52 protein-coding genes and 2 pseudogenes (1 of these 54 running past the window's edge) are annotated in these 56,294 nt (G+C 58.6%); 25 read left to right on the top strand and 29 right to left on the bottom strand.

All coding sequences use genetic code 11. The features are described from left to right. Nucleotides 1-830: the 3' portion of a YeiH family protein gene (locus tag AC1DWG_RS27250; protein ID WP_477788603.1), read on the top strand. 181 nt of this gene lie to the left of the window's left edge; only the last 830 of its 1,011 coding nucleotides appear in the window; its start codon lies beyond the left edge, outside the window; its stop codon occupies nucleotides 828-830. Between the two features lie 371 nt (nucleotides 831-1,201). Here AC1DWG_RS27250 and AC1DWG_RS27245 read toward each other — a convergent pair whose 3' ends face one another. Continuing rightward, nucleotides 1,202-2,245, bottom strand: coding sequence for an AraC family transcriptional regulator (locus AC1DWG_RS27245; protein WP_477765259.1), 1,044 nt, complete (start codon nucleotides 2,243-2,245; stop codon nucleotides 1,202-1,204). Here AC1DWG_RS27245 and AC1DWG_RS27240 point away from each other — a divergent pair. Together AC1DWG_RS27240 and AC1DWG_RS27235 are read left to right on the top strand one after the other, a co-directional pair. Further along, complete coding sequence (locus AC1DWG_RS27240) at nucleotides 2,244-2,432, top strand: hypothetical protein (protein ID WP_477788602.1); 189 nt, start codon at nucleotides 2,244-2,246, stop codon at nucleotides 2,430-2,432. The two genes, AC1DWG_RS27245 and AC1DWG_RS27240, sit on opposite strands and share 2 nt — an antisense overlap. 171 nt (nucleotides 2,433-2,603) lie before the next feature. Continuing rightward, a complete protein-coding gene (locus tag AC1DWG_RS27235) occupies nucleotides 2,604-3,686 on the top strand; it encodes an alpha/beta hydrolase (protein WP_477765258.1) in 1,083 nt (360 codons plus the stop codon). 80 nt (nucleotides 3,687-3,766) lie between these two features. Here the strand turns inward: AC1DWG_RS27235 and AC1DWG_RS27230 are convergent, their stop codons facing one another. The 3 genes from AC1DWG_RS27230 to AC1DWG_RS27220 all read right to left on the bottom strand — a co-directional run bounded on the left by AC1DWG_RS27230 (nucleotide 3,767) and on the right by AC1DWG_RS27220 (nucleotide 7,072). Beyond that, nucleotides 3,767-5,422: a 3-(methylthio)propionyl-CoA ligase gene (locus AC1DWG_RS27230; protein ID WP_477788601.1), complete on the bottom strand. Its 1,656-nt coding sequence runs from the start codon at nucleotides 5,420-5,422 to the stop codon at nucleotides 3,767-3,769. A gap of 184 nt (nucleotides 5,423-5,606) precedes the next feature. Continuing rightward, nucleotides 5,607-6,086 carry a 2,4'-dihydroxyacetophenone dioxygenase family protein gene (locus tag AC1DWG_RS27225; RefSeq protein ID WP_477765256.1) on the bottom strand — a complete coding sequence of 160 codons (480 nt, stop codon included), beginning with the start codon at nucleotides 6,084-6,086 and terminating at the stop codon, nucleotides 5,607-5,609. Nucleotides 6,087-6,199: 113 nt separating this feature from the next. After that, on the bottom strand, nucleotides 6,200-7,072 hold the full coding sequence (locus tag AC1DWG_RS27220; protein WP_477765274.1) for a TauD/TfdA dioxygenase family protein: 873 nt from the start codon (nucleotides 7,070-7,072) through the stop codon (nucleotides 6,200-6,202). Between the two features lie 510 nt (nucleotides 7,073-7,582). Here AC1DWG_RS27220 and AC1DWG_RS27215 point away from each other — a divergent pair. From AC1DWG_RS27215 to AC1DWG_RS27200, 4 genes and pseudogenes are all read left to right on the top strand, one after another. Continuing rightward, on the top strand, nucleotides 7,583-10,519 hold the full coding sequence (locus AC1DWG_RS27215; protein ID WP_477788600.1) for a sensor domain-containing phosphodiesterase: 2,937 nt from the start codon (nucleotides 7,583-7,585) through the stop codon (nucleotides 10,517-10,519). 82 nt (nucleotides 10,520-10,601) lie between these two features. Then, nucleotides 10,602-10,973 (top strand): GFA family protein, encoded by a 372-nt coding sequence (locus AC1DWG_RS27210; RefSeq protein ID WP_477788611.1) that lies wholly within the window; start codon nucleotides 10,602-10,604, stop codon nucleotides 10,971-10,973. 82 nt (nucleotides 10,974-11,055) lie between these two features. Then, a complete protein-coding gene (locus tag AC1DWG_RS27205; protein WP_477765254.1) occupies nucleotides 11,056-11,634 on the top strand; it encodes an eCIS core domain-containing protein in 579 nt (192 codons plus the stop codon). 121 nt (nucleotides 11,635-11,755) lie between these two features. After that, nucleotides 11,756-12,455, top strand: a pseudogene (locus tag AC1DWG_RS27200) (MFS transporter); the annotation flags it as partial. Nucleotides 12,456-13,081: 626 nt separating this feature from the next. On the opposite strand, the gene AC1DWG_RS27195 reads toward AC1DWG_RS27200, so the two are convergent. The 3 genes from AC1DWG_RS27195 to AC1DWG_RS27185 are packed head-to-tail and all read right to left on the bottom strand — an operon-like array spanning nucleotide 13,082 to nucleotide 15,954. Further along, complete coding sequence (locus AC1DWG_RS27195; protein ID WP_477788599.1) at nucleotides 13,082-13,942, bottom strand: phytanoyl-CoA dioxygenase family protein; 861 nt, start codon at nucleotides 13,940-13,942, stop codon at nucleotides 13,082-13,084. Between the two features lie 10 nt (nucleotides 13,943-13,952). Continuing rightward, nucleotides 13,953-14,732, bottom strand: coding sequence for an ABC transporter substrate-binding protein (locus AC1DWG_RS27190; protein WP_477788598.1), 780 nt, complete (start codon nucleotides 14,730-14,732; stop codon nucleotides 13,953-13,955). A 46-nt stretch (nucleotides 14,733-14,778) separates the two neighbouring features. Further along, entirely contained in the window at nucleotides 14,779-15,954 is a 1,176-nt protein-coding gene (locus tag AC1DWG_RS27185; RefSeq protein WP_477788597.1) for a M20 aminoacylase family protein, read from the bottom strand. Nucleotides 15,955-16,189: 235 nt separating this feature from the next. On the opposite strand from AC1DWG_RS27185, the gene AC1DWG_RS27180 reads away from it, so the two are divergent. Next, the gene (locus AC1DWG_RS27180; RefSeq protein ID WP_477788596.1) at nucleotides 16,190-17,104 is read left to right on the top strand and encodes a LysR family transcriptional regulator; all 915 of its coding nucleotides are present in this window, start codon (nucleotides 16,190-16,192) and stop codon (nucleotides 17,102-17,104) included. A gap of 129 nt (nucleotides 17,105-17,233) precedes the next feature. Here AC1DWG_RS27180 and AC1DWG_RS27175 read toward each other — a convergent pair whose 3' ends face one another. Further along, nucleotides 17,234-17,974: an NAD-dependent epimerase/dehydratase family protein gene (locus tag AC1DWG_RS27175; protein WP_477755263.1), complete on the bottom strand. Its 741-nt coding sequence runs from the start codon at nucleotides 17,972-17,974 to the stop codon at nucleotides 17,234-17,236. Between the two features lie 165 nt (nucleotides 17,975-18,139). Beyond that, nucleotides 18,140-19,063: a LysR family transcriptional regulator gene (locus tag AC1DWG_RS27170; protein ID WP_477788595.1), complete on the bottom strand. Its 924-nt coding sequence runs from the start codon at nucleotides 19,061-19,063 to the stop codon at nucleotides 18,140-18,142. A 143-nt stretch (nucleotides 19,064-19,206) separates the two neighbouring features. Here AC1DWG_RS27170 and AC1DWG_RS27165 point away from each other — a divergent pair, with 143 nt between their 5' ends. Together AC1DWG_RS27165 and AC1DWG_RS27160 are read left to right on the top strand one after the other, a co-directional pair. Further along, entirely contained in the window at nucleotides 19,207-20,886 is a 1,680-nt protein-coding gene (locus tag AC1DWG_RS27165) for an MFS transporter (RefSeq protein ID WP_477788610.1), read from the top strand. Nucleotides 20,887-20,943: 57 nt separating this feature from the next. Next, nucleotides 20,944-21,585, top strand: coding sequence for a LysE family translocator (locus AC1DWG_RS27160; protein WP_223458943.1), 642 nt, complete (start codon nucleotides 20,944-20,946; stop codon nucleotides 21,583-21,585). A 347-nt stretch (nucleotides 21,586-21,932) separates the two neighbouring features. Here the strand turns inward: AC1DWG_RS27160 and AC1DWG_RS27155 are convergent, their stop codons facing one another. After that, nucleotides 21,933-22,388, bottom strand: a complete 456-nt coding sequence (locus AC1DWG_RS27155) for a tautomerase family protein (protein ID WP_477788594.1) — start codon at nucleotides 22,386-22,388, stop codon at nucleotides 21,933-21,935. Between the two features lie 74 nt (nucleotides 22,389-22,462). Between AC1DWG_RS27155 and AC1DWG_RS27150 the strand changes: the two genes are divergently transcribed. After that, on the top strand, nucleotides 22,463-23,254 hold the full coding sequence (locus AC1DWG_RS27150; protein ID WP_477788593.1) for a GlxA family transcriptional regulator: 792 nt from the start codon (nucleotides 22,463-22,465) through the stop codon (nucleotides 23,252-23,254). A 20-nt stretch (nucleotides 23,255-23,274) separates the two neighbouring features. On the opposite strand, the gene AC1DWG_RS27145 is transcribed toward AC1DWG_RS27150, so the two are convergent. From AC1DWG_RS27145 to AC1DWG_RS27135, 3 genes and pseudogenes are all read right to left on the bottom strand, one after another. Continuing rightward, nucleotides 23,275-23,904 (bottom strand): LysE family translocator, encoded by a 630-nt coding sequence (locus tag AC1DWG_RS27145; protein ID WP_477765251.1) that lies wholly within the window; start codon nucleotides 23,902-23,904, stop codon nucleotides 23,275-23,277. Nucleotides 23,905-24,298: 394 nt separating this feature from the next. Beyond that, nucleotides 24,299-24,424, bottom strand: a pseudogene (locus AC1DWG_RS27140) (EamA family transporter); the annotation flags it as partial. Next, nucleotides 24,421-25,653, bottom strand: a complete 1,233-nt coding sequence (locus AC1DWG_RS27135; RefSeq protein WP_477788592.1) for an MFS transporter — start codon at nucleotides 25,651-25,653, stop codon at nucleotides 24,421-24,423. The pseudogene AC1DWG_RS27140 and the gene AC1DWG_RS27135, both read right to left, overlap by 4 nt. A gap of 135 nt (nucleotides 25,654-25,788) precedes the next feature. Here AC1DWG_RS27135 and AC1DWG_RS27130 point away from each other — a divergent pair, with 135 nt between their 5' ends. Next, the gene (locus AC1DWG_RS27130; RefSeq protein ID WP_477788591.1) at nucleotides 25,789-26,247 is read left to right on the top strand and encodes a winged helix-turn-helix transcriptional regulator; all 459 of its coding nucleotides are present in this window, start codon (nucleotides 25,789-25,791) and stop codon (nucleotides 26,245-26,247) included. Nucleotides 26,248-26,264: 17 nt separating this feature from the next. Here the strand turns inward: AC1DWG_RS27130 and AC1DWG_RS27125 are convergent, their stop codons facing one another. Continuing rightward, nucleotides 26,265-27,182 (bottom strand): LysR family transcriptional regulator, encoded by a 918-nt coding sequence (locus tag AC1DWG_RS27125; RefSeq protein ID WP_477788590.1) that lies wholly within the window; start codon nucleotides 27,180-27,182, stop codon nucleotides 26,265-26,267. A 195-nt stretch (nucleotides 27,183-27,377) separates the two neighbouring features. Here AC1DWG_RS27125 and AC1DWG_RS27120 point away from each other — a divergent pair, with 195 nt between their 5' ends. After that, complete coding sequence (locus tag AC1DWG_RS27120; RefSeq protein ID WP_108215679.1) at nucleotides 27,378-27,818, top strand: DoxX family protein; 441 nt, start codon at nucleotides 27,378-27,380, stop codon at nucleotides 27,816-27,818. A gap of 621 nt (nucleotides 27,819-28,439) precedes the next feature. Here AC1DWG_RS27120 and AC1DWG_RS27115 read toward each other — a convergent pair. The 3 genes from AC1DWG_RS27115 to AC1DWG_RS27105 form a co-directional block, all read right to left on the bottom strand. Continuing rightward, nucleotides 28,440-29,510, bottom strand: a complete 1,071-nt coding sequence (locus AC1DWG_RS27115; protein ID WP_477765247.1) for a threonine aldolase family protein — start codon at nucleotides 29,508-29,510, stop codon at nucleotides 28,440-28,442. 113 nt (nucleotides 29,511-29,623) lie between these two features. Beyond that, complete coding sequence (locus tag AC1DWG_RS27110) at nucleotides 29,624-30,439, bottom strand: AraC family transcriptional regulator (RefSeq protein ID WP_477754333.1); 816 nt, start codon at nucleotides 30,437-30,439, stop codon at nucleotides 29,624-29,626. A gap of 89 nt (nucleotides 30,440-30,528) precedes the next feature. Continuing rightward, on the bottom strand, nucleotides 30,529-31,440 hold the full coding sequence (locus AC1DWG_RS27105) for a LysR family transcriptional regulator (protein WP_477788589.1): 912 nt from the start codon (nucleotides 31,438-31,440) through the stop codon (nucleotides 30,529-30,531). Between the two features lie 119 nt (nucleotides 31,441-31,559). Here AC1DWG_RS27105 and AC1DWG_RS27100 point away from each other — a divergent pair, with 119 nt between their 5' ends. Continuing rightward, a complete protein-coding gene (locus tag AC1DWG_RS27100; RefSeq protein ID WP_477788588.1) occupies nucleotides 31,560-32,477 on the top strand; it encodes a pirin family protein in 918 nt (305 codons plus the stop codon). A gap of 86 nt (nucleotides 32,478-32,563) precedes the next feature. Here AC1DWG_RS27100 and AC1DWG_RS27095 read toward each other — a convergent pair whose 3' ends face one another. After that, entirely contained in the window at nucleotides 32,564-33,019 is a 456-nt protein-coding gene (locus AC1DWG_RS27095; protein WP_477765246.1) for a glycine zipper 2TM domain-containing protein, read from the bottom strand. Between the two features lie 249 nt (nucleotides 33,020-33,268). Between AC1DWG_RS27095 and AC1DWG_RS27090 the strand changes: the two genes are divergently transcribed. From AC1DWG_RS27090 to AC1DWG_RS27080, 3 genes are read left to right on the top strand one after another with little or no spacing between them, the layout of a single operon-like run. Then, complete coding sequence (locus AC1DWG_RS27090) at nucleotides 33,269-34,090, top strand: ABC transporter substrate-binding protein (protein ID WP_477765245.1); 822 nt, start codon at nucleotides 33,269-33,271, stop codon at nucleotides 34,088-34,090. Beyond that, a complete protein-coding gene (locus AC1DWG_RS27085) occupies nucleotides 34,087-34,932 on the top strand; it encodes an amino acid ABC transporter permease (RefSeq protein WP_477765244.1) in 846 nt (281 codons plus the stop codon). The genes AC1DWG_RS27090 and AC1DWG_RS27085 overlap by 4 nt, the downstream gene beginning before the upstream one ends. 34 nt (nucleotides 34,933-34,966) lie before the next feature. After that, nucleotides 34,967-36,364 carry an LLM class flavin-dependent oxidoreductase gene (locus AC1DWG_RS27080; RefSeq protein ID WP_477788587.1) on the top strand — a complete coding sequence of 466 codons (1,398 nt, stop codon included), beginning with the start codon at nucleotides 34,967-34,969 and terminating at the stop codon, nucleotides 36,362-36,364. A gap of 59 nt (nucleotides 36,365-36,423) precedes the next feature. On the opposite strand, the gene AC1DWG_RS27075 is transcribed toward AC1DWG_RS27080, so the two are convergent. From AC1DWG_RS27075 to AC1DWG_RS27055, 5 genes are all read right to left on the bottom strand, one after another. Further along, the gene (locus AC1DWG_RS27075) at nucleotides 36,424-37,596 is read right to left on the bottom strand and encodes an acetyltransferase domain-containing protein (protein WP_477788586.1); all 1,173 of its coding nucleotides are present in this window, start codon (nucleotides 37,594-37,596) and stop codon (nucleotides 36,424-36,426) included. A 208-nt stretch (nucleotides 37,597-37,804) separates the two neighbouring features. Beyond that, the gene (locus AC1DWG_RS27070; protein ID WP_477754338.1) at nucleotides 37,805-38,206 is read right to left on the bottom strand and encodes a nuclear transport factor 2 family protein; all 402 of its coding nucleotides are present in this window, start codon (nucleotides 38,204-38,206) and stop codon (nucleotides 37,805-37,807) included. A 68-nt stretch (nucleotides 38,207-38,274) separates the two neighbouring features. After that, nucleotides 38,275-39,033, bottom strand: a complete 759-nt coding sequence (locus tag AC1DWG_RS27065) for an SDR family oxidoreductase (protein ID WP_477788585.1) — start codon at nucleotides 39,031-39,033, stop codon at nucleotides 38,275-38,277. 137 nt (nucleotides 39,034-39,170) lie between these two features. Beyond that, on the bottom strand, nucleotides 39,171-40,082 hold the full coding sequence (locus AC1DWG_RS27060) for a LysR family transcriptional regulator (protein WP_477765239.1): 912 nt from the start codon (nucleotides 40,080-40,082) through the stop codon (nucleotides 39,171-39,173). Nucleotides 40,083-40,223: 141 nt separating this feature from the next. Continuing rightward, complete coding sequence (locus AC1DWG_RS27055; protein ID WP_477765238.1) at nucleotides 40,224-41,324, bottom strand: alkene reductase; 1,101 nt, start codon at nucleotides 41,322-41,324, stop codon at nucleotides 40,224-40,226. Between the two features lie 147 nt (nucleotides 41,325-41,471). Between AC1DWG_RS27055 and AC1DWG_RS27050 the strand changes: the two genes are divergently transcribed. Beyond that, entirely contained in the window at nucleotides 41,472-42,356 is an 885-nt protein-coding gene (locus tag AC1DWG_RS27050; protein WP_477765237.1) for a LysR family transcriptional regulator, read from the top strand. Nucleotides 42,357-42,360: 4 nt separating this feature from the next. Here AC1DWG_RS27050 and AC1DWG_RS27045 read toward each other — a convergent pair whose 3' ends face one another. Both AC1DWG_RS27045 and AC1DWG_RS27040 read right to left on the bottom strand, forming a co-directional pair. Next, entirely contained in the window at nucleotides 42,361-43,461 is a 1,101-nt protein-coding gene (locus tag AC1DWG_RS27045; protein ID WP_477788584.1) for a Gfo/Idh/MocA family protein, read from the bottom strand. A gap of 248 nt (nucleotides 43,462-43,709) precedes the next feature. Then, entirely contained in the window at nucleotides 43,710-44,699 is a 990-nt protein-coding gene (locus AC1DWG_RS27040) for a zinc-dependent alcohol dehydrogenase family protein (RefSeq protein ID WP_477788583.1), read from the bottom strand. A gap of 180 nt (nucleotides 44,700-44,879) precedes the next feature. On the opposite strand from AC1DWG_RS27040, the gene AC1DWG_RS27035 reads away from it, so the two are divergent. Beyond that, on the top strand, nucleotides 44,880-45,770 hold the full coding sequence (locus AC1DWG_RS27035; protein ID WP_477788582.1) for a LysR family transcriptional regulator: 891 nt from the start codon (nucleotides 44,880-44,882) through the stop codon (nucleotides 45,768-45,770). A gap of 37 nt (nucleotides 45,771-45,807) precedes the next feature. Here the strand turns inward: AC1DWG_RS27035 and AC1DWG_RS27030 are convergent, their stop codons facing one another. The 3 genes from AC1DWG_RS27030 to AC1DWG_RS27020 are packed head-to-tail and all read right to left on the bottom strand — an operon-like array spanning nucleotide 45,808 to nucleotide 48,843. Next, the gene (locus tag AC1DWG_RS27030) at nucleotides 45,808-46,725 is read right to left on the bottom strand and encodes a LysR family transcriptional regulator (protein ID WP_477765233.1); all 918 of its coding nucleotides are present in this window, start codon (nucleotides 46,723-46,725) and stop codon (nucleotides 45,808-45,810) included. A 21-nt stretch (nucleotides 46,726-46,746) separates the two neighbouring features. Next, a complete protein-coding gene (locus AC1DWG_RS27025; RefSeq protein WP_477754345.1) occupies nucleotides 46,747-47,499 on the bottom strand; it encodes a maleate cis-trans isomerase family protein in 753 nt (250 codons plus the stop codon). Between the two features lie 24 nt (nucleotides 47,500-47,523). Further along, nucleotides 47,524-48,843 carry an MFS transporter gene (locus tag AC1DWG_RS27020; RefSeq protein WP_477754346.1) on the bottom strand — a complete coding sequence of 440 codons (1,320 nt, stop codon included), beginning with the start codon at nucleotides 48,841-48,843 and terminating at the stop codon, nucleotides 47,524-47,526. A gap of 357 nt (nucleotides 48,844-49,200) precedes the next feature. On the opposite strand from AC1DWG_RS27020, the gene AC1DWG_RS27015 reads away from it, so the two are divergent. The 6 genes from AC1DWG_RS27015 (at nucleotide 49,201) to otnI (ending at nucleotide 54,692) form a co-directional block, all read left to right on the top strand. Further along, nucleotides 49,201-49,368, top strand: coding sequence for a hypothetical protein (locus AC1DWG_RS27015; protein WP_477765232.1), 168 nt, complete (start codon nucleotides 49,201-49,203; stop codon nucleotides 49,366-49,368). Then, the gene (gene ltnD, locus AC1DWG_RS27010) at nucleotides 49,361-50,266 is read left to right on the top strand and encodes an L-threonate dehydrogenase (protein WP_095945035.1); all 906 of its coding nucleotides are present in this window, start codon (nucleotides 49,361-49,363) and stop codon (nucleotides 50,264-50,266) included. Before AC1DWG_RS27015 ends, ltnD begins: the two co-directional genes overlap by 8 nt. A 10-nt stretch (nucleotides 50,267-50,276) precedes the next feature. Next, complete coding sequence (gene otnK / locus AC1DWG_RS27005) at nucleotides 50,277-51,575, top strand: 3-oxo-tetronate kinase (protein ID WP_477788581.1); 1,299 nt, start codon at nucleotides 50,277-50,279, stop codon at nucleotides 51,573-51,575. A gap of 8 nt (nucleotides 51,576-51,583) precedes the next feature. Beyond that, entirely contained in the window at nucleotides 51,584-52,222 is a 639-nt protein-coding gene (gene otnC, locus AC1DWG_RS27000; RefSeq protein ID WP_477788580.1) for a 3-oxo-tetronate 4-phosphate decarboxylase, read from the top strand. 205 nt (nucleotides 52,223-52,427) lie between these two features. Beyond that, nucleotides 52,428-53,888 carry a GntT/GntP/DsdX family permease gene (locus tag AC1DWG_RS26995; protein ID WP_477765229.1) on the top strand — a complete coding sequence of 487 codons (1,461 nt, stop codon included), beginning with the start codon at nucleotides 52,428-52,430 and terminating at the stop codon, nucleotides 53,886-53,888. Between the two features lie 21 nt (nucleotides 53,889-53,909). Further along, nucleotides 53,910-54,692, top strand: a complete 783-nt coding sequence (gene otnI, locus AC1DWG_RS26990; protein ID WP_477765228.1) for a 2-oxo-tetronate isomerase — start codon at nucleotides 53,910-53,912, stop codon at nucleotides 54,690-54,692. A gap of 53 nt (nucleotides 54,693-54,745) precedes the next feature. Here otnI and AC1DWG_RS26985 read toward each other — a convergent pair whose 3' ends face one another. Beyond that, nucleotides 54,746-55,567 (bottom strand): DeoR/GlpR family DNA-binding transcription regulator, encoded by an 822-nt coding sequence (locus AC1DWG_RS26985; RefSeq protein WP_477765227.1) that lies wholly within the window; start codon nucleotides 55,565-55,567, stop codon nucleotides 54,746-54,748. Between the last annotated feature and the right edge of the window lie 727 nt (nucleotides 55,568-56,294).

Below are 56,294 nucleotides of genomic sequence, written 5' to 3'. Positions count from 1 at the left end.
GCAAAGTCGGCGTCGAGTTCACCGCCCGCACGGTACTGCGCATCGGCGTCGCCCTGCTGGGCATGCGCATTACCCTGGAACAAATGGCGGCGCTGGGCTGGAAGCCGATGGCACTGGTGGTGATCCTGGTGGTGGTGACCATCGTTGTCTCGGTGATCGCCGCGAAGTTTCTGGGTTTCTCACGGCTGTTCGGCATGCTCACCGGCGGTGCCACGGCGATCTGCGGCGCTTCGGCGGCACTGGCGCTGGCGGCGGCGTTGCCGAACCATCCGCAGAAAGAACGCGCGACCTTGTTCACGGTGATCGGCGTGTCAGCGTTGTCGACCCTGGCAATGATCGTCTATCCAATGATTGCCAACTGGTTATCGCTTTCACCGCAAGTGGCCGGGGTATTCCTCGGGGCCACCATCCATGACGTCGCCCAAGTGGTCGGTGCCGGCTACGGCATGTCGACCGAGACCGGCGACACGGCCACGGTGGTCAAGCTGATGCGCGTCGCCATGCTGCTGCCGGTGATCGTCACCGCCGCGATGATCACCCGCATGCAAGGCGCCGACCCGACCGGCAAGCGCCCGCCGCTGTTGCCGTGGTTCGCCGTCTGCTTTCTGATTCTGGCCTGCATCAACAGCACCGGCTGGATAGCGCCTGCGGTGCAAGGATCGGTCAACGAACTGTCGCGCTGGTGCCTGGTGATTTCCATCAGTGCCCTGGGCATGAAAACCCGGCTCAAGGAACTGGCGGCGGTCGGGATCAAGCCGATTCTGCTGATGGTGGGGGAGACGGTGTTCCTGGTTGTGCTGGTGCTGTTGTTGCTGCGCTGGGGGCTCTAGTCTTCAGCCAGACACAAAACCTGTGGGAGCGAGTTTGCTCCGGGCGGCGTTCCGACGATAGCGGTTTCACATTCAACACTCATGGCGGCTGACACACCGCCATCGCGAGCAAGCTCGCTCCTACAGGGATTGTGTTCCAACCTCGCGCTTTTGCGGCGTCTGTACCAGCAGTCGCCGTTTTTTTTGGTTCATCACCAATGATCGGGAAATGCGCGCTGGCTTTCATGAAAAACAATTCGCAGTATTCATACCACGCAAAAAAAACGCCGATTTGTCAGATGTGTTTGTTCGCACGAACATCATCAGGCAAATCGGCGTTGGTGTTTCTGTGTTTCCCGGGATTGGGTAAAGAACCTTTTGTTGCCCTGGGCTCAGAAAGGTTTGGGGGCGGCGGCACTCACTGCGCAAAGACCAGACTGTTTCTGCGCGCTACGCCACGCCGCCGGTGGCATGCCGAACTGGTTGATGAACCAGCGGGTAAAGGAGCTGGCCATGGAGAAACCGAACATGTCGGCGATGCGGCTCAACGAGTGGTTCGGGTTTTCCAGATAACGCAGCGCCAGGTCACGGCGCACGTCGTTGATCAGGTCGTTGAAGGCACAGCCGTCGTCCTGCAGACGACGCTGAAAGGTGCGCACGTTCATGCCCTGTGACAGGGCGATTTGCTCGATGGTGGCGCGCCCCATGGGCAACAACAGGTAGATGGCCTTGCGCGCCTCGAACAGCATCGAAGTGCTTTCATCACGCTGTAGAGAGTCGATGTAGTCTTGGGCATAACGGGCCATGGCCGGGTCGGCATTGGGATTGATCATATCGAGACTGGCGTCGGAGCAAACGATGCCGTTGAACTCGCTGCCGAACTCCAGATTGCAGCCGAACAGGCGCCGATGCAGGTTCAGACTGTCGGGTGGCTGGTGCATGAAGTTGACGCTGTAGGGGCGCCACTGGGAGCCGAGCAGTGTCGAGCACAGGCGAAACAGCACGCCAATGACCAACTCCGTGGCCTGGCGAATGGGCAGCAGGGATTCGGTAACCATCTCTGCACGAATGATCACCGTCCTGCCGGCCTCTTCAACGAAAATTCCCAGGGAATCGTTCATCAGATGACGGTAGCGCTCCATCACCTGCAAGGCTTCGCGCAGGGTGCGCTGTTGGCTGAGCAACAGGCTGACCACGCCGAGGTCCGAAAGCTGGCGCGACTCGGCCATGCTCAAGCCGAAGGTCTGGCAACCGCTGGCGGCGGCCGAATCTTCCAGCAGGCGCACGGCGGCGTCGATCGGAATGCGGTATTCGGGGGCTTGCAGCTGAGCCTTGATCAGGCCGGCAACTGCCAGGACGTCGCGCGGGTTGAATCCCAGGTCCTGGGTGACTTCCAGGTATTTGGTCAAGACGGCGGCGCGAACAAGCTTGGGCATGAGTAGGATCTCCCTCGGCCGATGGCGGCGTTTTTTTTTCATCGAAGATGTATTGAGCGAGAAGACGGCGCGTGTGGAAGTACTGATAACGCTAGCGATCTTCAACCTGGTCTGGCGCATTGCAGAGCAGCAAGCGCGGTCCCATCTTAGGGAGCACCAGCGCGGCGGCATGGGCATGGCGGGATAATTTCTTAGCATATTGGGACACTGCCGGCGGGCCATGGCTGGCGGCGGCAGAAACAGTACTACTGGCTTTTGATCTGTCCCAATTTCACAAGATTGTGTCCTGTGAAGCTTAGTGCGGGGCACCCTGTCAGAGCTACCTTCAGGCCCACAACTGATAAGATGGAGGTAGATAATGGATACGCGCACTTCAATGCGTATCGGTCAGCCGCTCGCTGCAATGGCGCAGGTGGATGCCGACGATCCTGATGTATTCAACCATTGCTTTGCCGAACTCAACGGCATCCGCATGCATTACATCGACGAGGGAGAGGGCCCGCTCGTCATCCTTCTGCACGGTTTCCCTTACCTTTGGTACATGTGGCGCCGCCAGATCGTGGCGTTGGCCGAGGCCGGCTATCGAGTCGTCGTCCCGGATCAAAGGGGCTTCGGGCAATCGGACCGACCCGATGCCATCGAAGCCTATGACATGAGCCAGGCCGTCGGCGACATGGTGGGTTTGATGGCGGCCCTGGGCGAAACGTCCGCGGTAATCATTGGACATGACCTGGGCGCCTGGGTGGCCCAGGCGGCGGCCATGCTGCGACCGGATTTGTTCCACGGCCTGGTGATGCTCAATACACCGGTACCGCCGCGCGGCAAGGTCAAACCAACCGTGGGTCTGCAGGCCATGGCGAAAGGAAGGGTCTACCACCACCTGTATTTCCAGCAGCTCGACAAGCCGGATCGCGAGTTGGCCAGTGATCCGCGCAAGACCTTGAGCAGCGTTTATTACTCGATCTCCGGCAGCGCCGTCGGTGCCGAACGCTGGCGTCTGTTCGTCGAAGCCGGTGAACCCATTCTCAATGCCTTCACCGAGCCCAAGGGGGAGTTTCCGTCCTGGTTGAGCCCGCAGTCGCTTGATTACTACATCGCCGAGTACACGCGCACGGGGTTTACCGGTGCCCTGAATTACTACCGCTGTCGTGACCGGAACTGGGAGATCACCGCGTTTCTCGACGGCGCGAAGGTAAGCCAGCCGAGCCTATTCATCGGTGGTGCTGCCGACCCCTCCCTGGAACCGGTCGAAATCCGTGGTCTCTACGACCAGATGGACGCCTATCTACCCGCACTGCGTAAAAAGGTCCTGCTACCCGGTGTGGGTCATAGCGCCGCAGAAGAAAGCCCCGCTCAGGTCAACGAATTGCTTCTGGAGTTTCTCGAGCAGTTGGTGTCCAGCGACAGGGCGTGTGAGCAAGAAGCACGCTTAGCCCCTTGATACCGTCGGTGCACGGTACCGGCGTCTGCCGCAACGTCAGCCCTGCCATTGCACATGGACAGGGCTGAATTGTTTCCCCACTACGCTAAGCCGACAGCCTTGACCAGCAGATGATCGCCGAACTGCTCGCGCAGACGGTTCTTCAGGACCTTGCCCGTAGCGCCCAGTGGAATCGTGTCGACGAAGACCACATCATCCGGCGTCCACCACTTCGCGATCTTGCCTTCATAAAAGGCCAGCAGTTCTTCCCGTGTCAGGGCTGCCTGCGCTTTCCTGACGACGATCAGCAACGGGCGTTCATCCCACTTCGCGTGTTTCGCGGCGATGCATGCAGCCTGGGAGACTGACGGATGGGTCATCGCAATGTTTTCCAGGTCGATGGAACCGATCCATTCCCCACCCGACTTGATCACATCCTTGCTGCGGTCGGTGATCTGCATGAAACCATCGACATCGATGGTTGCCACATCGCCAGTCGGGAACCAGGTCTGGCCTGCGTGCTCGAGCAGCGGCGAACAGTCACCTTCGTTTCTGAAATAGTCGCGTACCACCCAGGGGCCACGCACCATCAGGTCACCCGATGTCGCACCGTCCCAAGGCAATTCCAGTCCATCCGCGCCAACGATCTTCATGTCGACGCCAAACACTGTCCGGCCTTGTTTGGATTGCACGGCATTACGCTCTGCCGGGGACATATCAAGGTGCCTGGCCTTCAGGGTGCCAATGGTTCCGATCGGGCTCAGTTCAGTCATCCCCCAGACGTGCAATACCGCTACGCCGTAGATTTCCTGAAACTTGTGCAGCATCGCCGTGGGACAGGCTGCGCCCCCAATGATGGTGCGCTTCATGCTGGAGAAATGCTGGCCTGTTTCTTCCAGATGCCCCAGAAGGCCTTGCCAGACCGTAGGTACGCCGGCGGAAAGAGTCACCTGCTCGGCTTCGAGCAAATCGAACAGCGATTTGCCGTCCAGCGCAGGCCCGGGAAGCACCAGCTTGGCCCCGATCATGCACGCGATGTACGGAAGTCCCCAGGCATTGACATGAAACATTGGCACAACCGGCAGGATCACGTCGCGCGCCGAACAGTTCAGGGCATCAGGCAGCGCGGCGGCATAGGTGTGCAGCAGCGATGAGCGATGACTGTACAAGACTCCTTTCGGGTTTCCCGTCGTGCCGGAGGTGTAGCAGAGCGTACTGGCTGCATCCTCGTCGAGAATCGGCCAGACGTAGTCGGCAGATCCCTGTTGAAGCAGATCTTCATAACAAAGCAAATTGTCGATGCCGGCGTCTTTCGGCATGTGGGTGTGATCGGTCATGGCGATAAACGCCTTGACCGTATTGCAGCGGCCAGCGATGACCTTGATCAACGGCAGGAACGTCAGGTCGAAAAAAATGTACTGGTCTTCGGCGTGATTGACGATGTAGGCGACCTGGTCTTCATGCAGACGAGGGTTGATGGTATGCACAATGGCACCCATACCGGACACGCCATAGTACAACTCCAGGTGACGATAGCCATTCCAGGCCAGCGTACCGATCCGGTCGGCGGGCTGGACACCCAGGCTGGTCAGCGCGCTGGCCATCTGGCGCGCGCGACGGTGGCAGTCCCGGAAGGTGTAGCGATGGATATCGCCCTCCACCCTGCGGGACACGATCTGCGTATCGCCATGATGGCGGTCGGCATGCTCAATGAGCGAGGAAATCAACAGCTGCTTTTGCATCATCAAACCATGCATGGCATCGCTCCGTTCATAAGTCCGTGATCGGGGAGTGGACAGGCGGTCAGGGCCTTCTGTCAGATTCCACGTCAAGACCGCGAACCGGGACAGCCTGTTTTCCTCCCCTGGATTTTTGCGATCAGGTTACTTTCCCGGCTCCCCCTTGAATCGAAGGATGCCGGGAGTTCTCCTGGAACTCAGATCAGTTGAATGCCGTGAGGTCTTTCGGCGCGATGTCATGCTGCTCGCAATAGTCGAGATAACGCTTGAGCCCGGACTTCCAGTTTTCGAGCGCGACGATGTTGTCGTTGTCATCGAGAAACGCGAGATCGCCATTGACCTGAACCAGCGTGAGCACATAGCCGTCGCCATTTCCGGTGCTGACGACTTCTGGGGTGTGAGTCGATCCGGCGGTCTCGTACACGATGCTGCCCGGGCCGGCGACCCAGTCATGCTCCTTGTACTTCCACTGGCCTTCGAAGGTGTAGACCATCACCGTACCCGTGTGGTGGTGCTTGGGCAGTTGCATGTCGATCGGCGCCTTCATCATGACGATCCATTCGCCACGGATCGGGTCGAGCTTGAAGTACTTCAGCAGGACGTTTTCCGCGTAGGGGGTAAACGGCACCCACGGCAGCGATTCGCCATCGATGACTGCGGTGTCGACGTGTTCGTAGAGCATAGGTATCTCCATTGTTTTGTTTGAGATCGAACAATTGTGAGCGGCCAGGATTACCCGACTGACTCAGATGGTCGGTCGGGTGTCCTGAATTTCCCCGGAGGGAACCGTTTGGATCAGACGAGCGGGGTACCCACGAGGGTGGCGCGCAGCATTTTTCTTGGCGCATTGCCGTAGTCAGCTACCGCGTAGTGCTGAACTTGCAGGTTGTCCCACATGGCAACCGTGTTGGTGCGCCACTTCAGGCGTACCTGATATTCCGGAATGGCGGCTTGGGAGATCAGGTAGTTCATCAAATGATGAGCCTCGGGCATGAAGTCCTGGCCGTAACGTACGTCCTCGAAGTTGAAGAAATTCGAGAAATGGGTAGTGAACGCCGAGTTGACGAACAACACCTTTTCACCCGTCTCAGGATGGATAAGCACCACCGGGTGTTCAGCGCCGGGGGTCTTCAGGGCCATCGCGTGACGTTCTTCGCGTGGCAACTGGGCGCCAAAGGTCTGCTCGGCACCGTGCTTTGCATACAAGCCATCGATCCGTTGCTTGATGCTTTCGGGCAAATTTTCGTAGGCCATCACCATGTTGGAAAACAGGGTGTCGCCGCCGGTCTCCGGACCCATTTCGCAGCGCAATACCGCTCCGCGGGGAGGCGCCCTCTTGTAGGTGACATCGGCATGCCAGAGGTTTTCGCGGCTGGCCTTTTCGACATAGCTCTTGGGCTTGCTCGGATCGAGATTGCGGTACAACATCAGCAGCTTGTCCGCCTCCGGATGGCTCGGCGCCAGGGGATGGGCTTCCAGTTCGCTGAATTGCGCGGCGAAGTGCTGTTGCTCCATTGGAGTGATGTTCTGGTCGCGAAAGAACAACACTTTGTGCTTGAGCCACAGGGCCCTGATTTGCGCGATCAATTCTGGATCCTGGGCAGCGTCGACCAGGCTAACGTTGCTGAGCTCGGCGCCGATGGCGGGTGTGCAAAGCTCTACCTTGATCGAATGCTGGCGCACCGACGACCGGATGATGGCCGGTGCCGAGGGAGACGCTGGTGAAGGGGTGTCTTGGATTTCGGAGATTTTTGTCATTGTTGTGTCCAGTCCGTGCTTGTGCGGCGGTGCGCAATATGTGCATCCGGTATAGGTAACTGTCCCCTGCCTATCAGGTAGAGGTGCCGTTCCTATAGTAGGTATCCCGGGTTCGATGTTATTGGCTTGGCAGGACAGTTTCTTCGCATATTGGGACGGATGAGTCGAAGGCATGTCTCGAAGGCGAATAATGGCCACGCTCCTCCCACTTACACAGAATCCAGTGAGTTGCATCGTCCGGTTGAATCCGCAACACACGCTGCCCCGTCAGACAACAAGCGCGGATAATTTGTGGCCCCTGGCACCAAAGTGCATAAAATCATTGAAAAAAACCGGTATAAGCTTTAAACGGGAAGCTTTACGGCACATTGCTAACAATCAGTAAGTGAGTGTCGGCAGTTTTGGGCTCAGGGAGCGCTGATGAGTTTTCGTACATTGACCGGCTCCCCATGGCAATCGCGCACGTGCGAAGTTGCCGCACTTGAACCCATAGAGAACCCGGATACTGTCGGCATGGCCTGCGCTGGCGGCGACGACACGATCGGACAATTGCTGGATTCAGCGCGCAACGGGGCCCATACCAGCTCCTGGGTGTTTTACCGCGCCGGTGAACAGATGCATCGGGTCGGCCAGGGCGACCCACGGGTACAGTGGCCTTCAAGCATTGCGAATGAAGAGTTTGAAGCCTTTTGCCTGACCTCGAACTTGCACCGCTGGCCGACCGGCAGAGGCGAAGGTGTGCTGGGTTGGCTACTCGCGCCACTCGACGATGCTGCGCAACCGGCGCTCGCTGAACTTGCCCAGCGCCTGGGCATTGAGCTACAGACCAATACCCTGGCCCGTGCGCAGATCACTCAGCGTGTGCTGTATGAAATTACCTATCTGGCCAGTTCGACCCGTGACCGCTCAGTGTTTCTGGTGGGGGTACACCGGCTGCTGGCCAGCCTGATCGACGCCGAGAACTTCTATCTCGCGCTGTATAACCCGCACACCGGCAAGATCGACTACCCGTATTACGTCGACATCATCGACGCTGATGCCCTGGAGGCCGAGAACTACGAATACCTTGACCCGTCGCACCTGTCATTGACCGGTCAGGTGCTGACCTCTGGCCAGCCGTTGTTGATCGACTCTGCCGGCATTCTCGCGGCTCAGGCCGAAAACCGTTTTTATTGCGTGGGTGATCGTCCCGAGTTCTGGATGGGCGCACCGTTGAAAAATGCCTCGGATGAGGTGTTTGGCATGCTGGCGATGCAGGTCTACGACGTTTCTCGCATCTACAGCACCGAAGACCGCGCGCTGTTTCTGGTGGTCGCCCGTCACGTGGCCATGGCGCTGGACCGGATTCTGCACCGGGAGGACCTGGAAGAAACGGTGATGCGTCGTACCCTGGAGCTTTCGGCACTCAACGACGCCTTGAGGCAGGAAGTGGCAGACCGAGAGCGCGCCGAACATCTGCAGAGCGCGCTGTTCCAGATTGCCGAACTGTCGAGCCGGCCTGGCGACATGGCCGAGTTGTTCCAGACCTTGCATGGCATCGTCGGTGAACTGCTGTTCGCGCAGAACTTCTACATTGCCCTGTTCGACGGCGCGACCGGTGAAGTGACGTTTCCCTATTATGTGGATGAACGGCAGACGACCCGCCCGGCGGCACGGCGAGGGCGCCGGGGCTTGACCGAGTACGTGATCCGTCAGCGTCGAGCCTGCCTGATTGACGCCGGCGAGGCTGAGCGATTGTCCGCGCACGGTGAAATCGAAATTGCCCATGAGTCTGTGCGCTCCTACTCCTGGCTGGGCATTCCATTGTTCGAAGACGACGTGGTGCGAGGCGTGCTGGCGGTGCAAAGCTATACCTCGCAGGTGAGCTATACCCAGCGTGACCAGGAGCTGCTGACCTTCGTGTCGCGGCACATCGACACAGCGTTGTCGCGACGCACAGCCGCCGAAGCGATCCATGCCGCCAACCTCCAGCTGGAAGCCCGGGTGCAGAGCCGCACCCGCGAGCTCGATCACGCCAATGCCAAGTTGCAGCACGAGAACTCCCACGATGCGCTGACCGGACTACCGAATCGCACCTACCTGCAACAGCGCCTCAATCTGTCCTGGTCGCGGTTCGGCAGCGAAGGCGGGCACCTGTCGGTGATGTTCATCGATCTCGACCGCTTCAAGATGGTGAACGACAGCCTCGGCCACCATTTTGGCGACCTGCTGTTGATGCAGGCGGCCCACCGTTTACGTGGTTGCCTGCGCGACACCGACATGCTCGCGCGCCTGGGGGGCGACGAGTTTTCGGTGCTGGCTCCCGAGGCGTCGCTGGACGTGATGATCGAAATTGCCGAACGGATCCTGGTGGCGTTCGACCTGCCGTTTTTCATCAATGGCCATGAAGTTTTCTCGTCCTGCAGTATCGGTATCGTCAGCGCCGACAGTCAGTTCCATCACGAGCCCGCCGACTTGCTGCGCGATGCCGATGCGGCGATGTATCGGGTCAAGAGTGCCGGACGCGACAGCTACGCGGTGTTCAACCAGGAAGTGCGCCGTGAAGTCTCGGACCAGGTCGAGCGAGAAGGGGCCTTGCGCAACGCGCTCAAGCGTACTGACGAACTGCTGCCGTATTTCCAGCCGATCGTCAGCGTCGAAACCGGCGAGCTGTTGGCCCTTGAAGCGTTGATCCGCTGGCATCAGCCGGGCGGCCGGGTGATTGCGCCGGGCGAGTTCTTGCCGGATGTCGAGGGTTTGCGCCTGATCGGTCGACTGGACCTGTACATGCTTGCCAGCATTGCAGCGATCCTCGCACAGCCCGGGCACGCCAATTGGCCGCCGGTGCACGTCAACTGCTCCAGCTACAGCATGACGCGTCCCGACTTCGCCAGTGAGGTGCTGGCACTGTTGGCGCAACACCGGGTCTCGCCGTCACGGATCTGCCTGGAACTGACCGAAGGGGCGCTGGTAGCCGAGCCGGCGATTGCCCGACAAACCATGCAGCAACTGGCGGACAACGGCATGTCGGTGGTGCTCGATGACTTCGGTGCAGGGTTTTCATCCCTGAGCTATGTGCATCAATACCGTTTCAGCGGATTGAAAATCGACAAGTCGTTCATCCTCGAACTGACCACCAGTACCCGCAGTCGCGCGATCGTCCGGGCGATTGTGCGGATGGCCGAATCCCTTGATCTGAGTGTGGTGGCCGAAGGTGTCGAGGATGAAGCGACGCTGGACCTGCTGCGCGAAATGGGCGCAGGACAGGCCCAGGGTTATCATTTCGCCAAGCCGATGGGGTTGGAGGCGCTATTGGCGAGTTCACTGCTCGATCGCCAGGGATCGAGGACATTTCATGGCAGGAGCAAACACGGATGAATCATATTTCAAGGGAGATACTCATGGCATCAGGGCAATGTCTTTGCGGGGCTGTACGCTTTTCCCTGGCGGTTGAACCACGATTTTTTATCGCTGCCATTGCACCCTGTGCCGCAAGCAAACCGGGGTCGGCCATAATCTCGCCACGCTGGTCAACGCTCACGACTTTCGATGGGATGAAGGGCAAGAGGCGATCACGGGTTGGCGCAAAAACAGCGGGTACAGAAATGACTTTTGCTCGCGATGTGGCTCGACCGTGCCTAATATTCTTCGCGAAACGGCCTATTTCTGGATTCCGCTTGGACTTCTCGATGCCGGGCTGAGCATGGAGTGTATTGGGGATTTCTGCACCGATGACGCTATGCCATGGGATGAACAACGCTCGGAAAAAAGTCATTGCGCAGCCCCGGATTCACTGGAGCTTCTTCTGCATGAACTGCAGGTCAATGATTGACTCGGGTGCCTGACCGGCATAGGGACGAACGGGTAGCCTGGCCCATAATTGGTTCACCACTGTCCGCTGCCCGGAGCGCCCAATGCCGCCCATCACCACGCGCCTGGTGGCGCTGCTTGTTCTTTGCCTGACACTTGAAGTGCCAGCCCAAACCAACGGCTGCCCGGCTGGCGAGAAGCAAGTGTGCCTGGACGACTGCATCTGCCTGCCAGACGTGGTGCCTGATGACATCTACCAGATCGCGGCGCCTGGGCTGGCGCTGTGGCTGACCCAAGCGCGTGCTGAAGCAGCCAACGCCGGCATCCAACCCATTCCACCGCACATCCGCGAGCAGCTACTGCACTGGTACGCCCCCAGCGTCCTCGATACCGCGCGCTACAAAATCAGCGACAACGGCCAATTCAACGCCGCCACCGCCATGCTGCAAAACCCCGATGTCGGTGCCGTAACGCTGATCGACATCATCCTGTTCCGGGACGCGCAATCGGCAGAACAGGACATCGCGCTCTGGGCTCACGAACTCAAACATGTGCAGCAGTATCAGGAGTGGGGGGTGCTGGGATTTGCCCAACGGTATACACAGGATTTCAATGCGGTGGAGGCGCCGGCTTATGCCATACAGGCTGAGGTCAGGCGCTCGGTGAGGGCAGGGACTTACTGAAGGGCAGCATACTTTCTCGTTATTTTCATGTACGACCCTTTTGGGAGTACTCGCTCCGCGTGACAGGAAGTTTTTCCACGATACGCATACTTGTCGGGCCTTTGACAAAGTCATCTGTGGCCTTGTGGCGGTGACCAGCAAACCACTGCGTCTGCACGCGCGGGACCATACGCCGCTGGCCGAGGTCTTCCATACCCTGTTCATCAGATTCAGGCGCAGCGCGCTGGAGGGGATGACCCTGTTGACCGCACAGGCCTTCATTTACAACGCGATCCGCTGGTGCTCACCGATTTTTACCAGATGCCTGTCGAGCATGTAGGTTGGTATGGATTGCCCTTGGCACTGGGCAATTTCTGCGGGCCGCTGCTGTTGGGGCGCCTGTTCGACGTGATCGGCCGACGCGTGATGATCAGCTTCACCTACGCGATGTCGGGGGTGTTGCTGGCGCTCAATGGCTATGCCTTCCAGCAGGGTTGGCCGGATGTCACCCAGCAAGCCGCGGCGTGGATGGTGATCTTTTTTTCGCCTCGGCAGCGGCCAGCTCGGCCTACCTGACCGTGGCGGAAACCTTCCCACTGGAAATCCGCGCCTTGGCCATCGCCGTGTTTTACGCCTTTGGCACCGGCTTGGGCGGCATCATCGGGCCGATGTTGTTTGGCCAACTGATCCAGTCCCAGCAGCGCAGCAGTCTGTTGATTGGTTATCTGACAGGCGCTGCACTAATGTGTGTGGCGGCGGTGGTGCAGGCGATTTGGGGGGTGGCTGCGGAGCGTCGAGCGTTGGAGCAGGTGGCCAGGCCTTTGTCGCAGGCTGAGGATTGAGGGGGGCTACCAGCCAGCGAGCAAAGGTGTTGGCCCTTTCGTGAAGGTGAACACCTCAGGCTTACACTGGCCATCATCTGCTTTTTTTGGGTACTTCACGGAATCCCGGGGAACACATATAACGAAATATCTGTAGGGGCTGCTGCAGGCTGCGATCTTTTTGATCTTGATCTTCAGCAATATCCAGATCGCAAAAGCAAGATCAAAAGATCGTCCGAACGCGGCCCGAACCTTCGGCAGCTCCTACAGGGGAACGCGTGCACCACCAAACAACGAGGTCGAGCGTTAGCTCGCCTCGCGGTGCTGTTGCGGTGCACGCCCCCTCGAGAGGCCGAGCGTAGGTTCTGCGCAGTGGGCAACCCGGCATGGATGCCGGGTTAGCCGCCGCCGGCCATGGATGGCCGATGGCGGCGGGCCCACGGAGCAGGACCGGAGCGAGGGGATGCCGAGCCTAGGCGAGGCACCGAACGTCAGGGGCAAGAGCCCTTGGTTACTTGGGGCCGGGCGGCGTTCCGCTCTTCCAAGTGACCCGCCGTAAGGGCGGAACCCTAAGTGGCCGTTACCGCAGCAATGAATATGTACACCAGGAAGAAAATGGTCGGCCGTAAGGTCGCCATCTCGACGTATCACTCGGACATTCTGCTTTCTCGATGCCAGAGTGTCGGAAAAAGCTCGTGCTCCATAGGTATATCTGATGCCAGAGCATCTTTAAGCCCAGGAAAGTCGGGGGAGGTGGCCCAAGGTCTCGGCGCATGCCGCACGTCATCGCCTATGACCCTCACTGAAAACGCGCGGCGACGGTTATGCCCGCCCACGCCAGCAGAGGCATGCAAGGTCAACATGTTGAAACACACCATGTCCCCCGGCGACAACGTCCATCCGAGAATGGGAAAGTCCTTGCGATGGCTTTCAATATCCGGTAGCTCGCCCAATGTTCCCTCGGAAAACCATTTGGCCTGGCTGTCCATGAAGGACCGAGGCATCAACCAGGGGCCTTTGTGTGAGCCGGCGATGAACTCGAGGGTCGATTCCCTGGGCACGGGGTCAACTGGAATCCAGAAACTCACGGTGTCCGACCCCGTGATGTTGTAGTAAGGCTGGTCCTGGTGCCAAGGTGTGCGTTGGCGCGTATTGGGCTCTTTCACCAGCAAGTGATCATGGTGCAGGCGCACCCGTTGGCTGTTCAGCAGGGCGGCCGCGATGGGGGCGATGGCGGAGTTGAAGATGAAGTCGCGATAGTGTGCATTCTCTTGCCAGTTACAAAAGTCCTCGAAGAACCATCCCGGGTCCGTAGGGCAGCTCGCCACTTTTGCGCGAGGGCTGGGATGGGCAAGGTTGCGCTCGATGCCTAGCGTTAGTTCGCTGATTTGCTGCGCAGTAAACGCATTACGGATGCACACTGCACCATCGGTTTGAAAGGCACGTACAGTCTCGTCGCTGACGGGGATGGCAAAACGAGATTCACCGCGTTGCGTCATTTCGTTCATGGGGATTGCCTCATTCGCCGTAAATATCGAAGTTGAAGTACTGCTTCGCGATCTGGTCGTATTGGCCTGATTGGCGAATGCTGGCAATGGCCGTGTTCAGCTGCTCTCTGAGATCAGGCTCGTTTTTTCGGATACCGATAGCGACGCCATCGCCAATGATGCTTTTGTCGGTGATGGGCTCACCGGCGAAGGCAAAGCCCTGGCCCTGAGGCTTTTGCAGTAATCCGATGTCGGCTTGTACCGAGGCCTGGAACGATGCATCCAGGCGTCCGGTGATGAGGTCTGAAAACACCTGGTCCTGGGTTTGGTAGGTAAGGATATTGACGCCTTGGTGGCCCCATTGCGACTTGGCATAGCTTTCATGCAGCGAGCCTTGAACCACCCCAACCGACTTGCCCTTCAATGATTCTGCCGTCGGCAGCAATCCGGAGTCTTTTCTGGCAACGAGAGAAGACGGCGCGGTGTAGATTTTGTGGCTGAAATCGACCTGCTGGCGACGTGGCTCGGTGGCGCTGAATGCAGACAGAATGGCGTCAAATTTTTTCGCCTTTAACGCCGGGATCATGCTGTCGAAGGTCTGCTCGACCCAAATACACTTGACCCGCAACTCGGCACAAAGGGCATTGCCCAGATCGATATCAAAACCACTCAATGAGCCATCTGGCTGCTTTTGCTCGAAAGGTGGGTAGCTAGGGTCGACGCCGAATCTGATCACCGGTTCTGCCTGCGATAGCGGGGTGATGATCAGCCCGAACAGCAGAGTGATGTATTGAAGTTTGCGTAGTTGCATGATGACCTCATTTTTTATTGGTTTTCACGTTTTGGCAGGTCTTTGCTCAAGCGTTGAGTGGCAAGAAGGCCTCAGTCAACTTGACCCAATAGCCAGCGCCCCGAATCAGGATGTCGTCATTGAAGTCGTAGCGAGGGTCGTGAGCCATGCAGCTCTTTTCACCGTCGCCATTGCCGATGATCAGATAGCTGCCAGGGCATTGCTGCAGGAAGTAGGCGAAATCCTCGCTGCCATTGAAGGGCACGATGTCGTTCATCACCTCGTCCTCACCGAGCCAGTCGATGGCCACCTGACTGGCAAACCGGGTCATTTCTTCGTCATTCACCAGCAACGGGTAGTCGGCACTGTAGTCGATGTCGGCGGTCGCGCCGAATGCCTGCGCCTGGGCGTGAATGAGGTGTTTTATCTGGCGCTCCAGGCGGTCCCGGACGGCGTTGTTCAGTGAGCGGACGGAAATCAGCATGTGCGCGCTGTCCGGGATCAMGTTGGACGCCTTGCCTGCGTTAATGGCCCCGACGGTGATAACGCTCATTTCCTGAGGTGAAGTGTTACGCGAGACGATTGTCTGCAAGGCCATGATGATGCTTGCGCAGACCACCACGGGGTCGACGCTCAGATGCGGCATCGCGCCATGACCGCCTTTTCCGTGAATCGTGACATTGACCTGGTCGGCGGAGGCCATGAAGGGGCCGGCTCGGAACCCGAGTTTTCCGACAGGGTAGCCTGGCATGTTGTGTGCAGCGAACACTGCATCGCAGGGGAACTGTTGCAGCACGCCTTCCTGAATCATTCGTCGGGCGCCGGCCAGACCTTCTTCGGCCGGCTGGAAAATCAGGCGGACGGTGCCATCGAACGGATGGCCATGGGCGAGGGCGTAGGCGGCGGCGAGGAGCATGACCGTATGCCCGTCATGGCCACACGCGTGCATCTTGCCCGGTATCCGGCTTGCGTAGGGGAGCCCGGTTTTTTCCAGAATAGGCAGTGCGTCCATGTCAGCCCGTATGCCGATCACACGCGAACTGGTGCCTTTTTTCAGCGTGGCGATGACCGCGGTTTCGGCGAAGCCGCGCGTCACGTCATAACCCCATTTGATCAATCGTTCGGCTACCAGCTCACTAGTCTCGACCTCCTGATAACCGAGTTCAGGGTTGGCATGGATCTGGTGGCGCAGTTCGCGCATTTCCTGCTCAATCTCTTTTAACAGCGTGATGGACTGTGTCATTGGCAGTGTTTTTCCTTGGTGACCAAGAGGAGAAACCAATCTGTCGCAAGGGCCACAATCGACGATGGCTTACGGCATCATGCGTTTCATCAAAGTGCCGGGGCTTTTTCTGGTACGGTCTTTTGGTGAGGTTCGAAGCCCAGGTGGTGCTGGTCCGAGAGTAGTGGGCCAAGGCAGCAGCTGACAGGCAATCGAAAGTGAACAAGGCAACCCAGGGTTAACACCGGCGGACACTATGAAGTTCTATCAACTCAATGCACTCGTGGCGGTGGCCGACGCGGGCAGCATCCGCGGCGCTGCAAAAAGGCTCGACACTTCGCCGGCAGCGGTCACCAAGGCCATCCAGAAGCTGGAGGCAGACACCGCCACACAATTGCTGATCCGTAATACCTCAGGGATTGTGTTTACCGAGCTCGGCAAAAAGTTGTTGATTCAGGCACGTCTGCTGGTGGCACAGATGGTCAGCGCCCGTCAGGTATTGCCTGATTGCAAGGGGGAACTGGAGGGGTGCTTGTCGGTTGCCGTGACACCCTGGTTGGCGATGACGCTCATGCCAAAATCCGTCGTGCGTTTTCGCCAGCTGTTTCCAAAGGTACAACTTGAATTGTATGAGGGGCTTTCATCGGTCGCGTGTCCGCTGCTGCGGGATGCGAGCGTCGATCTGTTTATCGGACGGCTTGATACCCGGTTTTCCAGCACCGACCTGACCTATCTGCCGCTGTTCACGGCTGATTGTGCGGTGGTGGCCCGTCAGCAACACCCGTTGTCGAACAGCAGGACCATGGAGGATCTGGCGTCGGCTGACTGGATACTGGCCTCGCAACAAGATGGAACGATTTCGACGCAGGGGCATGTGCATTTCGCCCATTCGCTCTCGATCATCTTGAGCTTGCTGCGTGAAACCGACATGTTAAGCATCTTTCCCTGGCCGCTGGTGGAGATATGTGCACAGCGCGAAGGCTTGTGCGCCTTGCCTCTGCGCGAGCCGGTCGGCAGTGCCTCGGTTGGCGCCATCAACCGAAGCGGGCAGCCCCTGCGGCCGGCGGCCGAGCGGTTTCTGGAGTGTCTGATCGAAACCATTCACCTGGAGATGGGGCATGCGCAATCTCCTTATCGGCGCATGTTGCAGACCGTCGATTTGTTGGTCTGAGAGCTGTTATCGAAACTGAGTGGAACGTCACTGGTTGCATGGTCATACGTCACTGCCTGTTCCTGGCCAACTCCTGCCAGATCAGTTGGCCGTTCTTGACGTAGTCAGTTGAAGAGGAGTTACTGGTGCTCAGTCAGGTTGAGCGTGTCCTTCCAGAATCTCAAATCCATCATCAAGGGGGGCGTACCCCACAACTTTTCTGGTCTTCTCGATAGAAAGTCGCTTATATCTGTTATCTGAGACCCCGTGGATAACATGAAATCCGCTCAGCTCGGCCTCGACGCAATTTCTAAGTAGTGCGACAACATCCCTGATACTAATAAAAGCAGCTACATCCCTGTGACTGTGGTTTTCCCCTTGGTGAAATATAGCTACGTTTGCAATACGGACTGCGATTGTTGTCATTTGACCATCGTTTGCATACATCGAAGCCAGCGCTTCCCCGAACGCTTTGCTGACCCCGTATAGATTGCCTGGCTTAGGTGCCATACATTCATGTATCTGGACATCCTCTGGATAACCTTCGATAGCCTGAGCGCTGCTCGCAAATATAAAGCGCTCGCAGCCTTGAGCCTTTGCGGCGAATAGCATGTTGTAGGTGCCCACAATATTCACAGGGAGCAGGGAGGTCATGAAATCGGCGTCTGGGCGAGGGTCAGCAGCTAGATGAATCACTGTATGTATGCCTTCGCAAGCTTCAAGGCAACTGGCTTGAACGCTGATGTCGAGAGCGAAACGTTGTGCCGATTGCGGAAGTGTTGATACGTCCATGTCGGCTAAACGCAAATCTGATTTATCGTAGTGCGCTTTCCAAAAAGCGCTGCCGATTCGGCCCGCAGCACCTGTGACTAAAATTTTTCGCGCGTTCATTTCAGCATGTCCTTATGGTAAACGTCACTGTAGCTTCCCAGCGTCGTGGTCGGTTGACAACCTCCAATGAGAGTAACAAGCGTCAACACGTCCGCTTCTGGCCGATTTCTGCCTTCCACGACCGGCTGAAACCGACCCACAACGGACGGTTAGCGATTACCGGCTTCATGAGCGAGTTACAGCTGGCCTGTCGACGGAAGGGATGGCAAACAGATGCTCGGCAGCAAAGTCCACGAATACGCGGATTTTCGGTGAAAGATGGCGACTGGACGGCCACAACGCCCAGAACTGCCCTTGATCTTCGCTGTGACCGTCGAGCACCGTTTCCAGGTGCCCCTGGGCGATAGCTTCGCGGACCAGGAAGTCCGGGACAAATGCGATACCGTGCCCATCCACCATGGCCATCAGCATGGCTTCCATGTTGTTCAATGTCAGGGCGGTTGGCAGGCGTAACTGCGTGAACTGAGGGGCCGAAGACATACTCCAGTCCATTATTTTACCCGTCGTGACAAATCGGTAACGCAAGCACTCGTGATGCTCCAGGTCACTGATAGTGACGGGCCGTCCCTTACGCTGCAAATAGTCAGGCGATGCGCACAGGACAAACTTAAAAGGCCCCAGCTTGCGTGCCATCAGTTTGGAGTCGACCTGCCCACCGCTGCGAATCACTACGTCAAAGCCTTCATCGATCACATCCACCAATTGGTCGTTGAAGTCCAATTCCAGCTCAATCTCCGGGTAGGCTTTGCGAAACCGCGCCATATGGGGCAAGAGAAAGCGATAACCGATGGTGGGCAAGCTGACGCGTAACTTTCCACGAGGTTCCTGTGTTGCATGGGAAAGCATCGCCCGGGCATCTTGAAGATCGTCAAGGATCTTACGGCAGCGTTCATAGAACAACTGTCCCTCCGCAGTCAGGCTGACTTTGCGGGTGCTGCGGTGCAATAACCGCACATCCAGCGAAGCCTCAAGTTTGGCGACGTTTTTGCCCACGGCCGAGGCAGAAATCCCCAACGCCCTGGCGGCGCTGATGAAACTGAGCGCCTCGGCGGTTTTTACGAATGAGATCACCCCACTAAGACTGTCCACAACTCGATTATATCCTTTTGGTTCACTATAAGTGGAATAAAAGCCCGTTTATCTTCGATTGTATCCTAACTAGAGTGTACGAACGATCGCGCGCCTCGGCCTGGACAGCACGGATACTTCATAGATATGCAGGGAATCACCTAATGAACTCAGCTACCGAACCGCTGCCGGCCCATGGCCGGCACTCCATATTGGCTGCAATTTGCCTCGCCGCCCTGGTATTGCCCATGAGCTTTACCGGCGGGGCAGTGGCCACGCCGTTCATTGGTCAAACCTTTGATGCCCATCCAACGGAACTGGCCTGGATCACCAATGCCTTCATGCTTAGCTTCGGCAGCCTGCTGATGGCCGCCGGCACCCTCGCTGACCTCTACGGACGCAAGCGACTGTTCATGTGCGGGATGGCATTGTTTGCACTGGTGTCGATCCTGTTGGCGGCGGTTCCCGATATTTTCTGGCTGGACCTGTTGCGTGGCGTGCAAGGCATTGCCGCGGCGGCAGCCCTGGCCAGCGGTTCGGCGGCACTGGCGCAGGAATTTGATGGGCATGCCAGAACTCGTGCTTTCAGCCTTCTGGGCACCACTTTCGGGGTTGGCCTGGCCTTCGGTCCGTTGTTATCGGGGTTGCTGATCGAGTACTTGGGTTGGCGCGCAATTTTCCTTTTCACGGCCCTGCTCGCCATCCTTTCCTTGATATTTGCCCTGCCGAAAATGCGCGAAAGCCGCGACCCGCAAGCACAGCGTCTGGATACGCCCGGCGTGCTGACGTTTTCCGGCCTGCTGATCATGTTTACCACGGCGGTGATCCTGGCACCTGAGCAAGGCTGGGGCTCGCCGGTCATCCATGTACTGCTTGGAACGTCGGCGGTCTTTTTGCTGCTGTTTATCATTGTTGAGAATCGGGCAAAACATCCGATGCTGGAACTGGGGCTATTTCTGTTTCCGCGCTTTGTCGGTGTACAGATCCTGCCGATCGGTACCTGCTATTGCTACATCGTCTTGATCGTATTGCTGCCGTTTCGGTTTATCGGCGTAGAAGGGGCCAGTGCCTTTGAAGCGGGGCTGATGATGTTGGCACTCTCTGCCCCGATGCTGATTGTCCCGATCATTGCCGCGTCGCTAACTCGCTGGTTGTCGGCGGGCGTACTCTGCGCAATCGGCTTCGTGATCGCAGCGGCCGGGCTCTACTGGCTGAGTACGATCCCGGTCGGCACGCATGCGCAGATCATCGCGGCCATGCTGGTGAGCGGTATCGGTACAGGCCTGCCCTGGGGTTTGATGGATGGTTTGTCGTTCAGCGTGATCCCCAATGAACGGGCGGGGATGGCCACCGGTATTTTCAATACGACGCGGGTGGCGAGCGAAGGTGTAGCCCTGGCAATCACTGTTGCGATGCTGACGGCCCTGGTCGCACACCATCTGAGCATCAGTGACTCGGTCAAACTGTCCGCTGTTGACTATTCAACTATCGCGCAACGCCTGGTGATGGGTGATATCCAGCACGCGAGCACCGACGCCAGCCAAATCCCGTTGACGATGCTGCGCTTGGCCTATACCGCAGGATTCAACACCTTGTTGCAACTGCTGGCGATGTTCACGCTGTTCACTGCCTTCGTGGTTTTTCTATTCCTGGGACGTCAAAGCGAGATTTGCGTCGGCGCCGAATCCACGCCCGATGTCGCCCAACACACACTTCACGCCGCTGATTCTAGCGGGCATTGGCCGATTACTGCCTGTTACGAAGGGGCTGAATCCACAATAGCTGTCGGTGGGCAAGGAGCGCTTTCAATCCAATTGCCGCCTGGGAAACCGAGCACCACTTAACTCGTTGTCCCGCTCGCTCCTGTAATATGCCAGCCCTCACCACCACGAGCTTTGAAAATGGATTCTCACTCGATTCTGACTTTTACCTTGGTCGCCGCGATTGCTATCGCCAGCCCAGGGCCTGCGACCTTGATGGCGATCAACAATAGCCTGGCCCATGGGCAGCGCAGCGCCATATGGTCATCGCTCGGCAACGCCAGTGGCCTGTTCTGCCTGTCGTCCGCTGCCATGCTGGGGCTGGGGGCGCTGCTCGCCAGTTCCGAATGGTTGTTCAACGCGGTGAAATTCATCGGTGCCGGTTATTTGTTCTACCTGGGCATCAGACAATTGTTCAAAAAGGGCCCGATGCTCCCGGACGGGATTCAGGATAACTTGAAGAAAAGCCGGCCGACTCGCTCCAAGCTGTACAAATCGGCCTTCCTGACGGCGGTGACCAACCCCAAGGCGACGATGTTCTTCACCGCGCTGTTTCCGCAGTTCATCGATCAGAGCACGGCATTGCTGCCGCAATTTCTGATCCTCACCTCGATCTTCATGGCATTGTCGGTGTCGTCCCTGAGCCTCTATGCCGCGCTCGCCTCGCGGGCCAAGGGTGTGCTGACCCGGCCTGCGCTGTCCCGTTGGGTTAGCCGGGTGGTGGGGTCGACATTCATCGGTTTCGGTGCTGCCATTCTGACCATGCGGCGGCAGGCGGCGTAAGGGGAGTCGGGCTTGTAACTCCGGTAACAGGAAGGCCGGGGACTGTGAAACTCTGTACGAACCTACCCAGTAAGCGCTTCAAGGAAGATTAAACGGCGCATCATGGGGGAAGCCCTTTACCGGAAAGTATCGGTGAATCGGGTGTTGGATAAGGTTGAAATTACGGAGTAGCCATTCCGTTCAGTGGCGAGCGGTTTACTCGCCACTGATTAGATTCGCATCTTCGAGCATTCACGAGTGACCGCTTTTGGCTGTGCTGCCTGTCACGACGACCGTCAGAAAGTGCCCCACGCTGCCACTCGAGCTAGCGCTCTGCATGCCGTACAAGCCAATGGATCTTTGCTGCCTTACTTCCCCGTCAGTCCCTGCAGATGTCGGTACCCGGCCGCCTGAGTGAAATCGGCCAAATACCAGATTGCTCCGTTGGCTCCCCATAAGCCGTCGTTGACTTCATCAAGGATGATCGACGTCATGACGATTCTTTGGTCGTTCGCTTCTTTCGACCGGCTTACCGCTTGATGCAAACGCTGTACATAGTCGCCTCGCATGGCCTCGCTCAGTACACCGCTGGGGACTTTGACCTGGATGATGCAAGGAATGGCTTGAGCGCTGACATCCACGCCACCACATGTCCAGGAACCGGAAGCCACTTCTTCAATGAGCGTCCAGCACAGGCTCCGTTGACGTGGATCGCTGCCGATTTGCTCAACCTCGACGGCCACTTTCGTAATCGCTTGGCTAAGCAGTGCCCGTTGTTCGCAAGTAAAAGAACCTTGAGGCACTTTGATCAGGATATTTGGCATACAGGTTAACGCTCAATGAAATGGAGTCGTTATTGAGCCAGCACTGAACGGATCGCGTTCCCCTCGGCCAAGGCATGCACACTTTTGTTCAGCCCCTGGTTACCAGCCCTGATGACCACTCATGCTGGATCATCCCAGGCATCGGCATAGCGGACGTCGCCTTGATTGAGCAACGGTTGCAACAGCCGGACATTGCTTTGCTGGTGCCGGCATTACGGGCGCATATGCGGGCTGGTGGTAACGTAGCTGCATCATGTTCTGCGGTATTCGTGTTGCAGGCTGCGAACGTGCTCGCTGGGCGCTGTGTTACCACTTCCTGGTGGATGGCGCCCATGCTCCAGCAGTGGGCGTCGGAGTGCCAGGTAGATGCCGACCGCATGGTGATCTCCGATCCCCCGTTGCTTACCGCAGGCGCAGCGTCAGGTCACAGCGATCTGATGCTGCAACTTCTACGCAGCCATTTCTCCCCGGCATTGGCAAATGCCGTTGCACGAACGCTACTGATAGACGGCCGACAGCTGCAATCGCCCTTCATGGTTCCGGCAATGATGGCTCAGGGAAATGAATTGATCGCAAAGCTGAAGGCTCATATCGAAGCCTCACTACCGGCGACCATCAACGTCAGTACACTCGCATTCGACTTTGGCTTGTCAGAGCGAACGTTGTCTCGACACATACACAAGGCTACCGGCTACAGCCCGTTGCGGCTGATCCAGAGTGTCCAGGCCAATAAAGCCCGGGAGCTGCTGGCAAACAGTAAATACTCGGTCGATACCATTTCCGAACGCGTCGGATACCGGGATGCCACATCTTTGCGGCGATTGATGAAAAAAATGCTTAACGCAACATTCCGGCAATTGCGTTAAGCCGATATGTCTCGCTCCTTTTAAAGTGGTCGATTAAGTAGAAGCAAACGTGCCGCCAGCGCTGTCATAACCGCAGCGAAGCTATAGGCTCCCAGGCGTTTGGAGATCATGCCTTCGCGAAGGCGCATATGCAGCTGTCCGGCACAAAATCCGAGTAGGGCATGAAAGATCAATGCGATAAGTGCAAGCAATAACCCCAAGAACATCAATTGCGAGGTGACAGTACCGGTACCTGCGGTGACGAACTGCGGCAGAAACACCATGAAAAACAACAGCGCCTTGGGGTTTAACAAGCTGTTGATCGTGGCTTGGGCAAAGATCTTTCTCATCGAGGCCTGTGTAGCTTGAGACTGAGTATCCGTAGAAGGAGTCTTCAATGCCTGCCACGCCAGCCACATCAGATAACCAGCGCCGGCCCAGCGCAGCAAGTCAAACGCCGGCGCCCAACTCATCACTAACGCACCGAGGCCTGCGCTAACCATGATGGTCATCAGCACGTCAGCCAGGGTTATTCCTAGCGCAGCGGCGAGGCCGGCGCGCCATCCATGAGCAACAGCATGGCTGCTGACGATGGCCATGTTAGGGCCAGGAACGATCAACAACAGCAAGGCGGCAACAATGAACAGATAAAGGTCAGTGGTATCCGGCATAGGGCATAAGTCCGTGAGTGAGGAGTCATGCTAACCAGTAGTAGATAGGCAGGAGCAGATACAGTGCGGATGGATTTGGCCGCAACAGTCTGGTTTGGAGAGGGAAAAGTAATCTGCTAGACGGCACGGTAAAGCAGGTGCGAATGGCCGCTTCTGGTCGATTCTGTTGAAAAAGTCGGCCATGGTTTGCGTATCTGAAAAGTACGCGTCCGAGGTTGAAATCTTTACTTTTGGCAGAGGCTACCGGACTCGGATTTCACGTAGCAGCGTGCAAAAAAGGCGTCATCACCCGTCAATGATCAGGCAGTTTGGGCAGAGCGACTTTTTCAACAGAATCGGCCGATTTCTGCCTGACGAGAAGCGCTGCAACCGCCACATAGCTGACCGTCATCCAAATCGTGTGAGCTAATGGCGAAAGCTTGAGCGGGTCGACAGTGGCGAGTCCCAGTTTGATCGCCGAGAAATTCACGCCCCATATGGCCGTCATCGAAATGGCGAGCAATAGGTGTCGGGTTTTCATACGGATCTTCCTTGATGGATCGTTGACAATTGCAACGTAAAAAACCACAGCACCAGGGCTGTCGCGCTGATCGAGGCGCCCAGCAGGCTGACGGCTATCCAGCCCCATAGCGCATAAACCTGCGTCGCAGCGGCAGCGCCCAGTGCACTGCCCACCGAGTAAAAGCACATGTAGGCACCGACCATGCGACTTTGCGCGTCGGGTCGTGCCGCGAAAATCAGGCTCTGGTTGGTGACGTGTACGGCTTGCACCGCGAAGTCGAGCAAAAGCACCCCGCAAACCAGGGCGATCAGTGACGACTGTGCAAAGGCGATGGGCAACCAGGACAGCGTCAGGATCGCCAGCGAAATGCCCGTAACGCGTTGCCCCATACCTTGATCGGCCCAGCGACCGGATCTTCTGGCAGCCAGGGCACCGGCGACGCCAGCCAGGCCAAACAGGCCGATGACCGTGTGTGAAAGCGACAACGGTGGGGCGCTCAACGGCAGCACCATGGATGTCCAGAGCACGGAAAAAGCGGCAAAGATCAGCAAGGCCAGCAGGCCCCTGATGCGCAAGACCGGTTCGGTCATGAACAGCGTGAAGAGCGACCGGATGAGTGCCGGGTAGGTGTATCGACTGCGTGGCGTCACTGCGCAAGGCAAGACTTTCCAGAACACTGCCGCGAGGGTCAGCATCAATCCCGAGGAAACGAAATACACGGCGCGCCAGCCCGCCAGATCGGCGATCAGCCCGGAGGTGAATCGCGCCAGAAGTATGCCCAGGACAATGCCACTGGTGACGGTTCCCACGGCCTGGCCACGTTGTGACGGCGTTGCCAGCACGGCGGCATAGGCCACCAGCACTTGAACCATCACTGCCAGCAAACCCACAACGATCATGGCCCCCAACAGGGTTAACCATTGCTGTGCTGCGCCGATCCCCGCCAGCGCAATCGCAGACAGCAGCACTTGAGTCAGAATCAGCCCTTTACGGTTTAACAAGTCACCCAGCGGGACGATGAACAGCAACCCCAGCGCGTAACCGACCTGGGTAGCCGTCACTACAAAGCCGATCATGGATGAGGCCACACCCAGGCTCTGAGCCATTGAGTCGAGTAAGGGTTGTGCGAAATAAACGTTGGCGACTGCCAGCGCGCAGGTGACCGAAAATAAAAACGTGAGTGACGGAGAAAGCCCCGAAGCCTGCGTGACGAAAGGCTGGGTGGCTGAGTCGGCATCTGCTGTCACATGAGCCTCCGTGGCGTTAAGCTGGTTTCAATTAAAAACCGGATTCCATTGTTGCTGGATCAGGTTTCAAATTGCAACCACATTGCTCAAGATTGAACGACAGGCTTGGCAGTCCTTATCCAAAAGGTAAACACGATGGTCGAAGACGCTTCATCGCACAGCAGCGAATGTCCGGTAGCACGAACACTGGAAGCCATTGGGGATCGATGGTCGCTCATGATCATTCGCGATGCGTTTGACGGCATTCGCCGATTCAGCGAATTCCAGAAAAGCCTGGGGGTGGCCAAAAACATCCTGGCATCGCGCCTGAAAACCCTGGTTGAGGTCGGTGTATTCGACGTTCAACCTGCTTCGGATGGCAGTGCCTACAAGGAGTACGTCCTGACGGAGAAAGGACGGGAGATCTTTCCGGTTGTGGTCAGCATGAGGCAGTGGGGCGAGCGCTTCCTGTTCACGCGGGAAGAGACGCGTTCTGTGTTGTTGGACAATGCGTTCGGCCAGTCCCTGATGCCGATTGAAGTTCGCTCCTCGAGCGGTCAAAAACTTGGGCCGTCTGACTGCCACAGAGTGAGAGTGGTCGCCGACGAGTCGTGAATCGACAAGTGACACCCTCAAGCGGATGCCTCCTGCGCTGAGCTTTGTCGAATGAATCGCTCAATCAGCCATCTCGCGGCCGGTCCCGGTGGCAGATCCGTGCGGTAAATGACGTCAAAGGCATAAATCCCGCTCTGGTATTCCGGCAAGTTCAGACGTACCAGCCGACCGGCCTGCAGGTCTTCCTCGACCATCGGACGAGGCATGTTCCCCCAGCCAATACCTTCACGCAGCAGCATGTGCTTGGCGCCCAGGTCCGCCAGGCGCCAGGTGYGGTTACTGAGGACGGCGAAATCCTTGTCCTTGGTCAGCAGCGAGCGGTCGGACAGCACCAGTTGCGTGAACTCTCGCCCGGCGCCCGGAACATTGCTGTCGCTTGATGCCAGTGGATGATTCGGCGCCGCCACCGGAATCAACTCGACGCTGCCGACGCCAATTCTTTCGATACCGTCGATGCCCTCGTTCATCGGGCCACTGACGCCGATGATTGCGCCACCGTTGATCACCAGGGCGGTGACGGCGCCGAGCGCTTCCATATGCAAGTGCAGGGCAACCGTAGGGAACTCTTCGCGAAAGGATTTGAGTGCATCCACCACGCGCTCGGGGGGCAGCATGACATCGAGCACCACGTGGACTTCGGCTTCGAGCCCCTGAAGCAAGCCTTTGACCTTGGCGCGTAGTCCATGGATGCCGTTGGCAATGGTCCTGGCTTCGGCCAACACGGTGCGACCGGCATCGGTGAGCTGGGGTTTGCGGGTTGTCTGGCGGTCGAATAGCGACACACCGAGCTGCATTTCAAGGTTGGCGATCGAGTAGCTGATGACCGAAGTGGCGCGGTGCAGTTTTCTGGCGGCCGCCGCAAAACTGCCGACTTCCACGACCGTCAGGAACACGCGCAGTTGGTCCAGTGTCGGTGTGCCCGGGTCAGAGATCATGTCTGTTTCCTTGAATCAGACGTCGCTTGGCAAGTTGCACGATTGAACTCCTTTGCCGGTTACGTAGGTCTGCTTTTCTAATTTATCGAATCTAATGATCTAAATTAGTCGGCTATTCAGATTAGCTGACGAAGAGCAATATTTCCTCACCCGGGCGGTTCTTGTCGAATCGCACCCAATTCAAGGAAATACCCCATGACGACTTCGGCAAACATCGCTCAAACAACCGCCCCTGAACAGAGCCGTTCCGACGTGACCCAGGCCTCGGCCTCGTTGATCGGCCGCGTACTGCTCAGCGCAATCTTCATCCTTTCCGGTTTTTCGAAACTGGCAGCTCCGGCCATGATGGTCGGTTACATCAGCTCGGTCGGGCTTCCGCTTCCACAATTGGCATTGGCGCTGGCGATCATTGTCGAGATCGGCGGTGGCCTGGCATTGATCGCCGGTTATCGCACCCGCACCGTTGCCGCCGTCCTGGCAGTGTTCAGCGTGTTTACCGCACTGGCGTTCCATAACGCACTGGGCGATCAGAACCAGTTCATCCACTTCTTCAAGAACATCGCGATGGCCGGTGGCCTGCTGCAGGTCGTGGCCTTTGGTGCCGGTCGCTTCAGCCTCGACGCGCGCCGTCGTTGATCCCCCCGCGCTGCGAAGGCTGGTCCCTCGCAGCGCAATGCTTTTCTCCCTTCCTTTTCAAAAGTCGAGACCTCCATGAATGCCATATGTTTGTACAAATACGGCAGTCCTGAAGTTTGGTTCTTCACGGAATTCCGGGAAACTGTAGGAGCGAGCTTGCTCGCGATGGACTCAAGACCGCCGCGTTTAGACAGAAAATACGCGTTATCGTTAACGACCTTCGCTGGCAAGCCAGCTCCTACAACAAACCGCGTCCTGGTCGAAAATGAAGTGACTTCCCGGGGAGCTGTAGGAGCCGGCTTGCCGGCGATGGACTCAAGTGCACCGCGTTTATCCAGTTTACTCGCGTTATCGTTAACGACCTTCGCTGGCAAGCCAGCTCCTACAACAGACCGCGTCCTGGTCGAAAATGAAGTGACTTCCCGGGGAACTGTAGGAGCCGGCTTGCCGGCGATGGACTCAAGTACGCCGCGTTTATCCGGTCCACACGCGTTATCGTTATCGACCATCGCCGCACCGCAGCTCCTACAAGGGAGCGTGCCCACGTTTTTTTGGTTCTTCCCGGGATTGCGTGAAGAACCTGAAGTTTTACGTCTGGGAAATGCGTAGCTTTGCTGCCCGTTACTCGTGTACACGATCAAGCGCTCGCCGCACCTGATTCAATAGGTGATCGACATCCTCGGCAGTGGTGGCGAACGAGGTGACAAAGCGAACGATGTTGGGTCCCCAGCGATCATGGTAGAAGCCGAACCCGGCCTTGAGCAGTGCTTCGATGATCGCCGAGTCCAGGCGACAGAACAGGATGTTCGCCTCAGTGCCACCGAGCATTTCAACGCCGCTCAGGCCGGCAAGTCCCTGCGCCAGGCGCTGGGCCGCAGCGTTGGCCTGGCGTGCATTGCGCAGCCAGAGGTCGTCGGTCAGGTACGCGTCGATTTGCGCCGAAAGGAAACGCATCTTGGAAAAGAGATGGCCTGCGCGCTTGCGCCGGTAATTCATTTCGGCTGCGAGCGAGGTGTTGAACAGGACGATGGCTTCCGCCGCCAGTGCACCATTCTTCGTGGCTCCAAACGACAGGGCATCCACGCCTGCCTTCCACGTCATCTCGGCCGGGGAGCAACCAAGCGACACCAGGGCGTTGGCAAATCGCGAGCCATCCATATGCATTCCAAGGGAAGATGACTTGCAGACGTCACCGATGGCTGCGATTTCGTCCAGGGTGTAGATGCTGCCGACTTCGGTGGCCTGAGTGATGCTGACGCAGGCGGGCTGGGTCGTGTGTACATCGCCGACTTTTTCGCGAGTCCGCTCGCGCAGTCGGACGATGTCCAGCTTGGCCGCCGGGCCGTCGACGGTCATCAGCTTCGCACCGTTGGAAAAGAACTCCGGCGCGCCGCATTCATCGTTGTTGATATGACTGGCCGGGTGGCAATAGATGTTGCCCCAGGGCGGCGTCATGGTGCTCAGGCACAAGCCGTTGGCGGCGGTGCCGGTGGGCACCAGAAAGACCTCCACGTCACGCTCGAAGATCTCGCAGAACTTGCGCTGGACCTGCGCCGTCAACGCGTCTGTTCCATAGGGGCTCGCCTGGCCCGTGCTGTGTTTCACGATGGCTTGTGCCACCTCCGGCGATGCGCCAGCGATGTTGTCACTTGAAAACCCCAGCGCGGGCGGTCTGTTTGTTTCACCGTTCATCATCCAGTTCTCGGCTGCGCAGGCGAAGGTGTTTCGCCCGTATTGGCGCATCCTATGGAGAGGGAAGGTTGTCGCGCTTGTAAAAAATTGACGGTCGCCTGATGGCCGACGCCCTATGTCCTGTAGCGCGAGGGTGCGACGCCAAATGCCTGTCGAAAGGCGCGGTTGAAATGGCTTTGATCGTAAAAGCCGACAGCGTGGGCGACCTCGATGATCGGTTGCCCGCTGCGCGATAGCAGGCCACAAGCCCGTTCAAGACGCAGGCGAAGCAGCCATGCGTGCGGCGTCATGCCAATGGTCCGCTTGAACTGTTTAAGGAACGGGAACCGGCCCAACCCGCACAGGCCAGCGAGATCATCGAGGGTGATTCGCTGATCGATGTGGCTGAAACAATAGTCCCTGACGCGAGACCATTGCAGGGGAGATAGTGTGCCCGTAATCGTTTCGGGCCTGGTCGCCCGTGACTGGCTCAACAGGTGTTCAAGGAGGGTGATCCATTGCGTCTGTACCGCCAGACTACCTGGCCCAACGGCCTGCTGCATCGCGTCATGCAACCCGCGCAGGTTACCGGCAAGCCCTGCGTCTTCCAGCAACACACCGGTCAATTCAAGCTCTCTCGGTTGACCGCTGATCTCCTCGGTCAGACTCGCGACCAGCGCCTGGGACAGACGGAATGTCTTGAGCGTATAAGCGTCGCCGCCCTCGGGCACACCATCGTGGATTTCACCCGGCGGCATCAGGGCAATCCTTCCCGGACCTAAAAGATACGACTCGCCTTTGGATCGATGACGCTGGATGCCTTCGGTGACCAAACCAACGTGGAAATCGAGGTGGTAATGGCGATCGAAACCGGTGTCCACAAAGCGAGCGGACCCCAGCACCAAGCCTGGTACGTCGGATACGTGATGGTACTTGGCATGCTCAGTCATGAAACCCGTTAACAATCGGCGAGGAGGGCGGGGACTACGAAGTCTAGGGCCACCAGCGGAATAGATCCATGGGCATCGACTGCCGCTCGCTACGGGTGCACCTCTGGTGCGTCCGAGGCATTCAACTTCTCGATCACCAGGTCGATGAAGGCCGATACCGCAAGCGGCAACTGTCGTCGGCTTGGATACAGCACGTTCAGGCCATAGCCTTTGGGTTGGTATTGCGCCAGCACCGGGACGAGCACGCCGGCCTGAACATCGAGCCTGGCCATCACCGGTGGCAGTAGCGCGATGCCGAGGCCGGCCACGGCGGCCCTGCGCAATGCCTGTGCGGTATTGCCACTGAAGCGCCCACTGACCTGCACTTCCTCCTCACCCTGCGGGCCGATCAAGCGCCATGTGGCGTGGCCGCCGGGTTGCGCCGAGATCACACAATCGTGATTTACCAGGTCCTGCAGCGTGCGGGGTGAGCCGTGCGCGGCAATGTAGGCGGGGCTTGCGACCATTCCGACGCTGCGCGGGTCAAGGATCTGACGCCCGACAAAACCGGAATCGCGCAAGGCGCCGCCGCGAAACGCGACATCGATCTGCTCTGCGATCAAGTCGGCCTTCGCATCGCTGAGTATGAAGTCGAGCCTCACGCGTGGATACGCGGCGAGAAACCCGGTCACCCAGTCCATCTGGAAGAAGTCGAAGAAGTCGGCTGGAGCCGCCACACGCACCAGGCCATTGGGCTCGTTACTACCCGTTATCAACTCCTGTCCGGCATCGAGCAAGCCGTCGACAGCGCCTGCACAACGCTCATGGAAGTCCTGGCCTGCACTGGTGAGTGTGAGCTTGCGAGTGGAGCGTTGCAGCAGCCGAGTGCCGAGGTGTGCTTCAAGCTGCTGGATGCGGCGACTCACGGTATTGGGCGGCATGCCCAGGCGTCGTGCCGCCTCGGCAAAGCTGCCGCAGCGGACTACCTGCACAAACATCGCGATGTCATTGAGGTCGAGCATGGCCGGTCATTCCTGGTATTGGTGGACGAGTGCAAGCCAATTGTATCGACTAATCAAGCAATCGGTCCCGCTCTATTGTTTGAGGTATCGGGCCGCGAGGCTTCCCACTTCGAGTGATCATGATGAACCTTCAGCAACCACCTCACTTCGCAATGGACCCTGGCTCTGCACGCGAAACCGGAACTCACCGCGCAATCAGCTATCGCACCACAGGCAGCGGGCATGGCGCTATTGTCCGGCTGATGAGTCCTTCGGATCTGGGCCATTTGATCAAGCCGTTCGTTTTCCTGGATCTGTTTGAAGGTGAGAGCTCATTCATCAACGGCATGCCAATTCACCCGCACTCAGGAATCGCCACCGTCACCGTCATCACCGAAGGTAATTTGCGCTTCGAGGATGCGGATTCGGGCAAGGGGATGATCGACTACGGCGGTGTCGAATGGATGCGTGCCGGAGGCGGGGTCTGGCACGGCAAGGAAATGTCGGTGGGCACATCGAAACGGATTCAGGGTTTTCAACTGTGGGTTGCACTACCGCCTGAGTTGGAAAACGCCAGTGTCGACAGTCAATACCTGGAGTCAGGTGTGATGCCTGAAGTCGGGCCGGCGCGGTTGATTCTCGGCACGTACCAGGGTGTCCAGAGCCCGGTCCGTGCCCCCGCCGGAATGAATTATCTGCTGGTCACGCTACGTGCCGGGGAATCCTGGACTTATGTTCCACCTGGCGAACATGAGTCGTTGTGGTTGAGTGTCAGCCGCGGCGCTTTGTCTGCACCAGGCCTGGTCAACGCAGGAGAGATGGCCATCTTCGAACCTGGCAACGGCGCCGTGACGCTCAAGGCGCTGCAAAAAGATACGGTCTTCGTGATCGGTTCAGCCGTACCTCATCCCTATGATCTGGCGCTGGGAAATTACTCGGTGCACACCAACCCGCAAGCCTTGCGTGCGGGAGAGGTGAAAATTGCCGAGATTGGCGTTCGGTTGCGTGAGTACCTGAAAAAGCCCAACGCGTCAGCCAGCGTACCGGTATTCAAGTAACCTGATCCATGGCGGCGCGCCATTCGAGTCAGGATTGCGCGCAGTCATGGATCATGGGGCGGCTGTGCAACGTCCAGTCGCCGCCCCTAACTTTGTGGCACCACCCGCGCTTCGTTCCCGGCACCCTCGACATAAACGTTCATGCCATTTTTCAGCCCCGGGTTGATCGGCTGGGTCACCTGAACCAGTACGCCGCTGTGGGTGCGAACGATGATCTGCTGTGCGTCCACGGGCTGATCATATTTTTTCTTTTCGGCGTAGTTGCCGCCCGCCGCGCCAGCCAGGGCACCGGCGACCATCGCCACATCCCGGCCGGTACCGTGGCCGATCAGGCTTCCCAGGGCCAGACCGCCAATACCCCCCATTATGGCGCCGACACCGCTATCGTGATTGGTCTGCATCTGGGTCTGTGTAATCTGCTCGATTTTCCCCGAACGAATCTCCATCTCGCCAGCGCCTCCGCTCCCGGCGCCAACCGCGGCACAGCCGCCAAGCACAAGACCAAAAAGCGAAATCGTCAGCCAGGAAGCGATAGTTTTCATCGTCAAACTCCATTTTCAGAGGAAGTGGATCATGCAAACGCATCCATTCAAGTTAGACGAAAATGCCTGATTCGCTCGGTTGTTTGGCTGTGCAAAGCGCTTGCCACGAAGGGGCAGTGGTGCAAGCGCCTGAACGGCTCGATCCAATATAGCTTGAACGCAGTCACATATTCCATAAAGGAAGTACAAACTATTTTTATAGTGCGTTTTAATCTATTCAGTATTTTGAATCGATTGGAGCTCTTGTCTGTGAACACTAAGGCGCTTTTACCTTTTGGCTTGGCATTACTGGCTACCTGCTCGACGGCTTTCGCGGGCCCCATACTGGATCGCGTAACCAGCAGCGGGGAGCTGACCGGCGTTCTGATGGAAAGCTATCCGCCATTCTCCTTTCTCAATGAACAGAACCAACTGGACGGGTTTGACGTGGATGTCGCCAAGGCTGTTGCGCAACGGCTAGGGGTGAAGCTGAAGCTGCAGACACCGTCCTGGGATGTCATCGCTGCCGGACACTGGAACGGACGATATGACATCTGCGTCTGCTCGATGACCCCGAGCAAGGCACGGGCCGAAGTGTTCGACTTCCCGGTGGAGTATTACCAGTCACCGGCCGTGATCGTGGTGAATGCCAAAGACCAGAACATTGTCACGGGCAAGGATCTGTCCGGTAAAAAAGTCGGTGTGATCAGTGCGTCGACCTACGAAGCCTATCTGAACAAGGATCTGGTGATCGAGGGTGCCGAGGACAAGCCGTTGAGCTATCCATTCGAAAGCGTCCAGGTCGCGCCATACGACAACGAAACCGTGGCCTTCCAGGATCTGGCCTTGGGCACGGGCGTGCGCCTGGATGCCATGGTCACCAACCTCATCACGGCTCGCGAACGCATCGCCCAGGATCCACGCTTCAAAATTGCCGGCGATACGCTGTATGCAGAGCCCAACGTGGTCGCGATCGAAAAGGGCGATCCGCAATGGAATGCCAAAGTCACTGAGGTCGTCACCCAGCTCAAGGCCGACGGCACATTAAGCAAGATTTCACAGAAGTGGATCGGTGCCGATATCAGCCAATGACAGCCCTCAATCCACACCCGGCCAAGGCGACTGTCGCCCCCGAAACCGAGGCGCGTCGTTTCAGCCAGCTAGTTGGTTTTCGCACTCGCCTGTATTTGACCTGGGCAGTGCTGTTCGGCCTGTGCGTCATGTTTTTCATGAGCTTCGATCTGAAGTTCTCGATCATTGTGCAGAAGTTGCCCAACCTGGTCGGCCTGCATTTGGGGCCTGACGGTTTCTTGCAAGGCGCCGCACTGACGCTGTTTTTGTGCTTCTGCTCGATCTGGCTTTCGTTGCTCCTTGGCTTCGTGACGGCGCTGGCGCGCCTGTCTCGCAGTGCAGTGGCTTTCGGCATTGCCAGTTTCTATGCGTCCTTTTTCCGCGGTACTCCGCTGCTGATCCAGATCCTGCTGATCTACCTGGGGCTGCCGCAGTTGGGTGTGGTTCCTGGCGCCATCAGCGCGGGGATCATTGCGCTCTCGCTCAACTATGGTGCCTACCTCAGCGAGATTTTTCGTGCCGGCATCATGGCTGTTGCACCTGGACAGCGCGAAGCGGCGATGGCTCTGGGGCTGGGGCCTGCGGCAACGTTCCTGCACATCGTCCTGCCGCAGGCCATGCGCACGATCATTCCCCCGACAACCAGTCAGTTCATTTCAATGCTCAAGGACTCATCGTTGATATCGGTGATGGGCGTTTGGGAAGTGATGTTCCTGGCGCAGTCGTACGGTCGCTCGTCCTACCGCTACATCGAAATGCTCACCACCGCAGCCGTTATCTATTGGCTCCTGTCCATTGGACTGGAGTTGATACAGAACCGTCTTGAACGCCACTACGGCAAAGGTTTCAAGCATCAGCGCTGACCCTCCCGTTTAATGACTTTTTACAGGTACTACGATGTCCGATCCAAAACCTCTGTTGTTTGCGTTATACGAGCAAGCCAGTGTTGGCTGTGGCGGCGCGCCGAGCCTCTGGACGCACCCGGCTGACGAGCGACTGACCATCAACTCGCTGGGCTACTGGTCGAACCTGGCACGCATCGCCGACCAGGCTCATCTCGACATGCTGTTTTTTGGTGATGTGCTGGGCTTCTACGATGTGTTCGGTGGCAATGCCGATGCGGCCATGAAGTGGGCGGTGGAAGCACCGGCCAACGATCCGTTGATGATCATCCCGGCATTGGCCGCCGTGACGGAAAACCTGGCCTTCGGCGTCACTGTCACCACCAGCTACGAACATCCTTTCACCCACGCCCGGCGCTTCAGCACGCTGGACCACCTGACCAATGGCCGGGTCGGGTGGAACATTGTCACCTCCTACCTGACCAGTGCCGCTCGCAACTTCGGCCTGGAGCAGATGATCAAGCACGATGATCGCTATGAACGCGCCGATGAATTTCTCGATGTGGTTTACAAGCTCTGGGAAGGCAGCTGGGCAAACGATGCCGTGGTGGCCGACAAGTCTCGTCGGGTCTTTGCCAAGGGCGATCGCGTGCGACCGATCAATCATGTTGGCGAGCATTACCGGGTGGCCGGGCCGCATTTGACGTCCCCGTCACCGCAACGCACACCGTTGCTGATCCAGGCCGGTTGGTCAGGCCGTGGTCGCGAGTTTGCGGCCAAGCACGCCGAACTGATTTTCATCGCCAAGTCCAACCCGCTGGAGATTCGCCAGGGCCTGGAAGATATATGGACGCAGGCCAGGGCACGGGGGCGTCACGCTGAAGATGTTAAATCACTGACGGTCCTGCGCATCGTCACGGCCAGGACCGAGATCGAAGCCCAACGCAAATATGACGAACTGCAAAGCAACTATCACTTGCAGGCGCAACTGGTGAGTTATGCCGGTGATACCGGTATCGACATCAGCCGCTACGCGGACAGCGATGCGTTGTCGACTCACACCGAAGGCATGACCTCCTATGTGATGCGTCCCGATGGCAGTGGCAAGCCCTTGACCGCCGGTGATGTCAAACAGCGCTTTGCCAACGTTACCCGTGGCAGTGATCTGATTCTGGTGGGAACGCCGCAACAAGTGGCCGATCGGATCGAAGAGCACGCCCGTATTTCCGGCACCAGCGGCTACATGCTAAATCCGCTGATCAGCCCGGGCAGCCTTGAGGACTTCGTTGAACTGATCATTCCTGAACTGCAAAAGCGTGGCTTGTATCGTACCCAGCCACAGAGCGGTACTTTCCGTTCGCGGTTACGGGACGATGGCGCTAATCATTTACCGGATTCGGCTTACGGCGCCTCATTCCGCTTTGATAAAGGTTTTCAGGACGGGACATCTTGAAAAAAAGGGGCTCTCCAGGGGCACTCTCCTGGGGCCCCTTTTGTGAGCAAATGTCCTGATCAGAAGTATTTGAGCCATCCGATATCGCGACGGCGTGCCTTCAATGCCGCGAACCAACGCACGGGTAAATACAGGGATAAAGCCAGGAGCACCGCCGTCAGCCACACCGCCCAAATGCTGTCGAAACCGAAAAAAGTACCCTGGTTCAATCCGAATAACGCCACGCTGACCAGATACAGCGCCTTGAGTACGTAAAGGTGGAGCAAGTAGAAGAACATCGGCGCCGCGCCAAAGACTGCCAATGCATTGACCCACTTGCGTTGTTGAGCCCGTTCCAAGGCACGAAGCAGTAACAGGCCCACTCCCAGCGTCAGCGAAAGGAACAGCAGGGAAGGTGGGTATTTTGTAATGTTGAAGAAGCTCATGAGGGTTTGCGTGATGCCTTCATGGGCGACCCAATGCACCTCGCCATAACCATTGACTGCTCGCAGTGCGACAAATCCGGTCAATGTCCCGACCCCTGCCAGCAGCAGATTACGTTGACGCTCCGCGGCCAAAACCTGGCCAGCAAACCAGGGGCCGATACTGTATCCAAGGGCGATCACACCGATCCACGCAAGCACAGGGTAAGAGGTGCGCAGACGCAAGCTGTCGGAGAATTCGATCCAGCCGCGATCATGCAGAATCGCCCAAGGTATATGCATTGGCGAGTCTGCCGCGAAGTGCACACTATCCAGCAGGTTGTGCCCGGCCACGATCACCAGACCCAGGCAGCACAGAATGGGCCTGGGTAACCAGACCAGCCCGGCCAGGGCAATCATGCAGATGCCAATGGCCCAGATCACTTGCATGTAAATTGCCGCAGGTGGGAACTGAAATGTCCAGGCGAAATTCACCAGGGTGAACTCCAGCAGTACCAGAAACAGACCGCGCTTGAATAAAAAGGCTGACACATCGCCCTTGCCCTGGTGCTTTTGGCCATACAGGCAAGCGGAAAGTCCGGTGAGCAGTATGAAAACCGGCGCACACAAATGGGCAAGTGTGCGGCTGAAAAATAGCGCCGGCTCAGTGGACTCAATGTCCATCGGGTCTGCTACCTGACGGTGCAAAAAGAACGTTTCGCGCACGTGATCCAACAACATAAGGAGGATTACCAATCCCCTCAGGGCATCAATGGACAGCAGGCGTTGTTTCAAGGGTGTGATAGGTGGGATGTGAGTAGAGGTTGTCATCGAATGTCGCAAGCAGGGAATGGATGGCTCTGCCAGTGGCGACTGACAGTGCACGCCTGCATTAGTTATAACATAACAATTAAACCAAGGGCGACCGCCTGATTGCGTTGATAGCTGTCTACCTAGACGCCTTCAACTCAAGGAATGCGTCCCGCAATCGAGCGTCGCCTGAGTTCGGCCTGAACTCCTTGAACTGTTTAATGGAGCATCAGCCTGGGAACTGATCCCCAAACATAGGATACCCGCCGGCGGAACCTTCGCGCGTCGCCTCGTCCTGAATCACATCCCAGTGTTCGACCATCACGCCGTCCTCGAGGCGCAGGATATCGACCACGACCCAGTTCGCCGGCTGGCCGATGCCAGTGAAGCGACCGTGCAACATGACGAAGTCGCCTTCAGCGACTGCCAGCTGGCATTCGTAACGCAAATCGGGCGCTCCTGCGGCGACCAGTTCGAACAGACCCTCGCGACCCGGGGGCACATGGGCACTGTGCTGGATATAGGAGGGCGACCAGTAGCGTTCGGCCGCAGCCAGATCCTTGCGATTGAACAGGGTTGCGAAGCCTTCGAGGACGATGGCCTTGTTCTCGGCGGGGGTGAGTGAAGTCATGGTCGGTTTCCTGCTAACAAAGTAAAGGGGAGGGCGGTTGAAGGGCCGCCCAATATCGCCTTGTGGACTCAGCCGAAAGCCGGTCCGTTGGCAATCATGTCGTTGAACCCGTTGACCCAGGCATGCTCGTTCGGGCCAGGATTGGCGCGCATGGCTTCAGCGGGCGCGACCAGGATTTCGTCCACGCCGCTCTCGAATTGCGCCATGGCGCCGGCAATGAACTGGTCGAGGGGAATGGCGCGCTCCTCCTCGCTGCTGTCGAGCAACTCGGTGCGTACCCACGGCGGTGCGATCTCGACCAGTTGGACGCCGTGTTCGCGCAGCAGGTAGCGCTGCGACAAGGTGTAGGAGTGCAACGCTGCCTTGGTCGCCGAGTAGACCGCCGTCACGGCCATGGGTACGAAGCCGAGTACCGAGGAGACGTTGACGATGACGGCATCCGGCTTGGCCTTCAGATGCTCGACCAGCGCCGAGGTCATGCGGATCGGACCCAGCAGGTTGGTGGTGACGGTCGACAGGGCAAGCTCATCGTCCACCGGACCTTCTGCATGATCGAGCAGCATGATGCCGGCATTGTTGATCAGCACGTTGAGCTCAGGGTAATGGGCGATGAGGTGTTGCGCTGCGGCCTGGATGCTGGCCGTGTCGTTGATGTCGAGCTCGATGGCTGCCATGCCGGGGTTGGCATCGAGCGTCTGCTGCAGTCGCTCCTTGCGCCGTCCCGAGATGATCACTTGATTGCCCAGCTTGTGGAAGGCTTCCGCCAGGCCTTGGCCGATGCCGGAGCCGCCGCCAGTGATGAAGATCGTGTTGCCAGTCATGCGCATGAGGGATTTCCTTGAACGAAAAAGTCAGGGCGTCCGCCACGCTGCCAGGTCGATCAGCTCGACCGCTGCGTCGCGGGGTATGGCGCTAAATTGGCAGCTTCGGCCGGATCGGAGTAGACGCTGTGGCCGGCTATCTTCTATGCGCCGGATGCATAAGCACCGCCGGCATCGTCAAGCAGGCTGGCGACAAGATGTTCGATCAGGGCGCGGCCTGCTCTGCGGGTTCGCGAGCCGTGGGGGAAGTAGGCATGCACAGGTACGGATTCGGTCTCCCAATCGGTGAGCAGCGCGACGAGCTCACCGCTTTCAAGCTCCCGCCGGCAGGCCCAGGCCGTTGTCGATGTGATCCCTAAGCCAGCCGTTGCCGCTGCGACAGCGCCTTCGTTTTCGTCGGTCGAGAAGTGCGCCTCGAGCTGAATGGTCCTGGTCTCGCCATCGCGTTTGAACATCCACCCGCTCGGCACCGTTGAGGCTGGACCGGCGATGATTCGATGTGATTGCAGGTCCTCCGGCGTAGTCGGCTCCCCAGCGGCGCGCAAGTAGGACGGTGAGGCGAGAATGTATCTGGAGATCGTCATGATCTGACGGCTTGTTGCACTGGAATCCACCAGCCGTCCCAGCCTTATCGCAACATCGATATTTTCGCGCACCAGATCCTGCCAATGATCGGCAAGCAGCACCTGGATATGCAGGTTGGGGTGTATCGCTGCGAACGGCGCCAGGCGTGGAATGATTTCCCGTACGCCGATGCTCGTTGGCATGCTCATCCGCACGACCCCACGCAGCTCTGCGCCCCCGCGAACGCTCTGCTCTGCCTCTTCCACAGCGACGAGGATGGGTTCCATGCGCGAGAGAAAGTCCGCCCCGGCCTCGGTCGGTACGACGGCACGTGTCGATCTCGCCAGCAGCAGGGTGCCGAGATCGGCTTCGAGCTCGGCCACGATCCTGGAGACCTGGGATTGAGAAAGACCCACTTCGCGTGCCGCAGCGGAAAAGCTGCCCAGTCGCGCCACCCTTGTGAAAAGCCTGTAGGAGAAAAGGTCTTTCATGCGTTGGCACCTTCCTTCAGCCGGTACGCACCTTGACCCCGTTGGCAGAGGCGACCGTGAAACGCGGCAGTTTGGGTGAGTGATGTTTTGGCGGGGAGGTAGCTGGGGCACTATGACCCCAGTTACCAGTGGTGCAAATGATCACGCAACTTCGGTATGGAAAGGATAGTCCGTGTAACCCACTTGCGTGCCGCCGAAGAACGACTCGCGGTCGTACGGGTTCAGCGGCCAGCCGTTACGCAGGCGCTCTGGCAAGTCAGGGTTGGCGATGAAGTGGCGGCCGAACGCGACCAGGTCCGCATCGCCGGCCTCAAGGATCGCGTTGGCCGATTCACCGGAGAAACCGCCCGCCGCGATCAGGGTGCCCTTGTAGTGCTGGCGGATGAGTTGGGACGCCACCGGGTTCTGGTCCCGGCGCTCGTCTTCGGCGACACCCAGGATGCGCGGCTCGATCAGGTGTAGATAGGCGAGGTCCAGCTTGTTCAGCTCGCGTGCGACATAGGTGAACAGGCCAATGGGGTCGCTGTCGGACATATCGCCGAAATTGCCGCTCGGCCCCAGACGCACCGCCACCCGATTGCTGCCCCAGACGGAGATCACCGCCTCTACCGCTTCCAGCAGGAACCGGCTGCGGTTCTCGAACGAGCCACCGTAGATGTCCGTACGTTTGTTGCTGCCGTCCTGGAGGAATTGATCGAACAGGTAGCCGTTGGCCGAGTGCAACTCCACGCCGTCGAATCCGGCTGCGATACCGCGTTCGGCTGCGGCGCGGAAGCTTTCTACCAGGTCGCGGATTTCCGCGATGGTCAGTTCGCGCGGGGGGCTGCCGGGGGTCCAGCCAGTCTCGGTGAAGGCGAGGCCGCCGTGGTCCACGACGGAAGGGGCTACCGGCTGGGCGCCGCCCGGCTGCAGGAGGCTATTGGACTGGCGCCCCGCATGATAGAGCTGCAGAAAGATTTTGCCGCCCTTGGCATGAACGGCGTCGGTCACGAGCTTCCAGCCGGCGATCTGGCTGTCGTCATACAGACCGGGAGCACCGAGGTAGCCGTTACCATTGGCAGCGGCGATAGTGGCTTCGCCGATCAGCAGGCCACCGGCGGTGGTACGCTGGGCGTAGTACTCGGCCATCAACTGGCCAGGAATGGCACCCGGCTCGGCACGCATACGGGTAAGTGGCGCCAGAACGACGCGATGGGAAATCTGGTGTGGACCTATTTGGATGCTGGTATGCAGTTTGGACATGACAACGATACCTATCAGTGGTGGGATGGGCGCAATGTAGGCGTAAAATTCGCGGAGAAAAATATCCCGCGATGCCGAACATTTCGGATGTTTTTTCCGTAATCCCGCCTTGTTGGCGGGGGGCTACCGGAGCAGGCAGGAAAAGTGATGGAAAGTCTGAATGGCATCTCGATGTTCGTGCAGGTTGCCGAAACGCGCAGCTTTACCGAGTCCGCCCGCCAGCTGGGGGTGTCATCCTCGACCGTGGGTAAAACCATTGCGCGGATGGAGGAGCGCTTGCATGTGCGGCTGTTTCATCGCAGCACACGCAGCATCACGCTGACGGCCGAGGGGACCCTGTTCCTTGAGCGCTGCCGCCGCATCCTCAGCGAAGTCACCGCTGCCGAGTCCGAGCTGTCAGGCCTGGCTGGCAGTCCGCGGGGGCGACTTCGGGTGGGCACGCCGCTACTGGGCGACCTGATGATGCCGGCCTTTGACGGGTTCATGGAGCGGTATCCGGAAGTCGAACTGGATATCGATTTTTGCGACCGCATGGTCGATGTGATCGAGGAGGGGTTCGACGCGGTGATTCGCACCGGCGAGCAAACCGACTCTCGCTTGACTGCGCGCCGCCTGGGTTCCTGCGCACATGTGCTGGTGGCGTCGCCGACCTATCTCAAGCGGCATGGCGTACCCGCGTATCCGCGTGAACTGGAACGCCATGCATGCCTGCAGCACAAGTTCCCCGCAACCGGAAAGCTGGAGCGTTGGCCGCTGCGACTCGAAGCCTCCGAGGCTGAACTGGTGCTGCCCGCCACGATGACGTCGAACACGATCGAGCCTCTTGCCTACGCCGCAATCCAGGGCAGGGGCATTGCCTTTCTGCCGACTTTCCTGGTGCGCGAAGCGCTGGAAAGCGGCCAGCTGGTCACCGTGCTGGACGACTGCATTGACCGCCAGGTCGTCTTCTGGATGCTGTGGCCAGCCAACCGTTATGCCTCGCCCAAGTTGCGCGTGTTCATTGACTACATGAGTGCGCATTTGCGCATCTGATCGCTTACGCCTGCAGCGTCAGGCGCACGCCGTCGCGGTTGGAGATTTCGATGGCATCGATCAATTTGTGCATGCGCACGGCATCCGCCATGGTAGGTGCAACCTGGGTACCGTCGCGCACATCCCAGGCGTAGGCAGCATACAAATTGGCCAGTTCCTGCTGGCTGCCGCCCAGGTCATTCTCCGGCAGCCAGTTGTAGCTCGGTGGCACCGTGAGCGTATGCATGGGTTGCGAGTCGCCCTGGGCCGCTTCGATGGTATTGAACTGGTCGCCAAAACTGGTGGTGTTCCAGATCTTGAGATCACCCTGGGTGCCGGTCAGGTCCAGCTGTATGCCATGGTTGTTGCGTTTCCCGGCTTCGATATGGACCGTCAGCACAGCCCCGTTGGAGAAGGTACCGTTGACCAGAATCTGGTCGGCCGTTGTGTGTTTCAGTACCTCGCCTGTCTCGATCAGCGTCACTTCCGGGAACTGGTTGACAGTCAGCGCGCTGATGCTCTGCGGATGGCCCAGCATGCTGAACACCGCATCGAAATAGTGACCGCCATAGATGGAAAGCAGGCTGGAGAAGTTCTCCGGCGGAATGGTGAAGTACAGGGCAGCGATGCGTTCGCGCTGGAAATATTCGACGCTGATATGCAATCGCACCGAACGCAGTTCCCCGATGTAGCCGTCCTTTAACAGATCGCGTACGTAGCGATAATCCGGGTTCAGTCGACGCTGCAGTCCGACGATATGCCGAACGCCAGCCTTCTCGGCAAGCGCCATCAGTTCCTGCGACACGGCCTTGCTGGGCGTCAGCGGCCATTCGCAGTACACATCTTTGCCGGCGGCGATGGCTGCCCGTACGGTGGCCTCGTGCTGGGGTGCCGTGTTGAGCACGAGCACCAGATCCACTTCCGGATGGTTGACCAGAGCCTCCACGGAATCGAGCGCAAAGCGGATGCCGTGGCGCAGTGCCAACCCGGCGGCTTTTTCCGGGCTGCGACTGTGGACTGCCGTCAGCTCATAGTCGGGAAGCAACTGGAGGGCGGGCAAGTGGCCGTACTCGGCCCAATGACCGACGCCAATGAGACCCACTCGAATTTTTGATGACAGGGTCATGGAAACTCCTGAGCCTGGTTTGAAGGGAAAGGTTGCGTTGTCGGGCGGGACAAGAAGCCCGGTCACCCAGTGTAGGAAGAGATGGAGGCGGGAAAAATGCGCCAGAGATCCGAACACTTCGGACGCTGGTGTCCGCAATACTGCGCATCAGGGCTGCACTATGTCTCGCAGAGAGGCCGGTTGTTTCGCTTTCAGGATCTCTCCTGTTTTGAGACGCAAACCGGCCATGCGCGGTTCTGATGCAAACGTTAAACGGTCACCACGATCTTTCCGATCTGCTGGTTGGTTTCAAGAAAGCGGTGCGCCTCTTGAATGTTATCGAGTGTAAAGGTCTTGGCAATGATCGGCCGCAGCGCGCCCGATTCGAGTCCATTCAGGATGAACGCCTTGGCCCGCGACAAGGTTGCCGRGTCGGAAACGATTTCAGAATAGAGGTAGCCCTTGAGGGTCAGGGTTTTACCCAATACGGTGAACAACGGGAATGGCGTGGGCTCCGGGCTCAACGCTCCATACTCAAGCAGGATACCGCCCTTGGCCATGCTTTGGGTGAGAGGTACGAAGGAGGGGCCGCCTATGGGATCGAAAACGACACGGGCACCCAATCCGCCGGTCAGCGCCATTGTCGCTTCAACAATATCCTCTTCCTCGCTGACAATGACGTGTGCAGCACCTGCATCCAGCAACGCCTGTTTCTTTGCCCGGGTGCGGGTAATGGCGACTGCGGTGGCGCCCACCATTCGGGCAATCTGAAAGGCAGCCAAACCGACGCTGCTGGACGCTGCGGTAACCAGAACACAATCACCTTTTTGCAGTTTTGCCTGCTCGACCAATGCTCCCCACGCTGTAACGTACTGCATCCAGGAGGCCGCAGCCTGTTCAAAAGACAGGTTTTCGGGATGCTTGACCGTGAGGTTGGCGGGCACGTTCGCCAATTCGCCATATGTGCCCCAGCGTGCAATGTCCAGTGGCGGAATGACGCTGACAACATCGCCTGCCTTGAAGTCAGTGACGCCGGTACCGACCGCGACAACAACGCCGGCGGCTTCATACCCCAGACGGCTTGGAAATTCCGCCTCTTGCAGGTAGGCATTGCTGCGGAACATCACTTCCGCGCGGTTCAGCCCTATGGCTTTTACTTCAATTTGCACCTCGTCCGATCCCGGGGCAGGCACATCGACTGCTTCCAGCTTCAAGACGCTTGCGTCACCGTACTCATGGATTCTGACAATGCGGGCCATCGTTACCTCTGTCGTAATCAAGGGGCCGGGGTGAATGCCGACCTGATTTGAGTGAAAGCCGGGACCCAGGCAATGCTCGGTTTTATGAGCGTGCCTGAGTCATGGCAAGCAAATATAGGCTTTGGCGCCCTCTCGGATAAAGGTCTAGGATGGCGCAACACTAGAAACAATGGGTTTCCAATGGATCGTCTCACCCAGATGGCCACATTCGTCAAAGCGGTACAACTCGGTTCCTTCAGTGCGGCGGCGGAAGATCTCAATCTATCCCCGCAACTGGTAGGTAAACAGGTGAAAATGCTCGAGCAGCATTTGGGGGTGTCCCTGCTTAACCGAACGACTCGCAAACAAAGCCTCACCGAATTTGGTCGCGCGTTCTATCCACGAGCAAAGATGATCCTTGCCGATATGGACGCTGCAGAAAGCATGGCGGCTGTGACGCGGGGGATTCCTAGCGGTCGACTGAGAATTAACGCACCCGTCACATACGGCATGCGTACGCTGTCGCCGCGCCTGCTGGAGTACATGGTCAAGTATCCGCAGGTCTCGGTGGACCTGACGTTATCAAACGAGATTGTAGACCTCGTTGAAGAAGGCTATGACGCAGTGTTTCGGGTAGGTGAGCTTTCGGACAGCGGTTTGAAAGCGTTGCCATTGAGACCCTACCAGATGGTGCTCTGTGCTGCTCCGTCCTATCTGGCGCGCCGTCCTCGCATTACTACACCCTGGGATCTGCAACAGCACGAGTGCCTGGGCTTTGCGTATTCCGACGGGCGCTCACACTGGAGTTTCGACGGAAAAGAAGGGCGGTTGGACGTTCCCATTACAAGCAGATTGACGATTAATCAGGGCGATCCGCTACTCGCAGCCGCCGTCGCTGGATTGGGTGTGATGCTTCAGCCATTGGAACTGGTCAAGGACGCACTGAGAGATGGAACGTTGGTCAGTCTTTTGCCTCACTACGAGGTGCCGGTCTCACCCATGAACCTTTTATATGCGCCTGATCGCCGGTTGACTCCCAAGCTGCGAAGCTTTCTGGACTTTGCCAGTGCTGCGTTTGGCCCAAATCCATGATCGACCTGCACCTTCGAGCCCTTGAACCTGATATCGCTCACCCCCTTTCGAGCAAGTGCTCGAGGAACAATCCCGCCGCGACCGACAACGCCTCTCGCGACCTCACGCACACGCTGAGTTCGCGGGAGGCCCACGGCTCATCCAGCCTGATCGCCTTCGCACCGTCCATTTTGTAAATCGCCGCGCTCCCCTCCGGCATGATGCCAATGCCCAGGCCGGCCTGAACCATCAGGCATAGCGCGTCGTAGCTGGAGACTTCCATGCGGATTTTCAGCGAACGCCCCAGGTCGTTGGCCGCCTTGATCAACTGAAAGTTGAGATGAGTGCCACTGCGCAAGGCGATGTATTCGTGATCCAGGGTTTCGCTGAATTTGACGGAACGGCGTGTCGCCAGCGGATGCCCAAGGGGAACCAGTAACACCAGTCGATCGGTACGAAACGGGAAAACCTCAATATCGGCTCCGTGCGGAAGACGGGTGAAGATGCCAATGTCGGTGCGATTTTCGGACACCGCCTTGGTGATGGCCAGGCTTTGCCTTTCTTCGAGGCTGATGTTGATCAGTGGGTACAGCTCCATGAACGACTTGATCAGGCCCGGGAGGAATTGGGTGATGGCGGAAATATTGGCCAGGACATGCACCGAGCCACGGCGGCCGTGGGAGTAGTCACGCATCTGCACGACGATTTCATTGAGGTTGTTCAAGGCGCTGCGCGCCATGAACAGTAGCGACAGACCGGCATCGGTCGGGGTGATGCCTTTGTTGGTGCGGTTGAGCAGTTTCGAATCGAGCAGTTCTTCAAGCTCGCTCAGCCGTTTGCTGACCGCCGCCGCGGCGATGTGTTCGCGTTTGGCGGCGGCAGCAATGGTGCCTTCTTCAACGACACTGACAAAGAGTCGCAACGAGACCGGATCGAGTTTCATGGGAAGTACCGGTTTGGCCTGAATGGCCAGCATAGTACTTCCTCCGGCATCGGCTCAGAACGCCCCGGACAACAGGTGGCCGGCGTTGGGCACTTGCGCCTTGAGGCCAAGGGTTTTCAACATTTGGTAAACGGTGGCGATCGATGCCGACAGCACCGGTTTGTCGAGGCGATCCTGGACAAGCTGGATCGCGGGTAGCGATGGCATTTGCACGCAGCAGGACAACACCACGCCATCGGCTTGGCCTATGTTCAGCTTGTCGGCGTGAGCCAGCAGATTCATCGGGTCCAGACGCCCGACTTCGAGGTTGTCGGAAACCTCCAGGCTGATGGAGTCGACCACTTCGATTCCGGCCGCTTCGATGTAGTCGATGACCTGCCGGGTCAGCGGCTTCATGTACGGCGTGATGATCGAGACTTTCTTGTAGTCGAGCATGTGCAGGCTATCGATCAGCGCACCGGCGGAGCTGAGTACAGGAGCGGTCGATTGATTGGAGGCCACGGTTTTACTCAGGCGATCCTGCGAGACCTGGTGATAGCCCGCGCCTTGGCACATGATCGCCACAAGGCAGGCATAGGCCATGACATCCACTCGCGCATCGCTCAGTTCCAGCGCGCAACGGTCGCTGTCGATGTCCATCTTTTTCAGCTCTTCGGGGCTGACGTGCATCATGCGCATGCGTGAGGAGTGAAAGGTAAAATGCTCTTCGGGAAACAGTTCGTAGCGCGAAGTCAGCATGGCCGGGATTTCGGTTTCCATCGTCGTGTTGGAGCTGGGGACGATTTGGCCGATGCGAAAATTTTTCATGGATTTTTCCTTTGAACGGTCGGGTCAGTTGCCGCTGGTGAGTTGAACGCCTTTGGTTTCCTGCAGCGTGAACACCATGACAGCGGCGATGACGTAGGAAACGGAGGCAAGGGAAATGGTGGCGGTGAAGCCGATGAGCGGGATCAGCACCGGGACCAGCTTGATGCCGGCGATGGCGCCGACCCGGCCGAAGTTGAAACAGAAACCCGACGCGGTCGAACGGATGCTGGTCGGGAACAACTCCGAGTACCAGGCGCCGAACCCGCTGAAATAACCGGTGAAGAAGCCCAGCAGTGCCGCCAGCGAACCGAGGGCGATGACGTTCTGGGTGGTGAACAGCAGCTTGCCGTCGGTCAATGGCATCAAGGTCGCCGAGTAGGCAAACACCGGCACCATGATCGCCATGCCGCCAAAAAACACCGCGAACGACAAGCGACGACCGATGCTTTCGGCCAGGTAGCCGTAGGCCAGGTAACCAATGGTGGCGCCGATGCCGATCCAGATGACAAACACCGGAGCCTGATCGATGCGCACGTTCAGAATGCTCTGCAGGTAAGCCGGCATGAAGGTGGTGATGATCCAGTAGCCGTACATGCCCAGTACCGAAATGCTCAGGCCCAGCAAGGTCACTTTCAGATACTGCGGACGGAAGATTTCCATCAGCCGGCCCTTGTCGGCGTTACGGCGCATGAACTCGCGGTTGGCCAGCCACACCGGCGATTCCTTGACGAACAACCAGATGAACACCAGGGTGAAATACGCCGGGATCGAGGCATAGATGAACAGGCTTCTCCAGGATTCAGGATTCCCGCCATCGAGGAAACTCCAGGCGAAAATCGCTGCCAGCAGACCACCACCCGACCAGCCGGTCTGCATCACCGCAAAGGCCTTGGCGCGCCCGGCCGCAGGCCAGATCTCCGACACCAGTGCCGCCGCGGCGGACCACAAGCCACCCACGGCGATCCCCACGCAGAAGCGAAACACGTTGAGCTGCCACAGGCTGTCGGCAAAAGCACAGAGCAAGGTGCCGGTGCCATAGACGAACACCGACAGCATCATGGTTTTCTTGCGGCCGATCTTGTCGGAAATGTTGCCGAGGAAGAAACCACCGATACCGGTGGCCAGCAGAAACCAGGCAACCGTGGAGACCACATCGCCCAGACCGACGGCGAAGGTCTTGGCGACCGCCAGGAGGACAAAGCCAAAGATGGTGGCATCCAGCGCGTCAAACAGCCAGGCGGCCCAGGAGCCCCCCAACGTCACGTAACGCTGGTTGGCGGTCAGTTGACCGACTCCGTCGACGACAGAAGCTTGCGCCGTGGAACTGACGGCTAGGGTTTTCATGGTTCAACCTCGCGGGTTTGCGTTTTTATTCTTGGAGCCCGTGTGCCGAAAGGTGATCGGCACCCGAGTGGTCATGTGCGACCGATGTTAGGAGAGGTAAAAGCCGTTCGTATATCAGCCATTCACGAGCCTGCCATCGCGGGTGGCGATGGCAGTGGGGAGGGGCAGGAGCACCTGCTTTACCTTTTGCACCGGCAGTGCTGTTGTGGGCATCACACGACTGGTTTTTTCTGCGCGGCGAAAGCGGTGTTAAAAAATGTTATTGATAAAAAATACTTCACATAATCTGATCACTGGTAGATGATCTCCATCAGCCGGTGTGACAACCTGATAACACGACAGAACAGGATTGCCTTGATGTTCGATGAGATCCCGACTCACGCCCTGAATCACAGCGCCCCTCAGCTGGCTTATCCGCTCGGTGCTGATTCTGTCTACCGCTGCCCTGTTCACAACGCGGCCAACGTCTGCGCCTTGCAGGCGTGGAAGCAATCGCTGCTTTTCTCTGGAGTACCCCATGAATAACAAGAATGTCGGTGTGGTCGGTCTGGGCGCGATGGGGCTGGGCATTGCCCGCTCGTTGTTGCGCAGCGGTTTTAATGTGCATGCCTGTGATGTGCGCACTGCTGTAACAGAGCAGTTCGCCGGGGAGGGCGGTGTGGCTTGCCTGTCACCGTCGCACATGGCCGCTGAGTGTGACGTGATCATTACCGTGGTGGTCAACGCCGAGCAGACCGAGACCGTATTGTTTGGTGAGGGTGGTGCCGTGGCCTCTCTGCGGCCGGGCAGCCTGGTGATCGGCTGCGCCACAGTCGCCCCGACTTACGCGGTGGACCTGGGCCAGCGCCTTGCCGCGTTGGGCCTGCTGTATCTGGATGCACCGATTTCCGGTGGCGCCGCCAAGGCTGCCGCTGGCGAGATGACCATGATGACCTCGGGCCCGGCCGACGCCTACGCCAAGGCCGAGTCGATCCTGGCTGGCATGGCCGGCAAGGTGTATCGCCTGGGCGACGTCCATGGCCTGGGTTCGAAGGTCAAGATCATCAATCAACTGCTGGCCGGGGTCCATATTGCCGCTTCTGCCGAAGCCATGGCGCTGGGCCTGCGTGAAGGGGTCGATGCCGATGCGCTGTATGAGGTGATCACCCACAGCGCCGGTAATTCCTGGATGTTCGAAAACCGCGTGCCGCACATTCTCAAGGCGGACTACACGCCGTTGTCCGCCGTGGATATTTTCGTCAAGGACCTGGGCCTGGTGCTGGATACCGCCCGGGCCAGCAAATTCCCGTTGCCGCTGTCGGCCACCGCTCACCAGATGTTCATGCAGGCCTCCAGTGCAGGCTTCGGTCGTGAGGACGACTCGGCGGTAATCAAGATTTTCCCGGGCATCGAATTGCCGACTGCCAAGCCTGAGCCTGTTTGAGGAACACCCCATGACTACCTCCACCGCACGCCCGCTGCTGGGCTGCATCGCCGACGATTTCACCGGCGCCACGGACCTTGCCAACATGCTGGTACGCGGCGGTATGCGCACTGTGCAAAGCATTGGAATCCCGAGCGCGGAAGTGGCTGCCGGGCTTGATGCCGATGCGATCGTCATTGCCCTGAAGTCGCGTACCACGCCGGTCGCCGAAGCAGTCGAGCAGTCCCTCGCCGCGATGGCCTGGCTGCGCGAGCAAGGCTGCGAGCAGATCTTTTTCAAATATTGCTCGACGTTCGACTCCACCGCGGCCGGCAATATCGGCCAGGTCAGCGAAGCACTGCTGGCCGCACTGGGTAGCGACTTTACCCTGGCGTGCCCGGCATTCCCGGAGAATGGCCGGACGATCTTTCGCGGCCATCTGTTTGTGCAGGATCAGTTGCTCAACGAGTCGGGCATGCAAAATCACCCGTTGACGCCAATGACCGATGCCAACCTGGTTCGCGTGCTGCAATCGCAGACCCGCCTGAATGTCGGCCTGTTGCGCTACGACACGATTGCTCTTGGCGCTGAACAGGTGCGGGCGCGCATCGCAGAGCTGAGGGCTCAAGGTGTCGGCATGGCCATCGCTGATGCCTTGTCGGACAGCGATCTGTATACCCTCGGTACCGCTTGTGCTGATCTGCCGTTGTTGACGGGTGGTTCGGGGTTGGCCCTGGGGTTGCCGGAAAACTTCCGTCGCGCCGGCAAACTGCGCGACCTCGACGCCTCGAAACTTCCGGCGGTGTCCGGCGGGGAAGTGGTGTTGGCCGGCAGTGCTTCGATTGCCACCAATGGGCAGGTGGCCGCCTGGCTCGAAGCCGGCCGGCCAGCGTTGCGGATTGATCCGCTGGCCTTGGCGGCGGGGGAACCGGTGGTGGCGCAAGCCTTGGCCTTCGCCCGTGATAACGAGCAAACCGTATTGATCTACGCCACCAGCTCACCGGATGAGGTCAAGTCGGTGCAACTGCAACTGGGCGTCGAGCAGGCTGGCAGTCTGGTGGAAAACGCCTTTGGCGAAATTGCACAGGGTCTGCGCCAGAGCGGCGTGCGCCGTTTCGTGATTGCCGGCGGAGAAACCTCGGGCGCTGTGGTTCAGGCGCTGGGGGTGCAGCTGCTGCAGATCGGCGCGCAGATCGATCCGGGTGTGCCGGCGACCGTCAGCAGTACTGACGAACCATTGGCGCTGGCACTCAAGTCGGGCAACTTCGGTGGCCGGGATTTCTTCAGTAAAGCCTTGAACCAACTCGCCCAGGCCGGGGGTGCACAATGAGCTGCGCAATGAATAACGAGAACGCCCTGCGCGAAGAGATCTGTGAGGTTGGCCGCAGCCTTTACCAGCGTGGATATACCGTCGGCAGCGCCGGCAATATCAGCGCGCGCCTGGATGACGGCTGGTTGATCACGCCGACGGATGTCTGCCTCGGGCGCCTCGATCCGGCAACCATCGCCAAGGTCAATCTGGCCGGCGAATGGGTGTCCGGTGACAAGCCTTCAAAGACCCTGGCGTTGCATCGCCAGGTCTACGACCGCAACCCGAATGTCGGCGGCGTGGTGCATACCCACTCCACCCATCTGGTGGCGTTGACGCTCGCAGGTGTCTGGCAGGCGAACGACATTCTGCCGCCGTTGACGCCATATCAGGTCATGAAAGTCGGGCATATCCCGTTGATTGCCTACCAGCGACCCGGTTCGCCGAAGGTTGCCGAACAGGTCGCGCTGCTGGCCAACAGCGTTCGCGGCGTGATGCTCGAGCGGCTTGGGCCGGTGGTCTGGGAGAGTTCGGTCTCCAGGGCCAGCTACGCCCTGGAAGAACTCGAGGAAACCGCGCGGCTCTGGCTGATGAGCAATCCCAAGCCTGAACCGCTGGATCAGGCGGCGCTGGACGAGCTGCGAGAGACATTCGGTGCGCACTGGTAGTGCGCTGAATTCTTTTAAAACGATAGAACACGATAGAACACGACAGATAGATAACGCAGGCCCTGTCCGGGAGACGCTCAGCGACTCTCGATGGCCCCGGCTTGCCTAAAAATACAATAACAAGAGGAACTCCAGGCATGACTCGCCTTCACTGTGGCATTTTCAGAAGAATCCTTTCGTTCACCCGGTGTGGAGGGCTTCTGAAATGAGCCCGTTAATCCTGATGATTACTGCCGGGGTGGGCATCGCGCTGTTGTTGTTCCTGGTGCTCAAGTACAAGTTCCAGCCCTTCGTGGCCTTGATGCTGGTGAGCATTCTGGTGGCCCTGGTGGCCGGGGTGAAACCGGCCGATCTGGTCGCGACCATCGAAGGCGGAATGGGCAAGACCCTGGGTCATATCGCGATCATCATTGCCCTGGGCGCGATGATCGGGCGGATCATCGAGCTCTCCGGCGGTGCCGAGGCGCTGGCCAAGACGCTGATCACCCGTTTCGGCAACCGGCGTACGCCCCTGGCGTTGACGATTGCCGGCTTCATGGTCGGGGTGCCGGTATTCTTCGAGGTCGGCGTGATCATCCTCATGCCGCTGGCCTATGGTATTGCCCGGCGTGCGCGCAAGCCGCTGTTGGTGTTTGCGTTGCCGATGTGTGCTGCGTTGTTGACCGTACACGCCTTTCTGCCGCCGCACCCGGGTGCAGTGGCCGCTGCCAGCCAATTGGGCGCGGACCTGGGCCGCGTGCTGATGTTCGGTTTGCCGATCACCGCGTTCCTTTGCTATGTCGGTTACCGCGTGGCCGGGCGCATGACCCGTCGGGCGTACCCGATGACCGACGATATTCGTGCCGAGGTCTATGGCCCGCATGTCACCAACGAGGATCTGGCTGCCTGGTCCAATGGCAACGACATCAGCGCTGATCGAGCGGCTGAAGCCGTATCACACATGGGCCTGGAAGAGTCGACCAGTAGCATCGTTTCCAAACTGCCGCCGGCCCCCGCACCGGGTTTTGGCCTGATCGTCAGCCTGATCCTGCTGCCGATCATTCTGATTCTGCTGGGGACTCTGTCTACCTCGTTGCTGCCTGCCGAATCGACTCTGCGCGGCATCATGACCGTGCTCGGTGCGCCGCTGGTGGCGCTGCTGATCGACACCTTGCTGTGTGCCTGGCTGCTGGGTTCGCGTCGGGGCTGGAGCCGCACTCAGGTGTCTGACGTGATCGGTTCGGCCTTACCCGGTGTGGCCATGGTGATCCTGATTGCCGGTGCCGGTGGCGTATTCGGCAAGGTACTCGTGGACACCGGAATCGGTGCCGTGGTCTCCGACATGCTGCGCACCACCGGTCTGCCGGTGCTGGCCCTGGGCTTTCTGCTGACCATGCTGTTGCGCGCGGTGCAGGGTTCGACCACGGTGGCGCTGGTGACCACTGCCGGCATCATCAGCCCGCTGATTGCGACCCTCGATCTCACCCCGAACCACATGGCCCTGCTGTGTCTGGCCATGGGCGGTGGCGGGTTGGCCATGTCCCATATCAATGATGCCGGTTACTGGATCTTCACCAAGCTGTCAGGCCTGAACGTGGCCGACGGTCTGCGCACCTGGACGGTGATGACCACTTTGCTCGGCACCTTGGGTTTCTGTATTACCCTGCTGATCTGGCCCTTTGTCTAACCCTTTATCTCAGGAGCTACCATGCCTCGTTTTGCAGCCAACCTCAGCATGCTCTACCCGGAACATGAGTTTCTGGATCGCTTCGCCGCCGCTGCCTCTGACGGTTTCGAAGCGGTGGAATATCTGTTTCCCTACGACTACCGCGCTGAAGAGCTCAAGCAACGCTTGAGCGACAACGGCCTGGTGCAGGCACTGTTCAACGCGCCGCCCGGTGATTGGGCTGCGGGGGAGCGGGGCACGGTGTCGTTGCCCGGTCGGGAGGGTGAATTTCGTAGCGGTTTTGATCGTGCCCTGGAGTACGCCGGTGTGCTGGGCAATTCGCGCATCCATGTGATGGCCGGGCTGTTGCCGTCGGAAAGCGATCGCCCACGGCATCACGGCGTGTACCTGGAAAACCTCGCCTACGCCACCGCCCAGGCGGCCAAGGCAGGCGTCATCGTCTTGCTCGAACCGATCAATACACGAGACATGCCAGGCTTTTTCCTCAACCGCCAGGATCAGGCCCAAGCCATCTGCAAGGAAGTGGGCGCCAGTAACCTGAAGGTTCAGTTCGACTGCTACCACTGCCAAATCGTCGAGGGCGACCTGGCGACTAAACTGCGTCGCGACTTCGACGGTATCGGGCATATCCAGATCGCCGGCGTGCCTGACCGGCATGAACCGGACCTGGGGGAAGTCAATTATCCCTATCTGTTCGAGCTGATCGACCAGTTGGGTTATGACGGCTGGGTAGGGTGCGAGTATCGGCCACGAGGCAATACGTCTGCCGGCTTGCAGTGGTTGCGCGACTGGAAGGCGCGTTAAGCACTATAGAGGAGGGCGGCGACGGGCTCCGCAGGATGCAGGAGCCCGTTGTTTCACGCCGGTGTATTGTCAGCCGGCAGCAACAGTTCGACACCCTGCTTGCGGATGCCATCGGCCGCGGCATGGGTCAATGCGTCGTCACTGAGGATGATGTCGAACTGCTCGAGCCCGGCAATCCTGTACATGCTGAAGGTGCCGTATTTCGAACTGCTGGCCACCAGCACCACTTGCGCAGCCGATTGCATCGCGGCTTGTTTGACCTCAACCTTCAGCGCCGAAGGCGTGGTGAGGCCGCGCCGCAAATCCCATGAACTGGTGGATATGAACGCGATATCGGTGACCACCTGACGCAATGTGGCAACCGCCAGACCGCCCACGCACGATTGATTGGAGTGATCCAGCTGCCCGCCGGTATGAATCACCGTGACATGGGGGGCTTCGATCAGTGCCTGGACAATGCCGAAGTCATTAGTCACCACGGTCATGCCGGACAGCGCCTTGATATAGGGGACGATTTCCAGCGTGCTGGTTCCCGCATCCAGGTAAATCGTCATGTCGGCATGCAATAGCCGGGCGGCGAGCCTGGCCATGGCCTGCTTCTGCGGCAACTCGACCACCGCCTTGATCTGATGGCTGGGCTCACTGTGCAGCTGGCTGGCGATCCGCACCCCACCCGTTACCGAGTAAGCACGACCTTCCTGCTCCAGCAATGCAATGTCGCGGCGTATGGTCATGTGCGAACAGTCGAACATTTCCATCAATTGATGAACGCTCAGCACCTGATGCTTGCGCAACTGTCGCAGCATCAATTCACGGCGCTGTTCAGGGATCATCGGTGCGCCGCTTTCGGCGGCGATGTCCTTTTGACTAGGCATTCGGGCTCCAGAATGAAGAAATCCGCGGACAAGGAAGGCGGGGAACCATAGTAGCGAATCTGCGGCTGGATCAGTAGCGGGAGGAGATGTCGAGCACATTCTTCTTTCGCTCGATCGGACTGGGGCTGGAGGATATCGCCATTGCCAATGAGCTTTATCAGTTGCATATGAAGAGCAACTGAGTAGAGGTTCAGAAGTCGTTCTGTCTATTTCAGCGTAATAATAAGGTTCTTCACGGAATTCCGGGGAACACCGATACCTGTAGAAGCTGCGGTGCGGCGATCCGACTTGCCAGCGATGGCAACTGACGGCCGAGCATTTTCTTCCTGGTGTACATATTCATTGCTGCGGTAACGGCCACTTAGGGTTCCGCCCTTACGGCGGGTCACTTGGAAGAGCCCCAAGTAACCAAGGGCTCTTGCCCCTGACATTCGGTGCCTCGCTGTGGCTCGGCATGCCCTCGCTCCGGTCCTGCTCCGTGGGCCCGCCGCGATCGGCCATCCATGGCCGTGCGCGGCTAACCCGGCATCCATGCCGGGTTGCCCACTGCGCAGAACCTGCGCTCGGCCTCACGAGGGGGCGTGCACCGCAACAGCACCGCGAGGCGAGCTAACGCTCGACCTCGTTGTTTGGTGGTGCACGCGTTCCCCTGTAGGAGCTGCCGGAGGCTCGGGCCGCGTTCGGACGATCTTTTGATCTTGCTTTTGCGATCTGGAGATTACTGAAG

This window comes from Pseudomonas sp. P4_B3 (genome assembly GCF_056402295.1).
This window is presented reverse-complemented; position numbering and strand designations above follow the sequence as displayed.

Coding starts and splice junctions, on each gene's coding strand:
- AC1DWG_RS27070 (WP_477754338.1), bottom strand. CDS start 38,206: ATGACTTCACTCACCCCCGCCGAGAACAAGGCCATCGTCCTCGAAGGC.
- AC1DWG_RS27030 (WP_477765233.1), bottom strand. CDS start 46,725: ATGCTGGCCATTCAGGCCAAACCGGTACTTCCCATGAAACTCGATCCG.
- AC1DWG_RS27085 (WP_477765244.1), top strand. CDS start 34,087: ATGACAGCCCTCAATCCACACCCGGCCAAGGCGACTGTCGCCCCCGAA.
- AC1DWG_RS26985 (WP_477765227.1), bottom strand. CDS start 55,567: ATGCCTAGTCAAAAGGACATCGCCGCCGAAAGCGGCGCACCGATGATC.
- AC1DWG_RS26995 (WP_477765229.1), top strand. CDS start 52,428: ATGAGCCCGTTAATCCTGATGATTACTGCCGGGGTGGGCATCGCGCTG.
- AC1DWG_RS27190 (WP_477788598.1), bottom strand. CDS start 14,732: ATGCAACTACGCAAACTTCAATACATCACTCTGCTGTTCGGGCTGATC.
- AC1DWG_RS27045 (WP_477788584.1), bottom strand. CDS start 43,461: ATGACCCTGTCATCAAAAATTCGAGTGGGTCTCATTGGCGTCGGTCAT.
- AC1DWG_RS27145 (WP_477765251.1), bottom strand. CDS start 23,904: ATGCCGGATACCACTGACCTTTATCTGTTCATTGTTGCCGCCTTGCTG.
- AC1DWG_RS27105 (WP_477788589.1), bottom strand. CDS start 31,440: ATGCTCGACCTCAATGACATCGCGATGTTTGTGCAGGTAGTCCGCTGC.
- AC1DWG_RS27150 (WP_477788593.1), top strand. CDS start 22,463: ATGCACACTTTTGTTCAGCCCCTGGTTACCAGCCCTGATGACCACTCA.
- AC1DWG_RS27180 (WP_477788596.1), top strand. CDS start 16,190: ATGAAGTTCTATCAACTCAATGCACTCGTGGCGGTGGCCGACGCGGGC.
- AC1DWG_RS27235 (WP_477765258.1), top strand. CDS start 2,604: ATGGATACGCGCACTTCAATGCGTATCGGTCAGCCGCTCGCTGCAATG.
- AC1DWG_RS27240 (WP_477788602.1), top strand. CDS start 2,244: ATGAGTAGGATCTCCCTCGGCCGATGGCGGCGTTTTTTTTTCATCGAA.
- otnI (WP_477765228.1), top strand. CDS start 53,910: ATGCCTCGTTTTGCAGCCAACCTCAGCATGCTCTACCCGGAACATGAG.
- AC1DWG_RS27080 (WP_477788587.1), top strand. CDS start 34,967: ATGTCCGATCCAAAACCTCTGTTGTTTGCGTTATACGAGCAAGCCAGT.
- otnC (WP_477788580.1), top strand. CDS start 51,584: ATGAATAACGAGAACGCCCTGCGCGAAGAGATCTGTGAGGTTGGCCGC.
- AC1DWG_RS27245 (WP_477765259.1), bottom strand. CDS start 2,245: ATGCCCAAGCTTGTTCGCGCCGCCGTCTTGACCAAATACCTGGAAGTC.
- AC1DWG_RS27050 (WP_477765237.1), top strand. CDS start 41,472: ATGGAAAGTCTGAATGGCATCTCGATGTTCGTGCAGGTTGCCGAAACG.
- AC1DWG_RS27230 (WP_477788601.1), bottom strand. CDS start 5,422: ATGCATGGTTTGATGATGCAAAAGCAGCTGTTGATTTCCTCGCTCATT.
- AC1DWG_RS27175 (WP_477755263.1), bottom strand. CDS start 17,974: ATGAACGCGCGAAAAATTTTAGTCACAGGTGCTGCGGGCCGAATCGGC.
- AC1DWG_RS27215 (WP_477788600.1), top strand. CDS start 7,583: ATGAGTTTTCGTACATTGACCGGCTCCCCATGGCAATCGCGCACGTGC.
- AC1DWG_RS27075 (WP_477788586.1), bottom strand. CDS start 37,596: ATGACAACCTCTACTCACATCCCACCTATCACACCCTTGAAACAACGC.
- AC1DWG_RS27095 (WP_477765246.1), bottom strand. CDS start 33,019: ATGAAAACTATCGCTTCCTGGCTGACGATTTCGCTTTTTGGTCTTGTG.
- AC1DWG_RS27225 (WP_477765256.1), bottom strand. CDS start 6,086: ATGCTCTACGAACACGTCGACACCGCAGTCATCGATGGCGAATCGCTG.
- AC1DWG_RS27110 (WP_477754333.1), bottom strand. CDS start 30,439: ATGACTGAGCATGCCAAGTACCATCACGTATCCGACGTACCAGGCTTG.
- AC1DWG_RS27155 (WP_477788594.1), bottom strand. CDS start 22,388: ATGCCAAATATCCTGATCAAAGTGCCTCAAGGTTCTTTTACTTGCGAA.
- AC1DWG_RS27160 (WP_223458943.1), top strand. CDS start 20,944: ATGGATTCTCACTCGATTCTGACTTTTACCTTGGTCGCCGCGATTGCT.
- AC1DWG_RS27195 (WP_477788599.1), bottom strand. CDS start 13,942: ATGAACGAAATGACGCAACGCGGTGAATCTCGTTTTGCCATCCCCGTC.
- AC1DWG_RS27115 (WP_477765247.1), bottom strand. CDS start 29,510: ATGAACGGTGAAACAAACAGACCGCCCGCGCTGGGGTTTTCAAGTGAC.
- AC1DWG_RS27100 (WP_477788588.1), top strand. CDS start 31,560: ATGATGAACCTTCAGCAACCACCTCACTTCGCAATGGACCCTGGCTCT.
- AC1DWG_RS27205 (WP_477765254.1), top strand. CDS start 11,056: ATGCCGCCCATCACCACGCGCCTGGTGGCGCTGCTTGTTCTTTGCCTG.
- AC1DWG_RS27165 (WP_477788610.1), top strand. CDS start 19,207: ATGAACTCAGCTACCGAACCGCTGCCGGCCCATGGCCGGCACTCCATA.
- AC1DWG_RS27120 (WP_108215679.1), top strand. CDS start 27,378: ATGACGACTTCGGCAAACATCGCTCAAACAACCGCCCCTGAACAGAGC.
- AC1DWG_RS27025 (WP_477754345.1), bottom strand. CDS start 47,499: ATGAAAAATTTTCGCATCGGCCAAATCGTCCCCAGCTCCAACACGACG.
- AC1DWG_RS27130 (WP_477788591.1), top strand. CDS start 25,789: ATGGTCGAAGACGCTTCATCGCACAGCAGCGAATGTCCGGTAGCACGA.
- AC1DWG_RS27015 (WP_477765232.1), top strand. CDS start 49,201: ATGTTCGATGAGATCCCGACTCACGCCCTGAATCACAGCGCCCCTCAG.
- AC1DWG_RS27035 (WP_477788582.1), top strand. CDS start 44,880: ATGGATCGTCTCACCCAGATGGCCACATTCGTCAAAGCGGTACAACTC.
- ltnD (WP_095945035.1), top strand. CDS start 49,361: ATGAATAACAAGAATGTCGGTGTGGTCGGTCTGGGCGCGATGGGGCTG.
- otnK (WP_477788581.1), top strand. CDS start 50,277: ATGACTACCTCCACCGCACGCCCGCTGCTGGGCTGCATCGCCGACGAT.
- AC1DWG_RS27055 (WP_477765238.1), bottom strand. CDS start 41,324: ATGTCCAAACTGCATACCAGCATCCAAATAGGTCCACACCAGATTTCC.
- AC1DWG_RS27060 (WP_477765239.1), bottom strand. CDS start 40,082: ATGAAAGACCTTTTCTCCTACAGGCTTTTCACAAGGGTGGCGCGACTG.
- AC1DWG_RS27020 (WP_477754346.1), bottom strand. CDS start 48,843: ATGAAAACCCTAGCCGTCAGTTCCACGGCGCAAGCTTCTGTCGTCGAC.
- AC1DWG_RS27065 (WP_477788585.1), bottom strand. CDS start 39,033: ATGCGCATGACTGGCAACACGATCTTCATCACTGGCGGCGGCTCCGGC.